Below are 56,522 nucleotides of genomic sequence, written 5' to 3'. Positions count from 1 at the left end.
CCGCGGCACCGGGTTGGCGACCACGTTGGCGGCGGCGCCGATGACAGTACCGGTCGAGAGCAGGCTGCCAATCGCGGTCTTGGCGTGGTCGCCAATCAGGCTGCCGAGGTTAGTGCGGCCAGTATCGTAGCGACCGCCCGGCAAGTCGAGACGGATGGGCCCGTAAGTGTTCTTGAGGTTCGAGGTGATGGTCCCGGCGCCCAGATTGACCCAGTGTCCGATGACGCTGTGACCGACGAATCCGTCGTGGCCCTTGTTGGCGTAACCGAGAAAGACAGAGTGCGCCACTTCACCGTGGATCCGACAGTGCGGACCGATCACGGTGTGCCGGATTGCGCCGCCCAGCAACCACGACTGTTCGGCCACATAGAGCGGGCCTTCGAGCCGGGTTCCGGCACGCACCTGGACGCCGGGTTCCAGGACGATCGGCCCCTTGCGGACGTCGAAGACGACGTGGGGCTCGACCGCCGCATCCCGGACGATAATCCCACTCGGGTCGCCCAGGACGATGGCACCGGCCGGGACGCCGTCGTGCGGCTGGTCCACCAGCCCGGCGCAATCCGCAACGAGGAGCTGCTCCAGCGCACCAAGCAGATCGGGTGTGCCGGCCAGGCGGAGCCCGGGAACTTCGAGTCGCCGACCGGGCCGCGCATTGGTCGACCACCGCTCGCCGGGGTCCAGGATCCATCCGACCGTCATGCCATCGATCCCGAGCGTCTGGGGCGCCCCGCTGAGGTCGATCGCATCCCCGATCGGGATAAAGTCGGAACGTACCACGATGGCCGGTCCGGCAATGGTGGCCGGATCGGCCACGGGCAGGGCATCGGCGTCGGTAAACCCGGTACAGGTTGGCGCGACCGACCAGACCTGATCCGCGGCAAGCGCCCGCTGCCACCGTTCCCAGATTCGCCAGGCGCCAGCACGCAGCTCGCCGATGGGGCGAACACCGAGGAAGGGTGCCCACCGGTCGTTCGGGTGCGGCGGGTCGACGACGAATAGCCTGCGCATGATTTAGATGTCCCGGATCCGAGGCTCGAGCCGATCGAGCACAGTCTTGAGGTCCGCGGCCTTGCCGCGCCCGAGAATCAGGAGCCGGCCGTTGGCTTCGACGATCACGAGGTCGCTGACGCCGCTCACCACGATCGGCGTCCGCTCGCTCCAGGCAATGATGCGGGCGGCGTCGACCGCCGAGACATCGCCGACCAGCACGTTGTCATGATCGTCGTGCGGACGCACCCGGCTCAAGGCCTCCCAGGTACCAATATCGTCCCAGGAAAACCGGCCTTCAATGGTAGCGACCGCCTGGCTGCGCTCCAGGACCGCCGTGTCGATGGCGACGGATGGCACGGTCTCGAAGAAGGCGGTCACGTCACCACGATCGAGTGCCGCATAGCCCGCGGCCAGCTCGGGCGCGATCTCCTCGACTTCGTTGCGCAGCACGGTGCTTCGCCAGGCGAACAACCCTGAGTTCCAGAACGCACCTTGCGCGATCAACTCGGTGGCGCGCTGGGCCGAGGGTTTTTCGGTGAAGGCGGCAACCCGGCGACCGCCGCCTGCCAGGGGCGCTCCGGGAATGATGTAACCGTATCCCGTTTCCGGCCTGGTCGGAGTCACGCCGACGGTTACCAGAACCGGCTCGCCTTCGGCGAGCGCAAACGCGGCGTTCCCCGCATCGCGAAAGGGAATCGGATCGGGGACGTACCAGTCGGCATGCAGGGAGAGCAGCACCGCGTCGGGATCCCGACGCGCCGCTTCGTGGGCTGCCCAGAGGAGGGCGGGGGCCGTCGACCGGGCGCGGGGTTCGATCAGCACGTTGGCGGCCGGAAGTTCCAAGGCTGCCTGGAGCGGCGCCGCCAGGTGCGCACCAGTGACCAGCAGGACGCGTTCGGGCGCAACCAGGCCCTCGAGTCGCGCCAGGGTGGCCTCTGCGGTGGACTGCGCATTGATCAGGGGCAGCAGCTGCTTGGGGCGGGCCGCCGTCGACAGTGGCCAGAACCGGCTGCCGGAGCCGCCCGCCAGAATGACGGCCCAGCGCATGCTCAGACGGCCTCGCTCAGCTGAGTGCGGTGCCGGCGGATATCGAAGAGGAGAGCGCCAATGTCCCGCCCAGGCTCGGCCAGCACGACCAGGGAGTGCTGCCGATCGAGTCGGGTCACCACGACCGGTCCGGCGTCGAGTTCCACCACGACATGGCCGGTTGCGTCGCCACCGGCGGCGTGACCGATTTGCTCGGCTTGGGAGAGCAGGGCCAGCGCCAGGGCGGCAACGGCTTCGCCATCAGCATCCGCCGGGAACATGTCGTGAATCAGCAGCCCATCTTCGCTGATCACGGCAGCTCCACGAACGTCGATATAGGACGGCCAACGGCCGATAGAATCGCGAAATGTCATGGCAGGCCGGTGAGGATGGGCGGAGACTACTTGCGGCCTGGGAGCGAAGTCAAGGAACGACTGTGGGTTGACCGAGGTTTGACCCGTCTTTAACCTTCGGATCTATGCGCCTCGTAGTCGGAATGACCGCGGTAGTGGCAGCCCTGACCGCGTGCGGGAATCCGTACGCGATTCTGCCGGCCACTATTCCCAATATGGTCGACACGGTCGAAATCTTTGCCGTTAACGGGACGGGGCTCAACCGACCCAGCGGCTACGTGATGTCCAGCCGGATTCCCGTCCGACTTGGTATCGACGTCACTGCCTACAACTTCGACTTCCTCTATCGGATCGATGCAACGACGGGTCCCGAGTTGGTACCCTACCGGGTGGTAGCGCCGCCGCCACCGGGCTCGTCGACCTTGGGCTTTCCGGGGCTTCAGCCCTCGACCACGGGGTTCGATGCCATACAGGAGGCCCAGCAGGTCGGCTACGTGGTCGACCGGCCGACGCGAATCGAGGTTGGCCAGGTTCTGTACGCCCGCTCGGGTCTTCCGAATGGCTGTTTCCTGAACATCCCGTACTACGCCAAGCTCGAGGTGCTGAGTTTCGACGAGGCCGCCAGGTCGGTGCGTTTCCGCGTCCTCGTCAACATCAACTGCGGCTACCGCCAACTCCAGCCTGGTATTCCCAGGCAGTGATTGATCTCAAGGCATTTCGGCAGGATCCGGAGGGGTTTCGCATCGCGATCCTCCGGCGCCTCGATCCCGCGTTGCCGGAAGCGCTCGACCGCCTCGGCGAGCTCGAACGCGAGTGGCGGGGGCTCGTGGCGCAGGTGGAAGGGCTCAAAGCTGAACGAAATGCGGCCACCGAAGAGGTCGCTCGTCGCAAGCGTGCCAAGCAACCGGCGGATGACCTGATGGTCCAGCTCAAAGAGTCGGGCGAACGGGTCAAGCAGCTCGATGGCGCAGTGCGCCAGGTCGAGGAGGCGTTGCTGCAGGCCGCGCTGGGCATTCCGAACCTTCCGTTGCCGATCGTGCCGGACGGTGACGCCACCGCTAATCAGGTGCTCCGGGCCTGGGGCGAACCGCGGCAGTTCGACTTTACCCCCAGACCACACTGGGAACTGGGCGAGGCACTGGGACTCTTCGACCTGCCCCGTGGCGCCAAGCTGACCGGGTCGGGCTTTCCCCTGTTCACTGGGATGGGCGCCCGATTGGTGCGGGCCCTCGCCAACTTCATGCTCGATCTTCACACCCGCGAGCATGGGTACCGGGAGGTCCAGCCGCCCTACCTGGTCAACCGTAGCACGGCCACCGGTACTGGACAGCTGCCCAAGTTCGAAGAGGATATGTATCGGACCGAGGACGACTTGTTTCTCATTCCGACCTCCGAAGTGCCGCTCACCAACATCCATCGTGATGAGATCCTCGATGCTGCTGTGCTGCCGATTGCCTACACGGCCTACACGCCGTGCTTTCGGCAGGAGGCCTTCTCGCACGGCAAGGATACCCGCGGCCTGATTCGTCTCCACCAGTTCGACAAGGTCGAGCTGGTCCGACTGGTTCGAGCGGAAACGAGCGCGGCTGAGCATGAGCTGCTCACCCAGCATTCGGAAACGGTGCTCCGGCGGCTGGGCTTACCCTACCGGGTTCTCTCGCTCGCCGCGGGCGATATCGGGTTTGCCTCGGCACGTACCCTCGATCTCGAGATCTGGGCGCCCGGCACTGAAGCCTGGCTCGAAGTCTCGAGCGCGAGTGTCTTCACCGATTTCCAGGCTCGCCGCGCGAATCTGCGGTATCGTCCCGCGCCTGGCGCCAAACCCGAGTTCGTCCATACCCTCAACTCATCGGGCGTGGCGTTTCCTCGCACGATTATCGGGATCCTCGAACACTATCAGCAGGCGGATGGCTCGGTCGTTGTTCCCGAGTCCCTGGTTCCGTACCTCGGTGTGGAACGCCTGACGGCCTAGACAGGTTTCGGGGTGGCTTGCCGCCCGATTAGCTTGTCACCGTCCGTCGCGCCGAACCCACGAGCGCTTGCCCTCGACCTTCGCAGAACGCTGCCTCGTGTCCTCTGCCTCCGATCTTCTCGTTGCCCTGAATCCCGAACAGCGAGCCGCCGCCGAGCATCTGACCGGCCCCGTGCTCGTGCTGGCGGGGGCCGGGTCGGGCAAGACGCGAGTGCTGACGACCCGGATTGCCCTGCTGATCCAGGAACATCAGGTCCCGCCTCAACAGATCTTTTCCGTCACCTTCACCAACCGCGCGGCGGGAGAGATGAAGGAGCGGATCGGAACCATGCTGGCCCGTGATCCTACCGGGCTCTGGATCGGCACCTTCCACTCGCTGTCGGCTCGCTTGCTGCGCCGGGAGGCGGAGCGACTCGGCTTCTCCCGCGAGTTCACGATCTACGACGAAGACGACCGCCTCTCGCTGATCAAGCGGATCCTCGAGCAGCGACGACATTCACCCAAGCTGTATCCGCCCAAGCTGGTGCAGAGCCTGATTTCGGGCGCCAAGAACCGGATGCAATCGCCCGAGGATCTGGCGGCGTCCGGCAGCGATCCGCTGACCAGCGTGGCGGCTGACGTCTTTCGCGATCTGACCTCGGCCCTCAAGGCCCAGAATGCGATGGACTTCGACGACCTGATGCTGCATCCGCTCACCTTGTTCCGGGAACATCCGGATCGGCTCGAGTGGTACCGCCGGCGCTTTGCCTTCGTGCTGGTGGATGAATTTCAGGACACCAACAAGGCGCAGTATCAGCTGGTACGGCTGCTGGGTGCGCACCAGAACGTCTTCGTCGTCGGCGATGACGACCAGTCGATCTACGCCTGGCGCGGCGCCGAAGTACGCAACATGCGCGACTTCCAGCACGACTTTCCCGGCAGCCGCCTGATCCGTCTGGAAGAGAACTACCGCAGCACCCAGACCGTGCTCGATGCGGCCAATGCCGCCATTGCCCTCAACACCGGGCGGATCGGCAAGACTTTGCGGACCAGGCGGAAGGGCGGAGACCCGGTCACCGTGCTCGGCGCCGCCGACGAGCGCGACGAAGCCGAGTGGATTGCCCGCGAGTTCGCGGCCCGTCGCTCGGCCGGAGACTACGGCACCAGCCAGATGGCGGTGCTCTACCGCACCAACTTCCAGTCCCGCGCCATGGAGGAGGCCTTTCGTCGGGCGGGGGTGCCGTTTCGACTGGTCGGATCGGTCAGCTTCTATGACCGGCGCGAAGTCAAGGATCTGCTCGCCTACCTGCGCCTGATCGTCAATCCTGCCGACGACGAGGCCTTCCTCCGCGCCATCGGCGTTCCCAAACGCGGCATCGGTGACACCAGCCTGCAGACCCTGCTCGGCGCGGCCGCGGGGTGGCAGAAGCCGCTGCTCGAGTCGGCCGCCATCGGCGACCGGGTTCCCGGCCTCCGTCCCAACGTGCGCGAAGCGCTGCGGCGGTTTGCCGAGCTGATCAACGGGCTGCGTGACCGGGTGGGCGATCGTCAGCCTGCCGAGGTGCTGGAGGCGCTGATCGAGTCGCTCGGGTACGAGCGGATGCTGCTCGACGAGGGCCCCGAGGGCAAGGATCGCTGGGACAACGTCAAGGAACTGGTCGCTGCTGCCGCGAGTTGGTCCGAGGTCGTCACCGACGGCGAGGACACGACAACACCGCTGATGCGCTTCCTGGCGGAGGCTGCGCTGCTGTCGAACCACGATACCCAGGAAGGCGATGAGGTTGGTGTCACGCTGATGACGATGCACACGGCCAAAGGGCTCGAGTGGCCCGTGGTTGCCGTGGCCGGCCTCGAGGACGGTCTGTTTCCGCTGGCCCGATCGACCGAGTCCCAGGAAGGGCTGGAGGAAGAACGGCGTCTGTTCTACGTCGCGCTGACGCGAGCCAAGGACAAACTCTACTTGAGTCACGCCCGGTCTCGGAGGCGCGGCGGGGAGATTCTGCCCAGCATGCCGTCGCGTTTTCTCGAGAGTATTCCGCCGGGCATCGTCGACGAGAAGCGGACCTCGTCACTATTCGCGCCAAGCTGGAAGCAGGCCTCCGCAAGCCGCTACGGGCGCTCCGGCAGCTACGGATCGTCGGGCGGATCCGGACGGACTCCCCAGCGCGGCTGGCAGCCTGAACGGCCCGCGTCCAGGCCGGCTGTGCCGATGCCACGGGTCGAAGCGGAAGAGCAGTCGCAGGACGCCCCGCGCCTGATCAAGGGCGAGCGGGTCCGACATCGCCGCTTTGGCAGCGGCATCATCCAGGGCTTGTCCGGGGCCGGGAAGGACCTCAAGGTGACGGTACGGTTCGACGCCGAGGAGTTCGGCATCAAGCAGCTGCTGGTGGCCTACGCCGGCCTCGAGCGCGACTGGGAGAGCGCATGAGCATCTCACGCCAGGATGTCCTGCGGGTCGCTCGGCTGGCGGAGCTCGACGTTCCGGACGCGGCCGTCGAGCATCTGGCCGCGCAGCTGGCAGAAATCGTCGACTATGTCGGACAGCTCGCCCCGGTCAGTGACGAGGGGACCTCGCTGCCCGTCGGTCCCGAGCAGACCGCGCTCCGACGGGACGTCGTTGCATCGGTTCCGTTGGTTCACGGCATCGAGTCCATCGCCCCTGCGATGGTCGACGGCTTCTTCGTGGTGCCCCGTTTGGCCGCGATGGACGACTGATGAGCTTCCTGGCGCTGGCGCAGGCAGCTGCGGAGCGACTCGAGCGGGCCAGGGGGCTCAACGCCGCGCTGGCGGGAACCCGTGCCGATCTCGAGGCGGAAGCGGTCCGCGTGGCCGCACGCGCCCCTGAAGGCGTCCTTGCCGGCATGCCAGTGGCCGTCAAAGACAACATCGTGACGGCCGAGTTGCCGACGACCTGCGCGTCGGCAATGCTGGCCGGGTATCGATCGCCCTATACGGCGACAGTGGTCGAGCGGCTTCGTGATGCTGGCGGCGTCGTGGCCTGCAAGACCAACATGGACGAGTTCGCCATGGGGTCGTCGAGCGAGTACTCGGCGTTCGGGCGGGTGCATCATCCGCTCGACCCGGCGCTGGTGCCGGGTGGCAGTTCCGGCGGATCGGCCGCACTGGTCGCCGCCGGCGTGGTACCTGCGGCGCTGGGGTCGGAAACGGGCGGATCGGTTCGGCAGCCTGCTGCGTTCTGCGGTATCGTCGGTGTCAAACCCACCTATGGGCGGGTCAGTCGGTTCGGGCTGGTGGCGTTCGGGTCCTCCCTCGACTGCGTCTCGGTGTTTGGACGAGACGTCGACGCGGCTGCCCGGGTGCTGGCGGCGATTGCCGGGCCCGATGCTCAGGACGCGACGACGGTCGCAGCGCCGCCGCTGACGCTGGAACGCCCGCGCGATGATCTGCGTGGCCTGCGATTCGGTTTGCCGCGCGAGTACCTGCCCGCGGATCTCGATCCCGGTATCCGTGCCGGGGTCGACGGCGCGGTCGCGCTCGTGCGCAGCTTGGGGGCAACCGTCGTTGATGTCTCGCTGCCGAGCACTTCCTACGCAGTACCCACCTACTACGTGGTCGCGCCTGCCGAAGCGGCGGCGAACCTGGCGCGGTACGACGGGGTGCGGTACGGCAACCGGAAGATCGGTGCCGCGGGCGACCTGCGGGCCCTGTACCGAGCGACCCGCGGCCAGGGATTCGGTGCCGAGGTTCGGCGGCGGATCCTGATCGGAACCTACGTCCTGAGCGCCGGGTACTACGATGCCTACTACGGCCGTGCCCAGGCAGCTCGGCGCCGGATCGCGCGGGATTTTCAGAATGTCTTCGAGTCTGGCGTCGACGCCCTGCTGACGCCGACGACGCCGACGCCCGCCTTTGCGGCCGGATCCAAGGTCGATGATCCGGTGCAGATGTATCTCGCCGACGTCTTCGTCTGCGGAGCGAGCCTTGCCGGGCTCCCGGCCATGAGTCTGCCGATCGGTACCAGCAACGGCCTTCCCATTGGCCTGCAGTTGATCAGCCCCGCGTTCGACGAGGCGCGGATGCTGGCGATGGCGCAGGTCATCGAGCGGCACCTCGATGCCGCGGCGGAGGTGCGCTGAGATGCCCTGGGAAACCGTCATCGGTCTCGAAGTCCACGTGCAGCTCGCCACCCGCTCGAAGCTCTTCTGCGGTTGCTCGACCGCGTTCGGCGAGCGGCCCAATTCCAATGTGTGTCCGGTCTGCCTTGGCCTGCCGGGTGCGCTACCGGTGCCGAACGAACAGGCTGTGCGGCTCGGCACCCGGGCAGCGCTGGCGCTCGGGTGTACGGTTCACGAGCAGAGTGTGTTTGCCCGGAAGAACTACTTCTATCCGGACCTGCCCAAGGGCTACCAGATTTCGCAATTCGATCGGCCGCTGGCCACGGCCGGGTTGGTTCGTTGCGAGAGCCCCGAACGCGGCCTCGTCAGGATCGGGGTGACCCGGCTCCACCTGGAGGAGGACGCAGGAAAGCTGCTGCACGATCGCGTGCCCGGAGCGACAGCCGTCGATCTCAATCGGACCGGGATTCCGCTCGCCGAGATCGTCAGCGAGCCTGACCTCCGGAGCCCGGCTGAGGCCCGTGCATATCTGACGGTGCTGCGGCAGATCCTGGTCTATGCCGGCGTCAGCGAATGCAGCATGGAAAAGGGCAGCCTCCGGGTCGACGCCAACATTTCGCTACGGCGGCCGGGCGAGTCCCGGCTGGGCACCAAGACCGAACTCAAGAACATGAACAGCTTCGCCAATGTGGAGCGGGCGCTCGAGATCGAGCGGGCGCGCCAGCAGGCGGTGCTCGAGTCCGGCCAGGCGATCGAGCAGGTGACGTTGCTGTTCAACGCGACGACCGGAACCGTCAAGCCGATGCGCAGTAAGGAAGAGAGCCACGACTACCGGTACTTCCCCGATCCGGATCTGCCGCCGCTGGTGCTCGGGGCTGCCTGGATTGCCGCGGAACGCGCCGCGCTTCCGGAGCTGCCCGAGGCCAAGCGAATTCGGTTCGCGGAGCGGTACGGCCTGTCGGGGTACGATACCGGAGTGCTGACGGCAGAACAGGCGGTTGCAGACTACTACGAGGCCGTGGTAGGGGCCGGAGCGGATCCGAAGGCGGCCGCCAATTGGGTCTCGACCGAGGCGCTGCCCGGGTTCAACGAGCAGGGGCGCTTTCCGGTCGCCGCAGATCAGCTGGCGGCGTTGATCAGCTTGGTGCGCACTGGCGCGGTCAGCCATCAGGCCGCCAAGAAGGTGTTTGTTGCCATGGCTGAGACGGGCGAGGCGCCCGATCTCGTGATCGATCGGCTGGGCCTGGGCCAGGTGCGTGACGACGGTGCCCTGGGGGCGTGGGTCAGCGACGTGATTGCCTCACACCCAGCCGAAGTGGAACGGTACCGGCAGGGCGAAGTCAAACTGATAGGGTTTCTGGTCGGCCAGGTCATGAAGAAGAGTCGTGGCAAGGCCGACCCCAAAGCGGTCTCAGACCTCGTTGCAAAGGCACTGGCATGAGTCTCAGCGTTCGGTCGGTTGAGTCGATTCGGTCCGATTTCCCGGCGCTTGCCCGGCATCACCGTGGTGCACCGATAGCCTTCTTCGACGGGCCTGGAGGAACCCAGGTTCCGCAGTCCGTCATCGATGCCATGGTCGATTACCTCGCTCGGCACAACGCCAATACGCATTGGGATTATCCGACCAGCCACGAAACGGACGCGATGATTCAGGCTGCCCGTGAGGCGTTTGCCGACTACTTCCACTGCGCGAGCGACGAGGTCGTCTTCGGGCAGAATATGACCACGCTGACGTTTCACCTGAGCCGAGGCCTGGCCAATGGTTTTGCGCCGGGAGACGAACTGGTGGTCACCGAGCTCGACCACCACGGCAACGTGGCACCGTGGGCGGCGATTGCGCGGGAGCGTGGACTCGTGCTTCGGCGGATTCCCTTCGATCCGGAGACCGGCACGCTCGATACCGACCGCCTGATGGACGCCATGACCGATCGGACCCGGGTCGTGGCGATGGGCTTGGCCTCCAACGCCATTGGGACGGTCAACGACGTCGCGACCGTTTGCCGCGCCGCGCGCGAGCGAGGGGTGCTGAGTTACATCGATGCAGTCCACGGCGCTGCGCATCAGCTTCCCGATGTCCAGGCGTTCGCCTGCGACTTTCTGGTCTGTTCACCCTACAAGTTCTATGGTCCGCACTTGGGGGCGCTCTACGGTCGACGGGAATTGCTCGAATCGGTGGCGGTTCCCAAGCTGGAGCCTGCGCCTGACACCGCCCCGGAACGCCTGGAGACGGGCACCTTGAGCCACGAGGCGATCGTCGGTGCGCATGCAGCCGTCGAGTACCTGGCGAATCTGGCGCCGAGTGCGAACCGACGAGCCTCGCTGCTTGCTGCGTTTGACGCGCTGCACCGCCGCGGCATGGAATTGTTCGAGCGGCTCTGGTCCGGCGTCGGGGAGGTGCCCGGTGTTCGCCGGTTCGGCCTGCCACCGGAGGGCTCCCGCACGCCGACACTCGGGTTTGTGCTCGAGGGCGTGCCGGCGCAAACCGTGGCCCGGCATCTGGCAGATCGCGCGGTGTTCGCCTCGCACGGCGATTTCTACGCCGCAGGCGTCATCGAAGGGCTGGGACAGGCGGAACACGGGATCGTTCGGGCCGGGATCGCCTGTTACACCGATGCTGCTGAAATCGATCGGTTGGTGGCGGGAGTTGCCGAGCTGGCGAAGTCGACGGTGCGTTGAGGGCCTTCAACAGGTAGGCGCGCTGGTACTTCAGCTGGTGGGGCAAGACGGTACGAGGGGCGATCCTATCGCCCCTCGTACCGTTTCGGGTCAACTCTTCTTCGCGGTCGCGACCTTCTTGGTGCCCCGAGGACGCTTTTTGCCCGTGGTTCCCCGAAAGATCTTGCCCTTGCGACTGCGTCGGTCACCCTTGCCCATCGTTCAGTACTCCTGGTGTGTGTGTGTCGTACAAGGCCGGTTTGCCGATCAGCGGCATCCACGGCCGTTCGATCTTTGATGCCTGCCAGAATCCCAGATCGAGGTCCGGGAGCCCAAATCGTTCTTCTGCCGCTTCGATCATATGCTCCGGGACCCAGAGCCCGCCCTTCCAGAGTGCTTCGCGGCGCCACCGTTTGGCCCGACGCAACGGGCCCTCGCCAGACGGGTCCCACTCCCGCGCCACGCCCTCTCGATCCGAGATACCGGCGAGGGTCTGCATCACCACCTCGTACGAAAGGGCGAGGTGGCGCTCGACGTCCTCGTCCGTCAGCAGAAAGCGGCTGACGCCTCGCGCGGCCTGCATCGCGCGTTGCCAGCTCTTGGTGTCGGAGAGGTGGACGATGCTCCGAAAGATACGTCGATTGGTTCTGACGCTGAACAGGGTCGGCGAGATGATGCGCTCGAGGTGCAGATCCGATCCCGAGTGATCCCGCCGAATCAGCTCACGCGCCAGTCGGGCGTAGCGGTCGGTCAGATGCGTTTCGACCCGCAGTTCCCAGTACTGGTGCCCCATGGCCCGGGTGCTGCTGGTCAGCAGCAGCTGCCGGGGAATGAAGTAGTTGTGAGCCACCGTATCCGCGGCCAGATGCGCCAGGTACCCGAGACCGAACGAGCGGAGTGCTTCCGTCTCGGCGTGGTCGAAGGTCTCCTGCCCGACGTTCCAGTAGTGCGAATGGCGACCGGCGGGAACGTAGCGCTTCGCGATCGACGTGTCCGGCGCGATCGAGCCGTAGAGGAAGTCGTGCGGAAACGAGCCGATCAGGGTTGCGACATGGGACGGCAGCAGATGCAGGTTGGCAAGGACTGTCTCGCCCAGAAATACATGCGTGCCATGGGTCCAGGCATAGGCCGTGTCCGGCAGCAACACCGCAGCGATGCAGCCGAGCAGAACACCAGTGACCACCAGCCGCCGAGCGCTCACCGACGGCGTCCCAGAAAACGCTTGATCCGGCTGAGCGCCGACGTCCCGGTCCGGACCGAGCGGAGCGTCGACGCCACGGAAAGTGCCGTTTCCTCGACTTCAGCGGAGACGACCTCGTAGAGCGCGTCGAGATCCTCGAGGCGGTCACGGACTCGGCCCGCGCCCCGCATGGCGCTCTTGCGCAGACGCCGTGAGCTTTTCAGAATGGCACGGACTTCGTCCTTGACCTCGCCGGTTACTTCGATACTCGATCCGACCCAGGCGTTGAGTGCAGTAATGGTCGGCCGCAACTCCTTCCGCAGCTCGGCGACCTCCTTGCCGAGGCTCTCCATCTGATCGGCTGCCTTCTTGCCGGCCATGAGCAGCGCCGCAACGAACGAGACAAAGCCGATCGCAATGATCACGAGCGACAGGGCGATGGTCGGTCCGACCCATCCGGGTACCGTCGTCATATCCACCTCATGGTCCGCATCCTCACAAGATAATGTCCTCGCCTTGACGCGCCGCTAGCCCGGTGGCGAGGTTGTTGGCCATGCCTCCTCGATTCGTCGTACAAGGCGGCCGTCCGCTCAATGGAACGGTGCGCCCCGCTGGAAACAAGAACGCCGCCCTGCCGATCCTGGCCGCAACCTTGCTTGCCGACGAACCGGTCGAGCTCAGCAACGTGCCCCGGATCCGCGACGTCGAGCTGATGATCGCGTTGCTCGAGCATCTCGGCGCCCGAGCAGAATGGATCGGACCCAACCTGGTTCGGGTCGATGCCAGCAGCGTCAGTTCGAAGCCGCTGGATCCGGCGCTTTGCGCCCGAATCCGCGCCTCGATCCTCCTGGCGGCGCCGCTCCTGGCGCGATTCGGTCAGGTGACGCTGCCCCCTCCCGGGGGGGACGTGATTGGCCGCCGCCGAGTCGACACGCACTTCCTGATTCTCGAAGCGCTTGGCGCGACCGTGCGGGTCGGCGACCGGTATGAGATCGAGGCCAAGCGCCTGGTTGGGGCCGACATCTTTCTCGACGAGCCCAGCGTAACGGCGACCGAAAATGCGCTGATGGCCGCGGTGATGGCCGAGGGCACCACCACGCTCCGTAACGCTGCTGCCGAGCCGCACGTCCAGGACCTGGCCCGGATCCTGGTGGCCATGGGGGCGGAAATCGACGGGATCGGAAGCAATACCTACGTGATTCGGGGTGGCCGACCCCTCAAGGGCACCAGCTACGAGATCGGCCCGGATCACATCGAAATCGGCAGTTTCATCGGGCTGGCGGCCGTCACCAACGGTCAGATCGTCATCGACGGGGTTCGCGGGGACGACCTGCGGGCAACTCTGATCGGATTTGACCGACTGGGGATTCGCCCGCGTCTCGAGGGCGGCCGGCTCACGGTCGATCGCAACCAGGAGCGCCGGATCCGATCGGATCTCGGCGGGCACGTGCCGAAGCTCGAGGACGGTCCCTGGCCGGCCTTTCCGGCGGACACCATGTCCATCGCCATCGTCGCGGCGACGCAGTGCGCCGGCATGCTGCTGGTGTTCGAGAAGATGTTCGAGTCGCGGCTCTATTTCGTGGACAAGCTGATCGGGATGGGCGCCCGGATCGTGCTCTGTGACCCGCATCGGGCTGTCATCTCGGGGCCGTCCCCGCTGCGGGGCGGGGTCGTGGAGTCACCCGACATCCGGGCCGGCATGGCCATGCTGCTGGCCGCGCTCGCTGCGGAAGGCCAGAGCGTCATTCACAACGTGGGCCAGATCGAGCGCGGCTACGAGCGAATCGACGAGCGCCTGCGGGCCCTGGGAGCCGAGATCCAGCGTTTCGATGACTGAGGTGGCGGTCCTCGCTGAGCAGACCGTGGCGGGCGCGCCGGTACCGTGGGCGCTGGTGCCTGGCTGGCGGGAGCGCTTCGGCGTCGTGGCAGGCATCACGGAGCGCGGCGATCCGGCAGACCCGTTTGATCTCGGTCTTGCCGGGACGGCCCCGATCGGAGCGGTGCTCGAACGCTGGCGGCGGGTCCAGGAGGCTGTCCCGGGGTTCAGCGGGATTGTCGTGGCCCGTCAGGTCCACGGCGTCACCGTACTCTGGCACGATCAGGCTCGAGCGGGCTGGACTCTCCTCCATGGAGCCGACGGCCATGCCACCGCCGCGCCGGGCCTGTTGCTCACGGTGTCGCTGGCCGACTGCATTCCGATCTACCTGATCGATCCGGTGCGGCGGGCCGTCGCGCTGCTTCATTCGGGCTGGCGGGGCACGGCTGGCGAGATTCTCCGGGCGGGCGTCGAGCTGCTGGCGCAGCGGTCGCGGTCACGCGCCGAGGATCTCGCGGTCCACGTCGGAGTCGGGATCTGCGAGTCCTGTTACGAAGTCGGAGCCGAGGTTGCCTCGGCCTGCGGGCGGCCGCTCGCCGATGGGGCTGCCGGCGGGCTCGACCTCCGCGGGGTGATCGCGGATCAGGCCGGAGCGCTTGGCATCACCGACCTCTCGGTCTCGCCGCTCTGCTCGGCGCACGACGCGGGTCGCTTCATGAGCCATCGGCGGTCATCGGGGCGGGACGGGCGGATGATTGCGTTGCTTGGGCTATTGCCAGAGTGACCGATTACGCGTCACTGGACAGGCAGCAGAGGTCTTTGGCCGGAGCCGGGCGAACCCGGCGGCGCCAGTACCGCGGGGAGCTCACGTAACGGCCTGTCAGACAAGGCCATAGGGCAACCGGGGTCGATTGACGCTCAGGCCCCGCTCGGCTAACTTCAATGTCTGGCGCGGGGAGTTGGGTGATGTGGGGTGTTCCCCCACATTTTTGTTTTCGGAACCAGTTCTGGTCCGTCCCCTCGCCAGAGGGGATGCGCGTTGCAGGTGCCCATCCGCGGTCGTCCTCGAAACGATTCTGGTACCGTAGCGTCGCGAGTCTCGTCGGAGACTCGTGCTCAACCGTGGGCCTCCGAAGTGGGGGAATGTCGATGGCGGGTTCCACCGAGATGCTGGCAGCGTTTCGTGAGCTGACCAATGCGAAGCAACTGGATCGAGCGGATTTGCTCGATCTGCTTCGCGACGGCATTCACGCAGCGCTGGTTCGCAAATACGGCCCGAACGTCAAGTTCGAGATGAACGTCGACGAGTTGCAGGGTGTGATCCGGGTGGCGCGGCTGCGCACCGTGGTCGAGGAAGTCGACGATCCGAGTTCGCAAGTCTCCATCGACGAGGCGCGCTACGAGGACGAGGATTTCCAGGTCGGCGACGTGCTCGAAGAGGATGTGCCGTTCAGCGACTTCGGCCGCTTGGCCGTGCAGGCTGCGAAGCAGCGCATCATCCAGCGGGTCAGGGAAGGCGAGCGCAGCAAGATTCGCGAGGAGTTCGGCGACAAGGTCGGCGAGCTTCTGTCAGGTGAGGTGCAGCAGGTCGAGCGTGGCAAGATCGTGTTGATGCTGGCCAAGTTCAAAGAGGCTGAGGCCATCATCCCGTATCGGGAGCAGAATCACCGGGAACATTTCCACCAGGGCGACACCATTCGGGCCGTGCTCAAGCGGCTCGAAGAAACGCCCAAGGGCCCCCGGTTGGTATTGTCGCGCGCCGATCCGTCGTTTGTCGCGGCGCTGTTCCGGCTCGAAGTGCCGGAAATTGCTCAGCAGATCGTCGAGATCAGGGCGATTGCGCGTGAGGTCGGCAGCCGTACCAAGGTGGCAGTGATCTCCCGCGATGACGCCATCGATCCGGTCGGGGCCTGTGTCGGTCTCAAGGGCTCCCGGGTCCAGGCGGTCGTCAACGAGCTCTCGGGTGAGCGGATCGACATCGTCCCGTGGTCGCCGGATCCGGAGCGGTTTGCGCGGCTTTCGCTTGCGCCTGCGCGGGTGGCGAAGGTCTTTTCCGATCCGGAAACCAAGACCATTCAGGCCGTGGTCGACGAGGATCAACTCTCGCTCGCCATCGGCAAGAACGGGCAGAACGTGCGGCTGGCGTCCGAGTTGACCGGCTGGAAGATCGATCTGTATTCGAGTCGCGAGTGGGTGGAGCGCGGTGGTGAAGGCCCGCTGTTCGCGCTGGCGCCCTTGCCAGAAGATCGGGCGTCGCAAGTTCAGCTGGCCGAGCTCAAGGGGCTCTCGCCGGAAGTACTTGGCGCGCTCGATCGGGGTGGATATCGGACCCTCAACGACATTCTGGATCTCGAGCGTGATGACATCGCCTCGATCGAGGGTATGACGCCTGCGGCGGCGGAAGAGCTGCTTGCCTTCCTGGCGGACCTGACGGCCGACGACGCGGGCGAGGACGCAGTCAAGAGCGAATGACCGGACTGATCGGTCTGCTGGGGCTGGGACTCCGGGCGGGCCATGTGGTGATCGGAGTCGAAGCGGTGCGGCGCGCGCTTCAGGAGGGCGAGTGCCGCTGTATCGTCGTGGCAAGTGATGCGAGTCAGCGGGCGCTGGAAAAGGCGTCGCGGCTGGCGACCGCGCGCGGGGTGCCGCAGATCCCCGGCCCGACGGCGCAGGAGTTGGGGGCCCGGCTGGGCAAGCCCCCGGTGATGGTGGTGGGTGTACGTGATCCTGCGCTGGCAGACGGACTGATCCGTCTTGCCGGAGCGCAGGATGCGATGGAGGCCTGAGTGGTCAAGACGAAAGTCCAAGATCTCGCGACGGAATTCGGAGTCCCGACAGAGCAGCTGATGTCGGTGCTCAAAGACATGCATGTCGTCGTCCGGGGGCCGTTGCACCCGCTCGACGATGCGCAGGTAGCTGCTATCCGGCTCCGCTGGGAGCGCGAAAAGCGCAAGCAGGCTACCGCCGAGGAGCCCAAAAAGACGCGGCGCCGAACCACCAAAGCGAGTGCAGCCCCGGCGGCGCCTGCTCCCGCGGCCCCGACCGCCAAGCGTCGCCGGACCGCGGCCGAAGTGGCCGAGTCCGAAGCCGCTGCGCAGGCTGAGGCCGAGAAGGTCGCGGCCGAATCAGCGACGTTCGAGCGCGAGAAGCCCGTCGTGTTCGAGCGCCCCGAGCCGCAGCCCTCCGCGCCGATGCCGACGCTGGATGAACGGGCCCGCGCTTTGTTCAAAGACCTGCCGCCCGCACCGGAGCCAGAGGCTGAACCGGAGCCGGTCGACGAGCCTCCACCGCCCCCGCCCAAGGCTGTGGCCCCGCCGCCCCCGCCGTTGCCCCCGATTCCGCCGCGGACGGTGTTGCCGCCTTCGGTTACCTCAGGTGGTGAAGGCGGCCCGCCGGCGCGTCGAACTTTCGTACCTCCGCGGGTTCAGCGCGGTCCGGCCGGTCCTCGCCCGGTTTTCAGCAGCACCTCGGGTGCCCCGAACCGTGGTGGCGCCCCGTCGGGCGAGCGCGGCGGTTTTGGCGGGGGGCAGCGCCCCGGTGGTCCCGGGCGTCCGGGAGGTACCTTCAACCGGCCAGGCGGACCGCAGCGTCCCGGTGGGCCGCCCAGGGGTGGCCAGCGTCCCGGCGGCCCGCCCGGACGTCCGGCAGGTCCGGGTGGTGCGCCGGGGGCCCCGGCGCGGAACTTCGGTCCCGATGCGCCGTCCCGTTCGGCGCAGGGTGGTCGGAAGAAGGCCAAGCGGGGGCGGAAGAGCTATGTCGATCAGGATCAGGTGCAAGCCAACATCCTGAAGACGCTCCAGGGCATGAAGGGCGGTCCGCGCAAGCGCCGCTCCGACGAGCCCAGCTACCGCGACATGCTCGCCAGCCGAAGCGCCGAGGAGCGGGAGCGGGAAAAGACCCGGATTCGGGTCAACGAGTTCATCTCGGTGGCCGAACTGGCCGAGCTGATGAAGGTGCCGGCGACGCAGATCGTCCAGTTTGCCTTCAAAGAGATGGGCATGATGGTCACCGTGAACCAGCGGCTCGACTTCGATCAGATCGAACTGATCGCGTCGGAGTTCGGGTTCGAGGCCATGCGGGAAGAGGAGTACGCGGCCGAACTGGGCAGCGAGGCGCCGGAAGAGGCGCCGGAGCTGCTCCAGCCGCGCTCGCCGGTGGTCACGATCATGGGTCACGTCGACCATGGTAAGACCTCGTTGCTCGACTACCTGCGCAAAGCGAACGTGGTCGCGGGTGAAGCGGGCGGGATCACCCAGCACATCGGCGCCTACCATGTCTCGCTGCCGTCGGGCAAGGAAATCACCTTCCTCGACACACCGGGTCACCAGGCCTTTACCGCCATGCGCGCCCGCGGTGCGCAGGTCACCGACATCGTGGTGCTCGTCATCGCAGCCGACGACCAGGTGATGCCGCAGACGATCGAGGCGATCAGTCACGCCAAGAATGCCGGTGTGCCCATCATCGTCGCGATCAACAAGGTCGACCTGCCGGCGGCCAATATCCCCAAGGTCAAGCAGGACTTGCTGCAGCATCAGGTCGTGCTGGAAGAGTTTGGCGGCAACGTGCTTTCAGCCGAGATCTCGGCCAAGAAAGGCACCGGGATCGACCATCTGCTGGAGCAGATTCTGCTGCAGACCGAGATTCTCGACCTTAAGGCCAATCCGGACTCGGAGGCGTCGGGTACGGTGCTCGAGGCGACGCTCGATCCGGGCAAGGGCCCGTTGGCGACCGTGCTGGTTCAGCGGGGCACGCTTCGGGTGGGCGACAACTTCATCTGCGGCAAGTTCTCCGGGCGCGTCCGCGCCATGACGGACGAACGCGGCAAAGCGGTCAAGCAAGCTGGTCCGTCGATTCCGGTGCGCGTGCTCGGATTCGAGGGTGTGCCGGCGGCCGGCGACAGCTTCATCAGTATCGTCGATGCGGTCGAAGCGCGTGACATCGCGCAGAAGCGACAGCGGCTCGAGCGGGAAGCGCAGAATCGGCGCAGCCAGCGGGGTGGATCGCTCGAGGACATCAGCCGGCAGCTTCAGGCCGGCCGGGTCACCCAACTGCCCATCATCATCAAGGCCGACCAGGGCGGTCCGGCCGAAGCGCTGGCCGACGCGATCTCGCATCTGTCCAACAGTGAAGTGCGAGTCGAGGTCGTGCATCGCGGTGTCGGTGCCATTACCGAGAGCGATGTGCTGCTGGCCAGCAGTTCCGGCGCGATCATCATCGGCTTCCACGTTCGTCCCGACGCCAACGCGAGGGCCGCGGCGGAGCGGGAGCACGTCGATATTCGCACCTACCGGATCATCTACGAGGCTGTCGAGGACGTTCGCAAAGCCCTCGAAGGCCTGCTCAAGCCGGAAGAGAAGGAAATCGTCCTGGGCGAGGCCGAGGTGCTCGAGACGTTCAAAGTCTCCCGGGTCGGCACCATTGCCGGTTGTGCGGTGCGGTCGGGCGTCATTGCCCGGACTGCCAAGGCTCGCGTGGTGCGCGATGGCTCGGTGGTCTACACCGGCACGTTCGGCAGCCTGAAGCGGTTCAAAGAAGACGTCCGCGAGGTCAAGGAAGGGTTCGAGTGCGGTATCGCCATCGAAAACTTCAACGATCTCAAGGTGGGCGATCGGATCGAGGCGTTCCGGGTCGAGGAAGTGAAGCGGACCCTCGCCGCGAGCGCCGGGGCGGAGACCTGATCCCATGGCCGGCCGCTCGGGCAATCGCCGCCGCCCGGATCAGGTGGCTGAGGTGGTGCGTCAGATCGTGGCGGAGGCCCTGATCCACGAGGTCCGGGATCCGCGGGTCCGTTCGGCGACGGTCACACGGGTCGAAGTCACGCCCGATCTGTCGGTCGCCCGGATCTTCGTGACGCTGAGTGGCGAGGGAGAGGAGCAGAAGGCCGAGCTCGAAGGGCTGGAGCGGGCCGCCGGCTTTCTGCGCACCAAGGTGGCGCACGCGCTCGATACCCGGATTACCCCGGACCTGCAGTTTCAGGTTGACCGGGGCCGGGAGCATGCGGCGCGGATCGATCAGATCCTGGCCGATCTCCGGCGCGAGGAGACCGAGTCCTGAACGGAGGGCTTCTGGTGGACAAGCCGGCCGGGATCACATCCCACGATGTGGTCGCGACGGTCAGGAAGCGACTGGGTACCCGTGCGGTGGGGCACACCGGCACCCTGGATCCGTTTGCGACCGGGCTTCTCGTCCTGGTGCTGGGATCGGCGACCCGGCTGGCTCGGCACCTCGAGGGTGCGACCAAGACCTACTGGGCCGAGGCCCGGCTGGGGTTCGCGACAGACAGCGACGATTGGACGGGGGAACCGCTCGGCGTTGCCGTCACCGGTCCCTGGCCGAGTCAAGGACAGGTCGGAGAGGTGTTGGCGCGATTGACCGGCCCGGGCGAACAGCGGCCGCCCGCGTACTCGGCCAAGCAGGTTGGCGGCGTTCGCAGTCACGCCGTGGCGCGGCGGGGTGGTCGACTGGAACTGGCGGCGGTGCCGGTTACGGTGCACGAGTTGACGCTGCTGAGTTATCGGCCGCCACTGCTCAGCTTTCGGGTGACGGTCAGCGCAGGCACCTACATTCGGGCCCTGGCGCGGGATCTCGGGATGCAACTCGGCACCGGTGCTCACCTGACGGCCCTGCGGAGGGAATCGGTGGGCAGGTTCGCGCTGGCCCGGGCGACTCCGCTCCGCGATCTGACGGCCGAGGCGGTGATACCCCCGCTGGCGCTGATCGAGCATTTGCCGAGGGTCGAACTCGCCCCGGATGCTGTGACCCGGGTCCGCCACGGGCAGCGGGTGCCGGGCGGGTTCGGAGCCGGTCCAACCGCGCTGGTGGCCGGCGAACAGCTGGTTGCAATTGCGGAAGCCCGTGATGGGGTTTGGCAGCCGATTACGGTGTTCCCGGCATGAACGATTTGCCCGGATTTCCGCGCGGTGCTGCGGTAACCGTGGGGACCTTCGATGGGGTTCATCTCGGTCACCAGGCGGTGATCGAGGAGCTGGTTCGCCGGGCACGTCAGGCGGACCGACCTGCGGTGCTGGTGACGTTCGAGCCGCATCCGCTGGCCGTGCTGCGGCCCGGTGCCGCGCCGGGGCGGCTCACGACGGCTGATGAGCGCAGCGCCGCGCTCGCCGAGACGAGCATCGACTACCAGGTCGTGCTCCGCTTCGATCAGGCCCTGGCCGCGCTCGATCCGGAGCAGTTCGTCCGCGACGTGCTGCAGGCGCGGTGCCAGATGGTCGAACTGGTGGTGGGCCACGACCACGGGTTCGGGCGGCGGCGGGCCGGCGATCGGGTCATGCTCGAATCGCTTGCTACGGATGGCGGATTCGCGCTGCGAGTCGTTGCCCCCGTGGCGGGAAGTCGAGGCCACCTGGTGTCGAGCAGCGTGATTCGTGATGCCGTGGTCGCCGGCGACTTCGCGGCCGCGGCCGCAGGGCTGGGTCGGCCGTACCGGGTGTCCGGGCGGGTGGTGCCAGGGCAGCGGCGGGGTCGCACGCTTGGGATCCCGACGGCCAATCTGTCGACGCCGGTCGGAAAGCTGCTGCCGCCGGACGGCGTCTACGCGGTGCGGGTGGAGTGGGGTGGTGGTACGGCAGGTGGAATGATGAACCAGGGTACCCGTCCGACGGTCGGAGACGCCACTCGGTGGCTGGAAGTGCATCTCTTCGATTTCGACGGTGATTTATACGGGCGGGAGATCCGGATCGAATGGGTCGCTCCGCTCCGAGCGATCCGGCGCTTTGATTCGCTGGCCGCGCTACGGGATCAGCTCGAGCAGGATCGTGCCAACGCGCGGGCCACGCTCGAGGGGCGCGCGAACCTCTAACGAAGTGTCACCCGTTGACACGCGGTGTGGGAACGATGTTCACGAACTTACGTAACCGATTCATCGTCATCGCGATTCTGATCCTCGCGTCCGGCTTCTTCCTCTGGAACAACAAGCGGAAGACGACTACGCCGACGCATCAGGGGACGATCGTCAATCTTGGACTCGATCTTCAGGGCGGGATGCACCTGGGCCTCGAGCTCGATCAGTCGAACCGGGTATCCAGTGATCCGGCCGGGGACATTCAGCTTGCGCTGACGGTGCTTCGCAAGCGGATCGACGAGTTCGGAGTCTTGGAGCCGATCATCCAGACTGTCGGCGCCGAGCGGATCGTGGTCGAGCTGCCGGGTGTGACGGATCCCGATCGCGCCAAGGCGGTGGTGCAGCGGAGCGCGTTCCTCGAGTTCAAGATCACCGACAAGACCCAGGCGCTCGAGCGCTCGATCGGCATCATGGATCGGACCTTGCGCGACCTCGGGGTGACGGCGTCGGTCGGCGCCACGCCGGCCCGCCCATCCGCGGTGCAGGACCTGCTCGGTGCGGATTCGGCCAAGGAGGCCGAATCCGACAGCGTGATCACCAACGGCATCTTCGCCTCGCTGATTCAGCCGTCGTCGGCCGTCGGCCTTCCCCAGGTGCCCGGCGAATATGTGGTTCGCGAAGGCGCCTACCGTCAGGTGGACAGCCTGTTGCGCCGGCCTGAGGTCCGCCGCCTCTGGCCGCGCGGCATCGACTTCAAGTGGTCCAACGCGCCGATTTCCGCCGGGGTTGAGCAGTTCCGACTGCTGTACGCGCTCGATGAGCGCCCGATCATTACCGGAACCCACCTCGTCAATGCGATTGCGCAGCTGGATCCGCTGACCAATGGCGCGGAGGTCAATTTCGAGCTCGACCGCCAGGGCGGGCGACGGTTTGGCCAGGAAACCGCCCGGCATGTCGGGGATTACATGGCGATCATTCTGGACAACGAGGTCCAGGGTCGTCCCCCGGTGATTCAGAGTCGGATCGAGCGGCAAGGGCGGATTCAGCTGGGCGGCCGCTCGCTGCAGGAGGCGCAGGACCTGGCGCTGACGCTCCGGGCCGGTGCGCTGCCGACCCCGCTCAAGATCGTCGAGGAGCGCCAGGTCGGTCCGAGTCTCGGCGCGGACGCGATTCGGGGCGGCATCATTGCCGGTATCATCGGCGTGATCTTCGTGATCCTGATGATGATTCTGTACTATGCCTGGAGCGGTGTCATCGCCATCGGTGCGTTGATCATCTACACGCTGATGACATTCGCAGCGCTGGCGGCATTCGAGGCGACGCTGACGTTGCCGGGTCTGGCGGGCTTCGTCCTCGCCATCGCGATGGCGGTCGATGCCAACGTGCTGATCTTCGAGCGGATTCGCGAAGAGTTGGCGGACGGGAAGACGGTTCGTCTCTCGGTCGACGAGGGCTTCAAGAACGCCTTGCCGGCCATCATCGACTCCAACCTCACGACCGTGCTGACTGCGCTCTTCCTGTTCCAGTTCGGAACCGGACCGGTGCAGGGTTTTGCCGTGACGCTGATTATTGGTGTCTTTGCCTCGATGATCACGGCGATCTTCGTGACCCGGACGTTCTTCCTGGCCTGGCTCAAGCGGCGTCCGGACATGACGACACTGTCGGTTGGCACCTACCGTGCCTTCAAGAACGCGGCGTACAAGTTCATCGAGAACCGCCGCTATGCCTATATCGTCACGGCTGCGATTCTGACGCTCGGTGCGGTGGCGATTGTCGCTCGCGGCATCAACTACAGCGTCGAGTTTACCGGTGGCACACTGATGCACGTCAAGGCCAGCGAGGCCATCACGGTCGATGCGCTTCGCGGGGGCCTCGAGGCCGAAGGATTTTCGGGAGCGGAGATCCAGACCTTCGGTGCCTCCAACGAGTTCGTGGTTCGGGTCCGGGTCGGTGACAATACGACCGACGCCGATGATACGCAGCAGGCAGGCGCCGCGATTGCGCAGGCGCTGACCAAGATCGTAGGTGCCGGCAACTTCTCGGTCGAGCGAACCGAGGCTGTCGGACCGAAGGTCGGTGGAGAGCTCCAGCAGAAGGCCTTCATGGCCATCTTCTTTTCGTTCTTTGCCGTGCTTGCCTATCTGGCGTATCGCTTCGACTGGCGCTTTGGCCTCGCGGCGGTCGTGGCCACCGTCCACGATATCGGCGTTACCATTGCCTTTATCGCGCTGCTCAAGCTCGAGGTCAGTCTCGTCGTGGTCGCCGCGCTGCTGACCGTGCTGGGTCTCTCGCTCAACGACACGATCGTCATCTTCGACCGAATCCGCGAGAATCTGCGCGATCGTCGCCAGATGAATTTCATCGATCTGCTCAATCGCTCCGTCAACGAGACGCTGCCTCGCACGGTGCTGACCGGTGTCACGACCCTGGGCACCTTGATTGCGCTGTCGATCTTCGGCACCGACGTGATCCGGCCGTTCTCGCTGGTACTGTTCTTCGGCATCCTGCTGGCGACCTTCTCGTCGATCTTCATTGCCGCGCCGATTCTGCTCTGGATCCAGACCAAGTGGCCGCCGGCCGCCGGGGTGGCCGCCTCCGCGGTCAAGCGCGTGGCGGCATCGGCGAAGGCGCAGCCGACCGGGTGACCCCGGGTTGGTAGCCGCGTCGCTGGTCGACACTCATTGCCACCTCGCCGACCCCGGATTCGCGTCCGAGGTTGGCGAGGTGGTGGTGCGAATGAGGGATGCGGGGGTTGGCCATGCGATCGTCATCGGCGAGACGCCGGAGGCTGCGGCCCGCGCCCGTGCCCTTGCCGAGGCCGACTCGGCGCTGTCTGCAACGGCTGGCTTGCATCCGCACCAGGCCACCCGATGGTCTGCCGAGCTGGCACGGTGGCTGGCAGATGCCCTGACTGACCCGCTCGTCGTGGCAGCCGGAGAAATGGGCCTCGACTACCACTACGATCATTCGCCCAGGACTGATCAGCTCGCGGCGCTCGATGCGCAGCTTGAGCTTGCGACTCAGGCAGGCAAGCCGGTGGTCATCCACGCCCGCGAGGCCGACGAGGACATGATTGCCATTCTGCGCAACCATCCTGGTGTTGTGGCGGTGATGCACTCGTTCTCCAGTGGCATCGGCCTCTTGCGCAGCGCCGTTCGGCTTGGGCACTATATCTCGTGGAGCGGCATGATCACGTTCAAGTCGTGGCAGCAGGACGACGCCGTTCGTGAGGTACCCGAGGATCGTCTGCTGGTCGAGACGGATGCGCCCTACCTGGCGCCGGTGCCTTTCCGCGGCAAGCGCAACGAGCCCGCCTACGTCGCCGCCACGGCCCGGAAGCTGGCCCAGATCGTCGGTCTGTCGTTCGAGGAGATTGCCGTCCGGACTTCCGCCAATGCCGCTGCCGTCTTCGGTTCCCGGGTTGGCCCTGTCTCAAACCGTATCGCGTAAGGTGTGTCCCGTGTCCATTGTTCCGTCAGACATCGCCATCGCTCAAGCCGCCACCCTGCGTCCGATCGCTGACGTCGCCGCAGAGGTCGGACTTGCAGCGGATGAGATCATTCCGTACGGGAAATACAAGGCCAAGATCAGCGCCGAGGCGATTCGCGCCCGGTCACCCCGGGGCAAGCTGGTGCTGGTAACCGGGATCAACCCGACACCGGCGGGCGAGGGCAAGTCGACGGTGACCGTCGGCGTCAGCCAGGCGCTCCGGCGGCTCGGAAAGAAGGTCATGGTCTGCATTCGGGAGCCGTCACTCGGCCCCATCTTCGGGGTCAAAGGCGGCGCCGCCGGCGGCGGGTATGCGCAGGTCGTTCCGATGGACGAGATCAACCTGCACTTCACGGGCGACTTCCACGCCATCACCTCGGCGCACAACCTGCTCTCGGCGATGCTGGATAACCATATCCACCATGGCAACGCCCTGGGCATCGATTCGCGGCGGATCAGCTGGCCGCGCACCATCGACATGAACGATCGTGCGCTTCGGCAGATCGTGGTCGGGATGGGCGGCTTGAACGGCGGTCCGACCCGGGAAGATCGGTTCGTGATCGTGCCAGGCAGTGAAGTGATGGCCGTGCTCTGCCTGGCAACCGACCTGCAGGACCTCGAGGCGCGGCTCGGCCGGATTGTCGTGGGTCTGACCCGCGACAAGAGGCCGGTTACTGCAGCCGATCTCAAGGCCTCGGGCGCCATGACGTTGCTGCTCAAGGACGCAATCCTGCCCAATCTGGTACAGACCCTGGAGGGGGGCCCTGCGCTGGTGCATGGCGGCCCGTTCGGCAATATCGCCCACGGCTGCAATTCGCTGGCGGCGACTCGGCTGGGTTTGTCTCTGGCCGACATCGTGCTGACCGAGGCGGGCTTTGGGGCCGACCTGGGCGCCGAGAAGTTCCTCGATATCAAGTGCCGGCTGGGCGGCCTCACGCCGGAGGCGGCCGTCGTCGTGGCCACGATTCGGGCGCTCAAGATGCACGGCGGCGTCAAGAAGGACAGCCTGGGAACGCCAGACGTTGCGGCTCTCGAGCGGGGGCTCGTCAATCTCGAAGCGCATGCCGCGAACCTGGCCAAGTTCGGCCTTCCCGTCGTCGTGGCGCTCAACCGGTTTACCAGTGACTCGCAGGAAGAGATCCAGTGCGTTCTCGACGCGGCCGCCCGCTGGGGCGTCCGGGCGGCGCTCTCGGATGTTTGGGCGGCCGGCGGTGCCGGCGGCGAGGCCGTGGCGCAGGCGGTGCTGGAAACGCTGGTCGAAGGCCAGGCGGCCTTCCAGCCGATTTACGATGCGGCGCAGCCGATCAAGGCCAAGATCGAGGCCATTGCGCGGGAAATCTACGGCGCCGATGGGGTCGACTACCTGGCCGCCGCGGAGCGGAATATTGCGCAGTGCGAAAGCATGGGACTCGGCAATACGCCGATCTGTATTGCCAAGACGCAGTACTCGTTTTCCGACGACCCGACCCGGCTCGGCCGCCCTTCGGGATTTCGGATTACGATCCGGGACGTCTATCCTTCGGCGGGCGCCGGTTTTGTGGTGGCCCTTGCCGGGGAGATCATGACGATGCCCGGTTTGTCGAAGACGCCATCGGCTGAGGCCATTCGGGTTCACGCCGATGGTCGGATCGAAGGTCTGTTCTAGGCGGGATGGAACTCCATTTTTCGAGGATGAGCATGTCGAACATCGATATCATCGCGACCGACGCGGCCCCCAAGGCGATTGGTCCGTACTCGCAGGCAACCGCGGTCGGCAACCTGGTATTCACGGCCGGGCAGATTGCACTCGACCCGGTCACGATGGAAGTCGTCTCCGGCGAGGTCGGTCCGCAAGCGCGCCAGGTCTTTGCCAACCTTGCCGCGGTCCTCAAAGCGGCCGGTACGGATTTCAGCCGGGTCGTCAAGACGACCGTCTTCCTGGCCGACATGGCTGAGTTCGGCGTTGTCAACGAGATCTACGCGGAGCACTTCGGCAGCCACCGTCCGGCCCGCTCGACGGTGCAGGCGGCCGGTCTTCCGAAGGGCGTTCGCGTTGAAATCGAGTGCATCGCCCTTCGCTGAACGGATTGTCGTCTTGCGCAGTATCTGGCTGAGCCTGGCGCTCGTTCTGGGCGCGGCGGCGGGCGGAGCGGGGCAGGCCCCGCTTGCCGGGCCGCCGCCCTCGGGCGAGTCGTTGCTGGTTCAGGGGGCGTCAGCGCAGCTGCCGGCATCCGCCGATACGTTGTCCTACCTGGCCCGCCCGATCAAGCCGCTCAAAGCGTTCTTCATGTCGCTGGCCGTGCCTGGCTGGTCCCAGGCGCGGCTCGACCGGAAGCTGACCGGAGCACTCTTCATTACCGTCGAAGGCCTGGCCGTCGGGATGACGGTCAAGACGATTCGCGAGCTCAAGTACCTCGAACGGGTCGGGGCCGACAGCGCCCGAATCGTCAGCAAGCGTAGCCAGCGGCAGGACTGGCTCATTCTGCTCGGCTTCAATCACCTCTTTTCGGGGATCGAGGCGTTCGTGGGCAGTCAGTTGCACGACTTCCCTGAAGATCTTCGCCTGCGCGCCGTGCCGATGCCGGCAGGCGGGATTGGGTTTCAGGCCTCCGTGCCGTTCCGCTGGCCCTGAGGCAGGTGGGGCCGTCCGGCAGCAGGGAGGGAGCGGTCATACTGATGGAGCGTCACACCGGATCCGTCGACGACCGCGAAGTGCTGCCCGTCCACCCACGCGCCAGGATTCAGGTACCAGCGTCCCGGGAACATCTCGATTGCTGCGGTGCGATGAGTATGTGACATCACCAGCACGCCGACGTCGGGGTGGCGCTGGAGGTGGTCACGCGCCCAGGCCACCTGCTGTTCCTGCGCATGATCCAACACAGCTGGATCGCGGGTCGAGTCCGCCAGATGACGACTCATCCGGTCGACCAGCCAGATGCCGAGGTCAGGGTGGATGATCCGATAGAGCCAGCTGGTGAGTCGGTGGCGGGTAATCCGGTGCATGATCGCAGAGGTCCGATGAACCTCGGTGAGGCCGTCGCCGTGCACGGCGGTCACTGAACGTCCGGCCGCGGCAAAGCTGACTCGATCGGCTGCGTACCGGATCCCCGCGTCACGTTCCCAGAACGAGTCGCCCCAACGGTCGTGGTTGCCGCCGGTCATCAGGATCGGCATCCGGCGGGCCAGCACGGCCAGGGCGGCGGTGATCGCAAAGTTGCGCCGGGGAATGACCCGACGGTAGGAAAACCAGAAGTCGAAAAGGTCGCCGTTGATCAGGAGGCAGTCGCCGAGAGACGGGACCTGATCCAGGAAGTCAAGGAAGGCCAGGTCGGTGGCTGCGGGCGACGCCCCGAGGTGCACGTCCGACACCACGACGAGCTGGGTACCGAGCATCGGCCGAAGATACGGCCATCGAGGAACGCATGGAAGCGACGGGGGCGATTTCAGCCATCGATCTGCGCGTCAACTATAGCGAGACGGACCAAATGGGGGTGGTGTACCACGCCTGTTATCTGATTTGGTTCGATCGGGCGCGGACCGAGCACCTGCGACAGACCGGGACCACCTACGCGGACCTGGAAGCGCGCGGCTTCCGGCTCGCCGTTGGCGAGGCGCGGATCCGGTACCGGCAACCGGCCCGCTACGACGACGTGGTGCGAATTCGTTGCTGGGTCAGGGATCTTGCCTCACGGCGGATCGTCTTCGGATACGCCGTCGAACGAGCCGAGACCGGCGAACTGCTTGCGACGGGTGAAACCAGCATGCTGGTGCTCGATGCCCGCTTCAAGTGGAGCCGGCTGCCTGCCGAGGTCGCCGAGCGGCTGCCCGTCTCGGCCGACCCGGTGCGCCTCTAGCTTGGCGTCGTTGCTGCAATGACAAACCCGGCACGTTCCGCTATCATGATGCCCATGCGGCCGGTCCTCATCCTTGGCCTGATCGGGCTAGCCACCGGATGTGGCGGCGCCGGGCAGATCCGTCTCCCCAAACCGAGTGGCTTCGTGCCTGGCGAAGCCGGGGCGGCGGCCGAGTGGGCGCGCTCGACCTTGCCGGATGGTGCCCGCGACATTCGGTTCCGCTGGCAGTTCCGGGACGACAAGGGCGCCGCAGGCGGGCGCGGGCGGATTCGGCTGGCCGTACCCGACTCGGCGCGGCTCGATGTTCAGGGGCCGCTTGGCACCGGACGCGCTGCAGCTCTGGTGGCCGGTGATACTGCCGTGTGGGCGCAGCCGGAAGACGACGTCAAGCGCCTGGTGCCGAACTATCCGCTCTTCTGGGCCCTGCTTGGGGTGGTGCGGGCGCCGGCCAACGGGGCGGCCGTACTCCGGTCGGCCGATCCTGAGCTGATTGCCTGGCGGTACCATCGGGGGCCCGATACCCTCGACTATGTTTGGATGGCGGGAACCCCCGACAGGCTGATTGCCCAGGTTCGAGAGGGCGGGCGACAAGTGGGTACCGTCGAGACGGTTTTCGGGCCTGACGGGCAGCCGGTTTCCGCCCGCCTGATTGTACCCGATGCACCGGCACGGTTGGATATCACGTTTTCGTCGATTCAGAAGGCGACGTCCTTTGATCCGGATACCTGGACTCCTCCTCAGCCTTAGTCTGGCCGTTGGCCTGGGCGGATGCCTCTACGGGTTCGGCGGGGGCACTGGCTTTCCGCCCGGCATCAAGACGGTCGCGGTGCTTCCGTTCGACAATCTGACGCCGGAACCGACCCTCACCAACGAGATCAATCGCGCCGTTCGCGAAGCGGTTCAGGGTCGGCTCGGTCTGCGGCCCGCCGGCGAAGCGCAGGCCGATGCCATCGTGCGCGGAACGATCCAACGCTACGACCCCGACATCCCGATCGCCTTCTCGGGCGACCAGAATCAGCGGGTCGAGGTCAGCCGCCGCAAAGTGCAGATCGTGATCAACGTCCAGATCCTCGACCAGCAGAACAACAAGGTGCTCTGGGAACGAAACGGTCTGTCCGTCGAAGGCGACTACACCAACAATGAAATCGACGGACGCCGCCGTGCCATCGAACGGCTCATCACCGATATCGTCGACGGGGCGCAGTCCCAATGGTAGCGACCGGTCGCCGCGGGGTCAGCACGACGGGGTGTTTGTTCTCGCTGCTCGTCGTCGCCGTGGTCGTCTACTATGGCCTCAATCTGGGCCAGGTCTGGTGGCGCTATTACGAACTGCGTGACCGAATGAAAACGGCGGCGCGCTTCGCCAACATGACCACTGATGCGCAGATCGTCTCGCAGCTGCAGGGCGATGCGTTGGAGTTGTCGATCCCCGGCACGCCGCTGCGCTTTCGGGTGGTGCGGACCGAGCACCCGAACGCGATCTCGATCTCGACCAGTTATGAAGAGCGGGTCGAGCTGCCGTTCATACACCGAACCATCTCATTCAAACCATCGGTCGACCAGCGACTGTGACGACGGCACGCGCCACGGCGGACAAGGTCCTGTCTCTCGACGATGCGATCCGCTGGCGGCATCAGGCGCCGACGCCGGTCGTCTTTACCAACGGCGTCTTCGATCTGCTGCATGCAGGACATGTCGACTACCTCGAAGCTGCCCGCGCACTCGGCGGGTCCCTCATCGTGGGCGTCAACAGCGATGGGTCGGCCGCCGCCCTGGGCAAGGGTCCCGGTCGTCCGTTCGTCGGCGCCGTGGAGCGAGCCCGTCTGCTTGCCGCCCTCACTGCGGTGGATCGGGTCGTGGTTTTCGAGGAGTTGACACCCTCGGCCCTGATCGACGCGCTGGCGCCCGATATCCTGGTCAAGGGCGGCGACTACACCCGTGAGATGGTCGTCGGTGCGGAGGCCGTCGAGGCCCGGGGCGGACGTGTCGAGTTGATTCCCTTGACTCCTGATCGATCAACGACCTCACTGGTGGAGAGAATTCGTCATGCGTCCTGACGGCCGATCCGTAAGCCAGCTTCGGCCCGTCGTGCTGGAGCGAAATGCCAACCCGTATGCCGAAGGGTCCTGCCTCGTTCGTTTCGGCGGTACGCTGATCCACTGCACGGCATCGGTGGAAGTCGGGGTTCCGCCGTTCAAGAAGGGCTCAGGGCAGGGCTGGGTCACTGCCGAGTACGCCATGCTGCCGCGTGCCACGAGCGAGCGCACCAATCGTGAACGCAACGGGCCGGGCGGCCGGAGCCAGGAGATCCAGCGATTGATCGGCCGTTCGCTGCGTGCCGGGATGGGACGCTGGGATTTCGGCGAGTACACCATCAAGATCGACTGCGATGTTTTGCAGGCCGACGGCGGGACTCGCACCGCGAGCATTACCGGAGCATCGGTGGCGCTGGCGGATGCCTGCAGCTGGCTGGCGGAACGCACCGGTAAGCCATCGCCATTCGGACAGCTGGTGGCCGCGGTGTCGGTAGGCGTCGTCGGTGGGGAAGTCTGTCTCGACCTTGCCTACACCGAAGACAAGGATGCCGAGGTCGATGCCAACGTCGTGATGCGCGCACCTTCCGACCTCGTCGAGGTTCAGGGTACCGGAGAGCAGGGAGTCTTCTCGCGGGCGCAGCTCGATCGAATGCTCGACTTGGCCGACGCGGGCTTGGCGGAGCTCTTCGCGGCCCAGCGAAAGGCATTGGGATGGTAAAGCTGCTGGTCGCTACCCGGAGTGCCGGCAAGCAGCGCGAGGTGCGACGATTGCTCGCGGACGCGCCGTTCGAAGTCGTCTTCCCTGATCAGGTCAACGCTTGGGAAACCGAGGCAGAAGAGCTGCTCGAGCTGCACGACTCCTTCCAGGGCAACGCGCGAGCCAAGGCCGAGTTCTTCGTCAAGCGGACTCGGCTGCCGACCGTGGCAGACGACAGCGGCCTCGAAGTGCTGAGCCTGGGCGGCGAGCCCGGCGTCCGGTCAAAGCGTTGGGCCCAGACTGCTGGATCCGCAGCCGAGATCGACGCTGCCAACAATACCATGCTGCTGCGCAGGCTTGCCGGCGCGACGGAGACCCGGCGGCGGGCCCGCTATCGTTGCGTCCTCGTCCTGTATCGCAGTCCGTCGTCGATTCCGGAAGTATTCGAGGGAAACTGCTACGGGTCGATCACCGAGGAGGCGCGCGGTGATAACGGCTTCGGGTACGATCCCTACTTTCTGAGTGACGATCTCGGTCTCACCTTCGGCGAAGCAAGCGATGGTGACAAGGACCGCGTCAGTCATCGCGGCAATGCGTTTCGCGCGCTGCTGCAAGCGCTGACATCCCGCCCACTTTAACCAATCGACGACCTGTGTCCATCATTCCAGAGAATCGCCTTCGGCGCCGCTTGGCCTCGGCGCCTGTGGCGGTCGGCACCATGCTGGCTGAGATCCGTCAACCATCGGTGATGCAGGCCCTGGCCAATGCCGGTTTCGATTGGGTCCTGATCGACAACGAGCACGGGACCTTTACCACCGAGTCGATCGCGGAGCTGTCGCGGATTGCGCGGCTGGTGGAGGTCACCCCGATCGTCCGGGTGCCTGTATTGACCTACGAGCAGATTGCGCAGGCCCTCGATGCCGGTGCGCAGGGCATCATGCTTCCGCGCATTACCTCGGCGGAGGAGGTCCGAGCTGCGGTGGCGATTGCCAAGTATCCGCCGGAGGGCCGGCGCGGCAGCGCCATGGGGCGCGCCCACACCAACTTTCGGGCCGCCGACGTGGTGGAGACGATGGTGGCCGCCAACCGCGAGACCTTCGTGATCGTGCAGATCGAAACACGCGAGGCCGTGGAGGGGCTCGATGAGATCCTGAGCGTGCCTGGCGTCGACGCCGCGCTGATCGGGCCGAACGACCTGGCCATCGCGCTCGGGGTGCCCGGGCGGATGCGCGATCCTGTGCTGGAGCAGGCGATCGAGCGCACCATCGAAGCCTGCCGGGCGCATGGCGCGCTTCCCGCGATCCACACCAACGACGTGGCGCTCAGCGCCGACTGGGCTCGCCGTGGCATGCGCCTGGTGAGCATCTCGACCGAGATGGGGTTCCTGCAGGCGGCTGGCAAGGCGGCCGCCGATGCGGTGCGGGGAGCCTGACGCAGCACGGCCCAATTCGACGGGATCACGGGAGCATCCCGGCGCTCAACGCCAGCCGAGCGCCGGAGCGACTTGTCCCAGGATCGCCTCGATGAAGTGGACGTTGTAGTCGACGCCCAACTGGTTCGGCACGGTCAGGAGCAGCGTGTCGGCTTCGGCAATGGCTTCGTCTTTGGCCAATTGCTCAATCAGCGCCTCGGGCACCCCCGCGTACTGGCGCCCGAAGATCGCTCGGGTGGTCGCGTCGATGACGCCGATCTGGTCCTCGGTCTGGCTTCCGGTTCCGAAGTAGGCGCGATCACGGTCGTCCACGAGCGGAAAGATGCTGCGACTCACCGACACCCGAGGTGTGCGGGTGTGGCCTGCCGCCCGCCACGCCTCGCGATAGGCACGGATCTGGGTCGCCTGCTGGACGTGGAACGGCTGCCCGCCTTCATCGTCTTTGAGGGTGGAACTCTGCAGATTCATGCCGAGCGTCGCGGCCCAGACCGCCGTGGCGTTTGAGGCGGCGCCCCACCAGATCCGGTCCCGCAGCCCCTCCGAATGAGGCTCGATGCGCAGCAACCCCGGAGGGTTCGGGAACATCGGGCGCGGGTTGGGACGGGCAAATCCCTCGCCGCGAAGCAGGTCGAGCAGTTCCTCCGCATGCCGCCGTGCCATCTCGGCGTCCGTCTCCCCGTGGGCCGGCTCGTAGCCAAAGTAGCGCCATCCGTCGATGACCTGCTCCGGCGATCCGCGGCTGATGCCCAGCTGGAGTCGACCCCCGGCAATGAGATCGGCAGCGCCCGCGCTCTCGGCCATGTACATCGGGTTCTCGTAGCGCATGTCGATCACCGCTGTCCCGATCTCGATCCGGCGCGTCTTGGCACCGATGGCCGCAAGCAGCGGAAACGGCGAGGCCAGCTGCCGGGCAAAGTGATGCACCCGAAAGTAGGCCCCGTCCGCGCCCAACTCCTCGGCCGCGACGGCGAGGTCGATCGATTGTACCAGCGCGTCAGAGGCAGTCCGGGTCTCGGAGTGGGGCGTGGAGGACCAATGGCCGAAGGAAAGGAAGCCGATCGATTTCACGGGCCGACCGCGCCGAAGCATCGCACGCCGACCCTGCGATTGATGGAAGCCATAGCGCAATATACGAGCAGACCGCACTCGCCACGATTGCCTGCTCCGTCAGCCGCCTCGAACAGGCAATCGACCGGAAAACCGGAACCCGGACTCAGGGTGCCATGCGGACGCCCAGGGAGTCCTTATCGATCGAGACGACGGTCGCCGCTCCGCGGCGTCTGAAGGTGAAGACCCGGCCCGCGTGTTTGACGATATCCGAGTCGATCACGAAGGTCGAGTCGCTCGTGGCAACCAATCGCGAATCCACACCTTCGAAATCCGTGACCAGTGAATCGCCCTGACGGGTGAAGCTGGTGTACCCGAATCGGGTGTCGTACCGACCTGCCCAGCGATCGAGCGCGGCTCCGCTGATCCCGACCGGGGCCGGGATCGCGGGCGGAGTACCGGACCAGGGCGCAACCGGCATTGCCTCGCCACCGGCCACGATCGAGAGAACGCTGCCCACCAGGGGAATCGAGCCGTAGTCCTCACGGTTGAAGGCAAAGCCAACTGCGGTTCGTCGTTCCGGCAGGATGACCCAGAACGTCACCATGGTACTGACTGACCCCGCCTTCTTGACCGTCAGCGCACCAAACGATGAATCCACCTCCCAACCGAGACCATAGTGCGTTGGGCCACCCAGCTCGCTCTCGGCGGGAGCCTGGCCACGCAGCGCCTCGCGAATCAGCTCGGGTGTCAGGAACTGACGCCCATCCTCGGTCCGCCCATCGTTCAGCATCGCCACCAGCAGGCGCGCCATGTCCCGTGCCGTCGAGACCACCATGCCTGAGGGACCGTAGTCGCGTGCCACTGAGGGCAGGCCCGGATGGTTGCGGGTCCGATACCCGTCGCGGTAACCGGTCGTGAGGTTGGGAACGGTCCAGAACTCAAGAGTCGTGCTCGTCATGCCAAGCGGCGCAAAGACTTCGCGGCTGAGGAACGTTTCGATCGAGAGGCCACTGACCCGCTGCACGACGTAGCCTGCCAGCGCCCAGCCGCGATTCGAATAGGCATACCCCTCGCCCGGCGCAAACAGCAGCGGTTCGGCCGCCATCGTTCCGACCAACCGCTCCAGCGCTCCGTCGTCGACGATCGACGGTCGCTGGTACGCCGGGCCCGAGAATCCAACCGGCAGCCCGGATCGGTTCGTCAGCAGGTGGCGGAGGGTCATGGTCTCAGCGCGCGGATCGGCGAATCGCACCTCCGGGATGTACCTGGCGATCGGGGTGTCGAGCGCCACGGCGTTCTGCTGAACCAGCCGCAGCACCGCGAGCCCGGTGATCGGCTTCGACGTCGAGCCGATCACGATTGGGGTCGAGTCGGTCATCGGTCGGCCAGTCTCCAAGTCGGCCTTGCCGTGTCCTCGGCTGTAGCTGACCCGGTCACCCTCGACAACCACGACAGCGGCCCCGGGAATTTCCCGGCGGGCCAGGGCGTCCTCGATGGCCTGGTCAAGCGCAACGGTATAGGGAGCAGGCGGGGGAGCCGCCTCCCCGGCACAGGAGGCAAGCATCAGCACAACTGGTCCGATCAGCGAGAGTCGGCGGAGCATCAGGTTTCCCTCAGCAGGCATGAACAGGCGGATGACGCCACGTAGCCGATCCGCTAGACTTCGGCGTCCGTCTCCGGCTCAGCCCGGAGACGATACAGGAAAATAACGAGTGTTGTTTAATTGTCGAGGTCGGTATGGCTCGGGTGGCCGGGCGCACCTTTACACGCGAAGAAGTCACCGAAGCGGCTTGGCGAGTCATCCTTCGCGATGGGCTGCACAAAGCCAGCGTGCGCGCCATTGCGGCCGAACTGGGCGCCACCACTGGCGTCGTGACCTACCACTTTCGTGACAAGGCCGATCTGCTGTTGATGGCGCTGGATCGGCTGGGGGCGGCGGTCATTCGGAACATCGATGCTGCGCTCGACGGCGCGCTCGGGCTCGACCGGGTCCGTCGGATTCTGAGTGTGACGCTCCCGCTCACCCCGCGGGAAGTCAGCGGTCTCCGGCTCTGGATCTCGTTTGTCGGGCTCGCCATGAGCAACAAGCGGCTGCGGGAAGAGCACCAGCGCCGCCTGGAGATGATGCACGAGCGATTGGCCACCGAACTCCACGCGCTTCGCAACGCCGACGCTATCCCGGCGAGCATCGACCCGGCACTCGAGGCTGATGCGCTGCTGGCATTGTCCGACGGGATCGGTCTGGGCTTCCTGCTGCGTCCCAAGGACTACCCGCCGGATCGGCAGTGGGCCATCGTCGAGGGGTATCTCGGTGGGCGATACGCGGTTCCGGAACGTTCCCCAGTGCCGCTTCACCGGCGGCCGCGGTAAATTATCAGGCTGGACGAAATCGGGGCGTAGCGCAGCCCGGTAGCGCGCCTGCCTTGGGCGCAGGAGGTCCCGGGTTCGAATCCCGGCGCCCCGATTGTAGAGCGAGCGGCCGTGAGGCCGCTCGCTTTGCTTTCGGGACGCGGAGCTCTTGGCCTCCGGCGTCGCAACGCCGAACCGGTCGCGGCCTGATGGCAGGCTGGGCTTAACTGCCCGGGGCCCGCGGTTCCCTCAGACCCCGAAGAAATGCTACGAGCGCCTGGAGGTCATCGGCCGACAGCTGGTCGTAAGCTCGCTTGCGCACCTTGGGGTTGACCTCGCGAGGCGCCACAATCCACAGTCGGATCGTATCGGCGGACAGGCGCGACCCAACCCCGTCGAGGGGGTACCGCCGGTTCCCCTCTCCCGCGATCGCGTGGCAGACCCGACATCGCTGCTCGTGGTACACGCGTTTGCCCCGGGCAACTTGCGCAGCGGAGTCTTGGGCCACCTGCTGTGCCGAAAGCGAAGCAGCGGCGAGGAACGACGCCACGGCTCCGGCGAAGATGCGGATCAGCGCTACTCTTGATCGCGGTACCATAGTTACCCCCTCTGCAGAGCGGCAAAGAGTATCGCCAGCAAGACGACCACAAGTCCGGTTCCGACCGCCAGCAGTTTCGCCAGTGTGCAACGCATGGCCACCTCCCTCGGCATCCCGGCCTAGCCGTCTCGGCTTGGAGCTCAGACCAAGTTAAAGAGCTCCGAATGTATCCGTCGGAGTGGAACGCCCACCGATTTCAGCAGTCGTTCCATCGCCTGGGTCATCGCCTCCGGCCCGCAGATGAAGTAGTGCGGCTGACCGCGGTCGCGGGGCAGATGCCGTTCCAGAATCTCCCGGGTGATCCAGCCGTGCTCGCCCGACCATCCTTCGGGTGGCTCGTCGAGCACTGGTACGACGGTGAGCGACAGACGAGTCGTCAGCTCGTCGAGTGACTCCCGAAACGTCATCCGGTCCCACCTGCTGTAGGCGTACAGCAATAGCACGGGGTGCGGGTAGGCGCGATCTGCCAGCCCCCGCAGCATGCTCATGATCGGTGCGATCCCGATACCTCCCGCGATGAACACGTAGTACGTTGCCGGGTGACGATCGATCGTGAAGGCGCCATAGGGCCCATCGACATACCCGATCTCTCCGGGAAGAACGCTCTTGATCGTGCGACTGAAGTCCCCCAGCTCCTTGATCGTAAACTCGATTCGTCGGCCGTCGCGATCGGGGCTCGACGAAAACGAGAACGGATGCTCTTTCATTGCAAACGGACTGTGTCTCAGCGTGAGCCAGGCAAACTGGCCCGGCTGGAAACGCACCCCGTTGTGATTGACCGGCTCCAGGGCCAGCGTCCAGGCGTCACCGCGTTCCGGAACGACCGAGATGACCCGGTATGGCTTTCTCCGCAGCAACCACGGCCTGACCAAGCGGATCCACGCCACTACGGCAATCAGCGATGCCCCGATGACCAGCCATAGCGCCCTCGCCCAGGGGCTTGCCACGTAGTAACCCACGCCGTGCACATGCCATAGGGCCAGACCGACCGCGACAATGGCGAGGATCGTGTGTCCCACCCGCCAGAGGTCATACTCGAGACCGAGCTGCCGGCGCAGCAGGGAAGACACTGCCAGGCCAGCCACCGCAGCGAGCGAAAGCGTACCGGCGGTGATGTGCCACGGCGCCGTCATTGGGTTGAAGAGCGCCGCGACAGCTGGGTTCGATATCCAGAGCAGCGCCGGATGCGCTACCAGAACGATCAGGGCAACGATGCCGAGGTACCGGTGGAAGTAGTAGATGAGATCGATGCCATATGGGGCGGTGGCGCGCCGGAACCGGGCAGTCAGAAAGAACTGCACGCCGAGCATTGCCAGGCCCCCGAAGCCCAGTGCAATCCCCACGTCCCAGACGACGCCACCCCCAGGCGAGGTCGGGTCGATGAAGAGTACGAGCAGCGGTGTCACCACCAGGGCAACGTAAAGAGCGATCCAGAGAACACCCGTGGCAGCGGGCGTTTCACGCACACGCCGCCAACGGGACTGCATCGCTTCAGCTCTCCGACGGGCGGTAGGGAACCACCGCGACGCTCATCGGCGCCCCATGCACCACGCCACTCGACACCGAACCGTGCCACCAGCGTTGAAACCCCTTGCGCTGGTGGCTGCCGACCACCACCAGGTCGGCGTGCATGCCCTCGGCTTCCTGCACCAGGTGTATGTCGGTGCGGCCGATCGCCGGCTTGACGGTCAGAGTGGCCGAGATGTCGCCGATTGCCGGCGCCGTAGCCAGACGGAGCTCTTCCAGCAGCTGACTGCGGGTACTGGGGTGGAGTTCGATGCCGGTTCCGGGGCCCGACGCCTCGGCTCGGCGATTCTCCAATCCCGGGGTCACCAGCTGCGCAACAGTCAGGTTGACGGTGCCGAGACGCCTGAGACTCGCCGCCCAGCGAAGGGCATGATTGGTACTCTCCCCTCGTTCGAAGCCGGTGAGAACTCGAAGGGGAGCGCTCTTCTCGAGCCACGCGACGAACGGCGCAGCGTCTCGAACGACCAGAACGGGTACCGGCGATTCCCGTGCTGTCCTGGAGGCGACGCTGCCGAGCAGCGTCAAGTCCGCCAGCCGTTGCCCGGTTGCGCCGAGCACGATGAGCTCGGCACCCCATCGGGTGGCTTCCTCGATCATGACAACGTTTGGGTCGCCCCACACCGCATTGATGCCGGTAACAGCGACACCCTGCTCCTGAAGTCGGCGGCCCTCTTTCTCGAGCTCGGTCCGTTCGGCAGTAAAGTCCCAGCGTCGGCGGGGCCCGAGACCATGAATCAGATGGAGCTCGCCTCCCGTCTGACGGGCGAGGAGGCCGGCCACCGTTGCAGCTTGCTGCCCCGGGGCTGAGAAGTCCGTTCCGCACACGATGCGCATAGTCACTCCCAAGTTCGAGGGGCGCCGGATTGTCAATGGCTTCCGCCCGGGATCGGCAGCCGACCATTACAAGTCGGATGCTTACCCGCGACTGGCACACTCCAAGATGGGCGGCACCGGATGAAGGAATGCTGAACCCGGTCTGAAGACCAAGGCGACCGCCCGCTGACGGAAGTCGTCAATTCGCGCCGTGATACTTGCGCGCCACGGCGGGCGGTGGTGGCGGCGGCTGCCAGCGCCCGGATTCAACGTCCATCCAGCGCTGAAACAGCCGGTCCGAGAACTCGAGCGAGAGCGCTCTGGCCTCGGCCTCGGGACGAGCAGCGTGCATTTCGCGGTACAGGCCGGAGAACGATTGCGTTGCCACGCCAATCAGGGCCACCAGGCCGCGATAGGCGCTCTTGAAATCCTGCGCCACGAACTCGACCGTGTTGTCCCGGTAGTTGATTCCCGGAACGCCCTCGAGCACGCGCAAGCTGGCTGGGGGTACGGCATGCAGGGCCGCGGTGATCGGGCCTTCCAGCTTCATGACCTTGGCCTGGCCGCGATTCTCGACCGCCTGCTTGGCAGCACTCCGCATCTCCGCATGAACTTCATCGACGGGGCGGAGGATCGCCGAGTCCGCGGCCGTGGCGGTTTTGGTGACGACGTACTGGAGCCAGGGCATGGTCGAGAGATCCTGTTTCAGCTTGTCGTCACCGGTGACCATGATCATGGGTACATCGACGCGGCCCCAGCTGTACGCCACCAGCTCGGACTCGGTGATCGATTGCCCGTTGAGGCGCAGCTCGATCCCGATGGTGTAGGTATGCGACGCGAACCCGCCGCTGCCCGTCTTGGCATGCATCCCGACGGCCACCACGGCGTCGTACTGATTGGGGGCCACGACATCATCGTAGGAATGGAAGGGAGCGTCTCGAAAGACCTGCTTGGCCCGGGGGTCGAGCTCCGCCGTCAGCACATCGGGATCGGGATTGCCGCTGCCGTGGGCGTCGACGACGTGAACCACCGTTGCGCCGCCGTCGAAGAGGCCGGCGATGACGGCATTGAGGTCGGCGACCAGCATCTTCTGACCTCGGGCGTAGTAGTCCCGATGAACGAACCGGTAGGTGCGTGGATCGTCCTGGCCGGCCAAGCCCTCCATATCATGATAGACCAGCACCCGAACGGCCTGGGGCTGGGCGGCGCGTGTCGTGACAGCCCAGAGGGCACCCACGGCCAGAACCGCAATGCCACCGATCCAGAGTGCGGTTCGCGCAGTGCGACTGTTCATCGAACAACTCCTTTGCCGGACCAGCCGGCGTCGAGGAATGACAGCTTTCGATCAGCGTGAAACTTCGGGCCGAATCCACCCTGCGGCGCGGTACTTCCACCAACCAAGCAGTTCATACAGCCAGAGCCCGAACGCAGCCGACCGGTCGGCAGGGGCGCCCAAATGGCCCCACGCGATGGTGCGGTCTGGACTGGGTCGACAGACGACGGCAAACCCGACCGCCTCGAAGGACGCGCAGGCGCGTCGGGTATGGGTCGGTGAGGTCACCAGGACGATGGACGTCCAGCCGTGGGACTTGGCGAGTTCCGCAATGCGCAGCGCCTCGGTACGTGTCGAGCCGACATCAGGCACGATATGAAGCTCCGGCGTGGTTCCTGAGCCAGCCACGATGGCGCGCTGGTCTGAATCGGACCGCACATCGGGCCGGTCGTCCCATTGGATGCTCGAGAGGATGAGGCGATTGGAGACGCCCAGCTGATGAAGTCGAATGCCTTCTCGCAATCGGTCGAGGCCAGGCGGATTGATCAGGCCGTCGGTATTGACCGACGCCGAAAGCACGACGATACCGTCGACCGGGGCGGCTGGCAGGGGATCCTCCCGAATAAACTGGCGGGCCCACCTGGACGGCGCGGGGATCTGCTCGACCACGAGGAGCAGGAGGAGCGCAAGACCGGCGGTCCCGGCCAGCCACCGCACCAAACCCATCCCCCCGAGCAACATACCCGCCGCAAATAATGCCGCATGCCAGGCCGGGAACGTCATCCCGATCAGGCTGTCGATCCCCATGGCGTGCAGCGGATAGAGTAAGCCTGCGGTGGCAACCGCGCCCAATCCTGCCTGTGCTGCAGACTGTCTGACCCTGGGGTTCATCGTCGGACCGCCTGGCGATTCTGTGGGTCCCGCAACATTATTCGCCAGCCTTCATCGGAAGTCCCATGCGCATCGCGCTCTTTGCCACCTGTGTGGTCGATCAGGTACTGCCCGACATTGGCCTGGCAGCGCTCACCGTGCTCGACCGGATCGGGTGCTCGGCCGAGTTTCCCGCGGCCCAGACCTGCTGCGGGCAGCCGTTCTATAATGCGGGGCATCGTGGTGAAGCGGCCAAGCTCGCCCGCGCGACCGTAAAGATACTCGATGATTTCGACGCCGTCGTCGTGCCGTCTGGATCATGCGCAGCCATGATCCGGGTTCACTACGCCGACCTGCTCCCCGCCGGAGACCCGAGTCACGATGCCGCCCGATCCGTGGCGGCCAAGACGTTCGAATTCAGCGAGTTCGTCAGTCAGCAGCCGCGAGCGGCAGAGCTCACGTCCGCCTGCGCCGCCCGCGTCACGATGCACGACGGGTGTCACTCGCTCCGGGAACTCGGTGTGCGAGATCAGCCTCGGCGCTTGCTCCGCAAGGTGGAGGGATGTGAGCTCGTCGAGCTGGACGATCGGCAGGCGTGCTGCGGTTTCGGCGGCAGCTTCTCGGTGTCCTTCGACAGGATCTCGGCCAGCATGGGCAACGCGAAAGTCGACGCCATCGCGGCCACCGGGGCGGAGGCTGTGGTGTCCTGCGATCCATCCTGCCTGCTCCAGATCAAGGGCATTCTCGATCGGCGCGGCCTGGACGTCGAAGTGCTTCATCTCGCCCAGGTGCTCGCCGCTGATCCGGGCGCGCCATGAAGCCTGCCGCCGAGCGGTTCCATGAGCAGGCTGATCGCGCGCTCGACCTGGTCCAGCTTCAGGGTGCATTGCATCGCACCACCTCCCGGTTCGTCGACCTCCGGCTTGCGGCGGTGGCCGAGCGGCCCGATTGGGAATCGCTCCGTGCTCGCGCCCGCGCGGCACGCCTCGAAGCCATCAGCAACCTCGATCGTTACCTGACCCAGTTCGAAGCGAGCGTCCAGGCCAACGGCGGCACGGTCTGGTGGGCCCGCACGGCGGAGGAGGCGTGCCAGCACGTCACGGCCATCGCCCGGCGTCGCGGCGTCACGATTGCGGTCAAGAGCAAGTCGATGGCGACCGAAGAGATCGGTCTCAATCAGGCACTCGAAGCAGCGGGTGTCACCCCGGTCGAAACCGATCTGGGTGAGTACATCATCCAACTGGCCCACGACACGCCGTCGCACTTTCTGGCGCCGGCAATCCATTGGACCAAGGAGCGAGTCGGCGATCTCTTTGCCCGAACGCTGGACGTGCCGCTGACGACCGAGCCTGGCGAACTGACCGCCATCGCCCGCCGAACCTTGCGCAAGCGATTCCTGACCGCCTCGATGGGCATCACCGGCGCCAACTTTGCTGTGGCCGAGACGGGGTCGATCGTGGTGGTGGAGAACGAGGGCAATGCTAGGCTGTCGACCTCACTGCCGTCGGTGCACGTGGCCGTGATCGGCATCGACAAGATCGTGCCGCGCTTCGCGGATCTGGACCCGCTGCTCAGCGTGCTGCCGAGGAGTGCGACCGGTCAGCGCCTGTCGAGTTACGTCAGTATTCTGAATGGGATGCGCCGACCCGGCGAGACCGACGGTCCGGAAGAGTTCCACGTCGTGCTGCTGGACAATGGCCGCTCACGCTTGCTGGCAGATCCGGAGGCGCGGGAGTCGCTGCTGTGCATTCGCTGCGCAGCCTGTCTTGGCGTCTGTCCGGTCTATCGCCGCGCGGGCGGGCACGCCTACGGGTGGGTCTACCAGGGACCGATCGGTGCTGTCGTCACGCCCGGATTGCTCGGCGTGGAGGCGGCCAAGGAACTGCCCTTTGCGTCGTCGCTCTGCGGCGCCTGTCGGGACGCCTGCCCGATCAAGATCGACATCCCGAGGATGCTACTTCACTTCCGGAAGGAAGCGGCTGCGCTGCCGCCCGAACCCGGGACCGTCGGGCGCTGGCCGCTTCGGCTGGCGGCCTGGATCATGGCCTCGCCGGTCCGGTTTCGCCTGGCCGGCCGGATGGCGTATTGGCTGCAGCGTGCTGCCGGAGGAGGCCAGTGGCTGGCGCCGGGACCTGCTGCCGGCTGGGCGCGATGGCGCTCGGTTCCACAGCTGGCGGCCCGTCCGCTTCGCGATCTGGTGAGGGATCGATGAGCCGCGATCGGATTCTGGCCGACGTTCGTGCGGCACTCCTTCGAGTCATGCCGCCACCGCACCATCACCCGCACCCGGCCTGGCCGGTGGCAGCACCCGGGTCATGGTCATCGCTGCTGGCGCAGTTTCGCGAGCGGTTCGAGGGGCTGGGCGGCCAGTGGCACCCGGCGGGCGACCGTGCCGCTGTCGATGCGCAGCTGGTCGCAATTGCTCGGCAGTATGCGGGAGCCGTCTGGGTGGCGCGCGATCCCGACGGACTGCTCGATCGGCTCGGCGTTGCGGATACGCTGGTGGCGGCTGGGGTGGAGGTGGTGCGCGGCTTCGAGGGGCCTGAACACGCCGATCGCTTGGGGCTTTCGATTACCGCAACCACCGCGGCGATTGCCGAGTCGGGTACTTTTGCGCTGATTCCGAGTCCGGGGCAGGGGCGGCTGTCGAGTGTGATTGCCCCGGCGCACCTGACCGTCCTCGATCCGGCGCGGGTTGTGGCCACCTTGGGCGACTTCATCCGGCAGGCCGCAAGTGCGCTCGGCAGTCGACAGGCCAGCGCAGCCGTACTGGTGACCGGCCCCAGCCGCACCGCCGACATCGAGGGACAGCTGCTGGTGGGGGTCCATGGCCCGGGGCGGGTGCACTGTCTGCCCGTGGGCGGGGCCTGACCCGTCTACCGGACCCGTCTATCTTTCGACCCCAGGGCGCCCGTAGCTCAGTTGGATAGAGCAACAGCCTTCTAAGCTGTGGGTCGCAGGTTCGACTCCTGCCGGGCGCGCTGCACCATTTGCAATCGCTACGAACCCCGCACGTCGAGCACTCGACCCCCGCACGCCAGAGAGCCCAGGGCAACGATGGGAGCGGAAGACCCTCCGGACGCAGGCCGCGATTCGTTCAGCTCCCCGCCAGAATCTGATGCGATTCGGGTCGAGGACGTCAGCTTTCGCTATCGTGGCGCACCCCGCGACGCTGTCGATTCGGTCGGGCTCTCGGTGGCCCGTGGAGAGATCGTCGGACTGCTGGGCCCCTCGGGCGCCGGCAAGAGCACGCTGCAAAGGGTGCTGACCCGGCAGCTGCGCGATTATCGCGGGCAGGTGTCGGTCCTCGGCCGGTCGCTGCCGTCCTGGGGGCAGGAGTACTTCGAAGCGATCGGCGTTGGTTTCGAGCTGCCCAATCACTACCTCAAGTTCACCGCGTACGAGAATCTCCGCTTCTTCGCCTCGATGTACCGCAAGGCGTGCCAGGACCCCATGGAACTCATGGCGAGGGTGGGACTGGAACGGGCCGCGCATGCCAGAGTCGAGACATTCAGCAAAGGGATGCGGATGCGGCTCAACTTCGTGCGCGCCATTCAGCACGACCCGGAAATTCTCTATCTCGACGAACCGACCGCGGGGCTCGATCCCGTCAACGCGGGGATCGTGAAGGGGCTGATTGCCGAGTTGCGGTCGCGCGGCAAGACGGTCGTGCTGACCACGCACAACATGCACGACGTCGACGAGCTCTGCGATCGCGTTTCGTTTCTGATCGGCGGACGCCTCGTCGCGATGGATGCACCCGCCGTGCTCAAAGCGCGCTACGGTCGTCGTGTGGTGCGAGTCAGGCACGGGGCTGACCACCGCGAGGAGCAGACAGAGTTTCCACTGGACGGCTTGGCGGACAATCCAGGCTTTCTGGCCCTCCTCCGCGCCGGCAACATTCGCAGCATCCACAGCCAGGAGGCCACCCTCGATCAGGTCTTTGTCGACGTGACGGGTACTTCGCTCGATGGAGTCGCCGAGCCGTGAACGCCGATCGGCTTCAGCGACTCGTGCTGTGGGACATCCGAGTCCAGGCCCGCGAGCGGATCTATCTCTTCACTGCCGTGACGACGGCCGCGTTCGCCCTGATCGCCATTCTGCTCCCTGACGAGGCGCCGGTCACGATCATCACTGGCATCCTGTTGCTGGATCCGTCCGTGGTCGGTACCGGGTTTGTCGCCGCACTGGTGCTGCTCGAACGATCGCAGTCGACGCTCCCGGCCCTGGCCGTAACGCCGGCTGCGCCAGCTGAGTATGTCACGGCCAAGCTGTTCACGTTCACGACCCTGACGGTTGTCGGAGGGCTGGTCATCATGGCTGCGTGGGCCTGGCCCGCCCCGATTCCGTTGCTCATCAGAATGGTCGTCGCGCTGACCTGTACTGGCGCAGTGGCGGTCCTTGCTGGGCTGGTGATCGTTGCGACCGCTCAGTCGCTCAACCATGTGATCGCCCGGTTGATTCCAGTCTCGATCGTGACCTACCTCCCGCTCCTGGCTCACTTCGGTCTCGTCGATGGCTGGTTTGCCTGGGTTCTGTTCGGTCTCAACCCGGGGCATGCCATGCTGCGCGCCACGCTGTGGGCTGCGGACCCTGCGGCGGTCTCACCGATCGAGGCCGTCTACGCGTTCGGCTACCTGGCATTGCTCGGCTCGGTCCTGTTCCGACACGCCGTGAGGCTGCATACTGACACCCTCGGCAGAACGGGTGGGTAACGTGTCCGGAGGGTCGCCCAGCCTCAGCCTGCTTCGACATGACCTGGCGAGTATCCGCCGAGATCAGGTTCTGCGGAACATTGTCGGCCTCATGCTGGCCATCCTGCTCATTGCAGCGCTGATTCGGCACCTGGGGTTGTTCGCTGCCTGGTGGACCAATCTGCAGATCCTGGTGTTGCTCGGCTACGGCCCGGGCATCGGCTACCTGACGGCCATGCTCCTCGTCGACGAGCGAGACAGCGGCGTCGACCGAGCTCTCCAGGTGGTGCCCCTTCCGATCACCGCGATTCTGGGGCTTCGGCTGAGCCTCGCGTACGGGTTCGTAGTCAGCTACGCAGTCCTCCTGGTGCTTGCCACGCGGATGATCGAGCTACCCGTTTTGCTTTGGATGGCGCCGATCCTGTCACTGTCGCTCGGCAGCATCTGGACCACGGTGACGGTACCTGCGCTGGCCCGCGACAAGGTCCAGGCGCTCGGACTCTTCAAGGGCCTCAACCTCTACGTTCAGATTGCGGCGCTCTACCTGTTCCTGCCGCGTGACGCCTGGTACTCGGACCTGCTGCTCGTCACGCCGGCCACCTGGGCGGTCAGGTCCATCCTGGCACTCGCCGATGGTGATGTGCTGGCCGGGTATCTCTGGGCCGCGAGCGGCGCGCTTCTCTGGCTGGTCCTAATCAGAGTGTCCCTGGGAGGCTTCCTTCGCCGCCAGGCCCGGGATCCGTAGCTGGGGAGTCCGCTGTGCCGCTGGTATGCAGCAGGCCTTCCGGCCGTGTATCTTGCCGGGTCCCGTTCCGCCCTGTCCACAGCCCTCCGACCCCCGCTGATGACCTGTCACCATTCCGTCGTTTCGTTGCCATCGGTCGACCTGCCGGTGGGCAGCCCGATGCGGCGCTGACGAGGGCAGGCCATGCTGCGTCCGACCAGGGCCGACATCCGGTCCTTGCTCGCCCTCGCGACACCAATTGCCACGGTGCAGGTCGGCCTCATGTTCATGGGCGTCGTCGACACCGCCATGGTGGGCCGCTTCTCGGCTGAGGCGCTGGCAGCCACGGGGGCGGCCAACATCTGGTTTTTCATGGTGACCACGATCGGGATGGGGTGTATTGCCGCCCTGGCCCCCGTGATCGCCCAGGCCTACGGCGCCCACGATGACCTCGGCGTGACCCGGGGCGTCCAGCGCGGCTTCGTGATCGCGGTGCTCGTCACCGTGGTGGCGGCGCTCGCCTACCTGACCCTCGAGCCGATCTTGCGCTTGACGGGCCAGGCGGAGGAGATCATCCCGCTTGCCGGCGGGTACATGCGCTGGACGCTTCCGGGGGTGTTCCCGTACTTCGGCTTCATGGTCCTGCGCGAGATGCTGCAGGCGCAGGGCATTCTTCGGCCGCTGCTGGTTGCCATTGTCGCCGCCAACCTGCTCAACGCCCTGGTCAACTGGGTTCTCATCTTCGGGCATTTCGGGTTTCCGGCACTGGGCGTCACCGGCGCGGCCGTGGCGACAACCGTCAGCCGGTGGGCCATGTTTTTGGGGTTGGCCTTGCTGGTTCGGGTCCACCTGGTTCCGCGGATCCGTCCCTGGCGGGCCGAGTCCTGGCACTGGCAGCCGCTCCGCCGGATGCTCATGATCGGACTGCCGGTTGGCTTCCAGATCCTCTTCGAGTATGGGGTCTTCGGCGGCGTGGGCCTGCTGATGGGGCGGATCAGTGCCCAGGCACTGGCGGGCCACCAGATCGCCCTCAACATGGCCGCCGTCGCCTTCATGGTGCCGCTCGGCATTGGGTCGGCGGCCGCCGTCATGGTCGGTCGGGCCATCGGCGCTGGTCGACCGGACGACGCCCGGCGCGGAGCCGTGGCGGCCCTGATCATCGGGGTGTCGTTCATGGCGCTGACGGCGCTGGTTTTCGTCACCTTTCCGGTGTCACTCTCGGGACTCTACACCAACGATGCCGCCGTCCTGACCATCGCGGCGACGCTGCTGCCCCTGGCTGGGCTGTTCCAGGTCTTCGATGGCACCCAGGCGGTCGCTCTGGGAGCCCTTCGGGGAGCAGGAGACACCCGGGTTCCTGTACTGATCAACTTGTTTGGTTACTATCTAATAGGGCTGCCGGTGAGTCTCTGGCTGGGGTTCCGGCAGGGGCTGGGTCCCCCGGGTCTCTGGTGGGGCTTGGTCGTGGGGTTGATGGTCGTGGCGGTGGTCCTGGTCGTTCGGGTCAAGATCCGGCTCGGCCGGGTCCTGACCCGGGTCGTGATCGACGCCCCCGGGCACTGATCGATCATCGCACGCGCAGCTAGGTTGAGATTCGTTCATTCGTTCCTGTCGGAGGCTTTACCATGGCAACGCAGGTCCTTCCCGAGACCCAGGTCGACACCTTCCCGATCAACGGGACTGACTACATCGAGTTCTACGTCGGCAACGCCAAGCAGTCGGCGATCTACTACCAGACGGCCTTTGGCTTCACCCTTAAGGCATACCGCGGCCCGGAAACCGGCGTCCGAGACCGCGCCAGCTACCTGCTCGAGCAGAACAAGCTGCGCTTCGTCCTGACTACGCCGCTCGGTCCGGACGGCCCGATTGCTGAGCATGTCCGGGCGCACGGCGATGGCGTTCGAGACCTGGCGTTCTGGGTCGACGATGCGCGTGATGCCTTTGCCAAAGCGGTGGAGCGAGGGGCCGAGGCGGTCCAGGAGCCGACGGTTCTGTCGGATGCCGATGGCGAGGTCGTCATTGCTGCCATCAAGACCTACGGCGACACCATCCATTCCATCGTCGAGCGGAGGAACTACCGAGGCGTTTTCCTGCCCGGGTTCAAGCCGGCCAGTTCGCCGCTTGTCACCGCCAGCACCGGGCTCCTCTACGTCGATCACTGCGTCGGCAACGTCGAACTCGGACGAATGAACCACTGGGTTGCGTTCTATGAGCGCGTCCTCGGTTTCCACAACCTGCTCTCCTTCGATGACAAGGATATCAGCACCGAGTATTCCGCCCTGATGTCGAAGGTGATGTCGAATGGCAACGGCCGAATCAAGTTTCCGATCAACGAGCCGGCGGCAGGCAAGAAGAAGTCGCAAATCGATGAGTATCTCGATTTCTACGGCGGCCCTGGTGTCCAGCACTGCGCGCTGGCAACCAATGACATCGTCGCGACCGTTCGCGACCTTACCTCGCGCGGCGTGCCATTCCTGACGGTGCCGACGAGTTACTACGACACGCTGCTCGACCGAGTGGGGCCGATCGATGAAGATCTCGAGCCGCTCAAGGAGCTCGGCATCCTGGTCGATCGGGACGACGAGGGCTACTTGCTCCAGATCTTTACCAAGCCGGTGCAGGATCGCCCGACCTTGTTCTACGAGATCATTCAGCGCAAAGGTGCCAAGAGCTTCGGCAAGGGCAACTTCAAAGCGCTCTTCGAAGCCATCGAACGGGAGCAGGCGCTCCGAGGCAACCTGTAATGCCAGTCTATCATACCCTCGGCCGGGTGCCGAAGAAGCGGCATATCGCCTTTCGGAAGCCCGACGGCGGGATTTACCAGGAGCAGCTTGTCGGCAACGAGGGCTTCACCGGCGTGGCGTCGCTGCTGTACCACATTGCTCCGCCCACGACGATCAAGGCGATTCGCAAGCTGAAGGATGTCCGGTACGAGGAGGAAGCCGATCCGGTCTTCAAACATCGCCACTTTCGCACAGCGCAGCTGGCAGAGGGGGGCAGCCCAACGCTCGATCGGACGCCGCTGCTTTTCAACAACGATTGCGCCCTGCTGTTTGCCAGACCGACCGTGGCCGACACGCATTTCTATCGCAACGCGCAAGCCGATGAGGTCGTCTACATCAGCCAGGGGTCCGGGGTACTGGAGTCGCAGTTCGGTGACCTGCCGTACGGGGAAGGTGACTACCTGGTCATCCATCGTGGCATCATGCACCGCTTCAAAATGGATCCGGTGCCGCACCGACTGCTGATCATCGAAAGTCGCGGCTATGTCCGGACCCCGAAGCGGTACCGCAACGAGTACGGCCAGATCGTCGAGGGCGCACCGTACTCCGAGCGCGATTTTCGGGTGCCGCGTGAGCTCAAGACCTACGACGAGCGGGGCGATTTCCCGATCATCGTCAAGCAGCACGACACCTTGAACGAGTTCATTCTCGACCACCACCCGTTCGATGTGGTGGGCTGGGACGGCATGTTCTATCCCTGGGCGTTCAACATCCACGACTTCGAGCCGATCGTCGGGCGGATTCATCAGCCGCCTCCGGTTCACCAGACCTTTCAGGGCGACGGGTTCGTGGTGTGTTCGTTCTGCCCGAGGCAGTACGACTTCCATCCGGAAGCGGTGCCCGCTCCGTACAATCACAGCAACGTCGACTCGGACGAAGTGCTCTACTACGCCTCGAGCGAGTTCATGAGCCGCAAGGGGATCGAGTACGGCAGCATCACCTTGCACCCGGACGGCATTCCGCATGGTCCGCATCCGGGCCGAATGGAAGCCAGTATCGGCGCCAAGGAAACCAACGAGCTGGCAGTCATGGTCGACACCTTCCGGCCGCTCAAGACTGCTCGGCAAGCAGCGCCCATTGAAGATCCGAAGTATCAGTTCTCGTGGATCGAGGCCGGCGAAGGCTTCAATCCGCCGACCAGCTGATCCTCCAACGCCCCTTGCCAAGGACGACTCCGATTCGATGCTAGCCCTACTTGCGCTCCTGGCCGTGCAGCAGCCGGCCACTCCGCAGCTGCCCGCGAGCCCGATTGCCAAGCTGGTGATCACGCCGGGCACCAACGTTACCATGACTGCGCAGGATACCTTGCGGCTCACCGCTACGCCTCTTGGTGCGGACGGAAAGCCCGTTGCCGGCGTCAGGATCTCGTTTGTCGGGCAGGGGGCCTACTTCGAAGCCCGGGTCGATCCGACCGGCCTGATCGAATCGGGGTCGACCGGGTCGTTCCAGGTCCTCGCCACGGCGCACGTGCCTGGCTCCCGTCCGGTGCGCGAGATGATCAAGGTCAACATGGTCGCCGGGCCGGCCGCGAGTATCGCGATCGCTCCTGCCGTCCGATCGGTGATTGCCGGGCAGCGGCTCCGGCTCGAGGCGGCTGTCTACTCCGCCGCCGGCGACCGTCGCAACGAAGCGGCACGCTGGTCGAGCTCGGCGCCGAATGTGGCGTCCGTGCGGGCTGACGGGCTTCTCGAAGCGAAAGCTGCGGGAACGACTCGGATCACCGCTCGGGCGGGAAGCGCCGAACAGTCGTTCACGCTGCAAGTCGTGGCGAACACGGTCGCCGCCCTGCAGATCACGCCCGAGATGAGCGAAGTGCGCAGCGGTGATGTGGTGCGCTTCAAGCTCGTTGCGACCGATCGTGCCGGGAAGGAGATCACCGGGTTCACGCCCCAGTGGAGCTTTGCGCCAGGCCACGGGGTGATCGATTCAGACGGTTCATTCGTCGGCTATGAGGCGGGGACCTATCTCGTTACGGCGAGCATCGGCAGCCGCTCCGCCGAGGCGACGGTTACGGTGACGCCGCGCGACGTGCGGCGCCCGGCGACGGTGGTCGGTCGGTTGCCGCGCACCAGGTTCAACACGGAGGAAGTCTGGATCCACCCGAGCGGGGATTATGCCTACCTCGGCTCGGGCGGCGGCGGCGACGTTCTCTACACCGTCGATATTCGCGATCCTGCCAATCCGGTCGTCACCGATTCGCTCGTGGTCAACACCCGACGCGTCAACGACGTGATGTCGACGCCGGATGGCAAAGCCATCGTGTTCACTCGCGAAGGTGCCAGCGACCGGAAGAACGGCATCGTGATTGCGTCGACCGAAGATCCCGCGCACCCCAGGATCATCGCGGAGTATACGCACAACCTGACGGCCGGCGTGCACTCGACCTTCATCTACCGGCAGGAGAAGTACGGCACGCACGTCTACCTTACCAACGATGGTACCGGGGCGCTCCACATCATCGACATTTCTGATCCCGCCAATCCGCGCGAAGCCGCCGTCTGGAAGACGCCGCGTCCGGACGCGGGACGCTCGCTGCATGATGTCGACGTCCAGGACGGCCTGCTCTACGCGAGTTACTGGAACGATGGCCTCGTCATTCTCGATGTTGGCAACGGCATCAAGGGCGGCAGCCCGACCAATCCGCAGTTCGTCAGCCAGTTCAAGTACGACCTCAACGCCATGTATCGCGACGTGGAGGCCACGGGCGGTCCCGGTTTCATTCGAGGCACCCATACCGCCTGGCGCTACAAGGACTATGTCATCATCGCGGACGAGGTCTTCCCGGCCACCCCCGTCAAAGGCGCCAAGGACGCGGCCGCCGGTCGCGCCTACGGCCGGCTGCAGGTGGTCGATGTCTCGGATCTGATGAATCCGAAGGCGGTCGCCTGGTACGAACCGGAGTATGGCGGCGTTCACAACGTCTGGGTCGCTGGCGATACCCTCTATCTGGGTGCCTACAATGCTGGTTTCCGGGTCTTCGACATCTCGGGTGAACTCAAGGGCGATCTGCGTGCCCAGGGACGCGAGATGGCGCACGTCAACACGGCGGACATGAACGGCCGGGTTCAGAACAGTGCAATGACCTGGGGTGTCGTGGTCAATCCGAAGGATGGCCTTGCCTATGTCAACGACATGCACAACGGTCTCTGGATCATTCGGATCGAGCCGAGACCCCGAGAACTGACGCCCTAGACGCCGATGGCTCCGTTCTACTATCGCATGACGGACGGAATCCGGATTTCCGTCCGTCCCGCTTACCTGCGCGGACAGTCTCGTCCGACGCTCGGGCACTTCGTCTTTGCCTATACGGTCAGGATCGAGAACGTCGGTACGGTCCCCGCGCAGCTGCTGAGCCGGTTCTGGCGGATTCACGATTCGGTGGGGGGCGGTGAAGACCACGAGGTGCGCGGCGATGGTGTGATCGGGGAGCAGCCTTGGATTGCGCCAGGTGCGGTTCACACGTATCAAAGCTACTGCATTCTCAAAAGCCCCTCCGGCTATATGGAGGGGCACTATGAGTTCCAGCGGGAGGACGAGTCCACCTTTCAGGCGCCAATCCCTCGGTTCGATCTTGCCGCCGGTGCGCAGGCCGATCGACGCTGAGGTTCAGTTGATCGTCTGCAGTTGGAGTCCTCGCCCAGTCGGACCGAATCAACGGTGCAGACCGTCGTCTGCCGACCGCTTTCGCAGGTCAGACGCATCCCGGCGGTTAGCAGGCCAGCCGGGCGATCCGAAACTGCCGCGATTCCGAGCACCAGCAGAACCCCGGTGGAGCGTAGCATCAGGTCGGCTCGACTTCCCTGAGCTCGACCCATCCGAATTTGAGATGTGGACAACTCCGAGCAATCTCGACGGCTTCGTCATAATCCCTGGCCTGGACAAAGAACAGCCCTCCGACGATTTCGCTGACCTCGGCATACGGGCCATCGGTGACGATACCGCCCTTGAGGTGCTTGCCCCCCTCGTCCCGCAGCTTCTTTCCGCCGGTGATCTTGCCTGCGGCGCCCATCGCCTCGCGCCACGCGATGTACTCCTGAATGATTCCCTCGATATCGGCAGGTGAGGCCGCCGCAAACGCGGTCGGATTCTCCCAGAGCATCATCACATACTCCGCCATCGGGACCTTCTCCTCGCAGTAGGTTGTCGGGCCGGGTGAACCCTGCCGTCTGTATTCCTTACGACGGATCGACGGGCTCAGAACCGACATCGGTCCCGATCACCCGAACCAGCGCGGCTTCCATGAGCCGCCGCACCCCCGGCGCGACCGCCATTTCGAGCGCCCGGCGGTACCAGGCCGCGGCGTGAGCGTGATTGCCTGCCTGCTCCCAGCAATGAGCCATCGCTGCCAGATAGGCCGGATCGTTCTCGCTCCCGGCCAGGTTCTCGAGGGCTTCGAGACCGATGCGGGGGCCATCCCGCTCGCCGACCGCAATGGCCCGGGCGAGTCGGGCCGTACGGGTCGGCCACTGCTCGAGCAGCGCGTCGTACAGGCCGATGATTCGAGTCCAGTCCGTCTCGCGATAGTGCGTGGCTACGGCATGACATGAGGCAATCTCGGCCTCCAGGTGATACCGGGTCAGCGTTGGTCCGGTCGAGCGGCGCAAGTGGTCGAGCCCGAGAGCGATCGCCCTGCGGTTCCAGCGCTGCCGGTCTTGATCGCGGAGTGACTGGAACGCTCCCGCGTCGTCGAACCGCGCATCGAACCGGGACAGGTGGAATGCGAAGAGCGAAGCCAGCGCATGCGCCGGCGGCGAGGCGGTGGCCGGGTCGGCCAGCATACGGTGAGTCAGTCGGAGCGCCTCGATGCATAGCTCACGACGAAGGCCGGTTGGTGCCGTCAAGGACGAGTACCCCTCGCTGAACATTCCGTAGAGCACCTCGAGTGCGACCGCGCTCCGACGGGTCAGCTCGGCCGGTGCGAGGTCGAGGCTGACCCCCGAGGTTCGCAGGCTCCGTTTGGCCCGCACCAGGCGCTGGTCGACGGCGTCGGGAGCCGCGCCCAGCAGCCGCGCGATCTCCGCAACCGAAAAGCCCGCTGCGATCTTGAGCGTCAACGCCACCTGCGAGTCGGCACTCAGCGTCGGGTGACAGCAAAGCATCACCAGGCGGAGCTCGTCGTCGCCGTCGTCATCGGTGCGGGCTTCTTGACCAGGGTCGTGCACGGGGTCCACGCCGACTGCATCCAGGGAGTCTGGCTCGACTCGCCGAAACTGGTCGACCATCCGATTCCAGGCGGCGCGATAGAGCCAGGCGACGGGATCGACTGGCCGGCTACCCCGGATCCCCCAGGTGCGCAGCGCAGCGACGAAGGCGTCTTGTACGGCATCCTCGACGAGTCCCAGGTGTTCCGGGCCGACACGCTTGGTAAGCACAGCAACCAGGTGCCGGGAGGCTGCCCGGGCGTCGATGCCCTGGGTGAGTGGGTTCGCTACTTCTGGGCCATCCATAGCTAGCGCGGCGTCACCACGACCGCGCCGGTGGCAGAGCGCCCGAGGGAGTCTGCCGGGGCAAACGACCAGTTCGCGCTGGTGATGATCAGGCGGATCCGCAGGGTTGCACCGCGCACGTCGACCATGATCGGTTCGGCCCGTGCCCGTTCATCGACCGCGTGGCTGCTCAGCGGCACCAGGGCAGGCTCGAGCGCGGCAAAGACGGGCAGGATCGCTTCGACCGAATCGCCCCGATAGACCACCACCTCGCCTGCCGCAGTTCGTGGCACAAACGACAGCACCTGGTCGAGATAGCGAATACGGAAGGGGCGGAGCAGGGCGCGGTCGAGATACCAGCGCCCCTCGCCGGCCACCGCGACGCCCCCGCTCACCAGCGTATCGACGGAGGAGATCTCGAACATGGCGTAGCGTTCGCCGCTGCCGGGGGCTCCCGAGCCGTAACGGTCGACGCCGAGGCGGGCGAGCGCCGAGTCGACGGCCCCTGACCGGTGCCAGCCAGCCGCGAGGGTCGGATCCAGGCCAGCCGCACCAGCGACCGCACCAGCGCCGTGGGCCTGCTCCAGGTACATCAAAATGGCGACCACTTCTCGGCGGTCCTCTTCAGGGAGGGTCTGTCCGGCAGGGAGCGGTAGCGGCGTCCGGTCGAGGATGGCCGTCAGCCGCTGGGTCTGGCTGCGCCGTGACATTGCCGTCATGCCCCAGGGGCCGATCAGCGTCAGCAGAGTCACGACCGCCAGCGACACCGGAATCAAGGCAATCTGCCGGGAACGAGTTGCTCCGAAGTAGAGGGCAATGGCGGTCATCCAGCCGGCGAGGACCAGCAGGGTGTAGCGGGGCTCGGTGAGGCCATACTGACCGATCCGCTTCCCGACGGCGAGCAGCAGCATGATCAGCGCCGGCAGCAGCGCCAGGAAATACCAGCGGGCATACCCGCTGATCCATCGCTCCTCGGCGCGATCGCGGAGCGGGTGCACCAGCAGCAGCGCCAGGGTGCCGATCACCGACACGCTCGACACCAGGTAACCGATCCAGCCGCTGGGCCAGCTCTGGGTGGCCAGG

The 56,522-nt window shown here is 65.8% G+C and carries 57 protein-coding genes and 2 tRNA genes (2 of these 59 only partly in view); 42 read left to right on the top strand and 17 right to left on the bottom strand.

The genetic code is table 11. The features are described from left to right. The 3 genes in view from KF785_03595 to KF785_03585 are tightly spaced (at most 3 nt apart) and all read right to left on the bottom strand, a layout consistent with a single transcriptional unit that may run on beyond the window. A protein-coding gene (locus KF785_03595) for a hypothetical protein (GenBank protein ID MBX3145826.1) crosses the window boundary here: on the bottom strand, window positions 1-1,008 show its 5' portion. The gene continues 153 nt to the left of window position 1, outside the view; the window shows 1,008 of its 1,161 coding nt (coding positions 1-1,008); its start codon is at window positions 1,006-1,008; its stop codon lies beyond the left edge, outside the window. Between the two features lie 3 nt (window positions 1,009-1,011). Then, window positions 1,012-2,037: a mannose-1-phosphate guanylyltransferase gene (locus KF785_03590; protein MBX3145825.1), complete on the bottom strand. Its 1,026-nt coding sequence runs from the start codon at window positions 2,035-2,037 to the stop codon at window positions 1,012-1,014. Window positions 2,038-2,039: 2 nt separating this feature from the next. After that, entirely contained in the window at window positions 2,040-2,330 is a 291-nt protein-coding gene (locus tag KF785_03585; GenBank protein MBX3145824.1) for a roadblock/LC7 domain-containing protein, read from the bottom strand. Between the two features lie 182 nt (window positions 2,331-2,512). Between KF785_03585 and KF785_03580 the strand changes: the two genes are divergently transcribed. The 7 genes from KF785_03580 (at window position 2,513) to KF785_03550 (ending at window position 11,072) form a co-directional block, all read left to right on the top strand. Beyond that, window positions 2,513-3,070: a hypothetical protein gene (locus tag KF785_03580; protein MBX3145823.1), complete on the top strand. Its 558-nt coding sequence runs from the start codon at window positions 2,513-2,515 to the stop codon at window positions 3,068-3,070. After that, the gene (gene serS, locus KF785_03575) at window positions 3,067-4,341 is read left to right on the top strand and encodes a serine--tRNA ligase (GenBank protein MBX3145822.1); all 1,275 of its coding nucleotides are present in this window, start codon (window positions 3,067-3,069) and stop codon (window positions 4,339-4,341) included. Before KF785_03580 ends, serS begins: the two co-directional genes overlap by 4 nt. Window positions 4,342-4,438: 97 nt before the next feature. After that, window positions 4,439-6,748, top strand: coding sequence for an exodeoxyribonuclease V subunit gamma (locus KF785_03570; GenBank protein ID MBX3145821.1), 2,310 nt, complete (start codon window positions 4,439-4,441; stop codon window positions 6,746-6,748). After that, the gene (locus tag KF785_03565) at window positions 6,745-7,035 is read left to right on the top strand and encodes an aspartyl/glutamyl-tRNA amidotransferase subunit C (GenBank protein ID MBX3145820.1); all 291 of its coding nucleotides are present in this window, start codon (window positions 6,745-6,747) and stop codon (window positions 7,033-7,035) included. The genes KF785_03570 and KF785_03565 overlap by 4 nt, the downstream gene beginning before the upstream one ends. Further along, window positions 7,035-8,417: an Asp-tRNA(Asn)/Glu-tRNA(Gln) amidotransferase subunit GatA gene (gatA, locus tag KF785_03560; protein MBX3145819.1), complete on the top strand. Its 1,383-nt coding sequence runs from the start codon at window positions 7,035-7,037 to the stop codon at window positions 8,415-8,417. The genes KF785_03565 and gatA overlap by 1 nt, the downstream gene beginning before the upstream one ends. Window position 8,418: 1 nt before the next feature. Further along, a complete protein-coding gene (gene gatB / locus KF785_03555) occupies window positions 8,419-9,837 on the top strand; it encodes an Asp-tRNA(Asn)/Glu-tRNA(Gln) amidotransferase subunit GatB (GenBank protein MBX3145818.1) in 1,419 nt (472 codons plus the stop codon). Continuing rightward, complete coding sequence (locus KF785_03550) at window positions 9,834-11,072, top strand: cysteine desulfurase-like protein (GenBank protein ID MBX3145817.1); 1,239 nt, start codon at window positions 9,834-9,836, stop codon at window positions 11,070-11,072. Before gatB ends, KF785_03550 begins: the two co-directional genes overlap by 4 nt. 90 nt (window positions 11,073-11,162) lie before the next feature. On the opposite strand, the gene KF785_03545 is transcribed toward KF785_03550, so the two are convergent. From KF785_03545 to KF785_03535, 3 genes are read right to left on the bottom strand one after another with little or no spacing between them, the layout of a single operon-like run. Further along, a complete protein-coding gene (locus KF785_03545) occupies window positions 11,163-11,270 on the bottom strand; it encodes a 30S ribosomal protein THX (protein MBX3145816.1) in 108 nt (35 codons plus the stop codon). Further along, window positions 11,257-12,252 carry a zinc dependent phospholipase C family protein gene (locus tag KF785_03540; protein ID MBX3145815.1) on the bottom strand — a complete coding sequence of 332 codons (996 nt, stop codon included), beginning with the start codon at window positions 12,250-12,252 and terminating at the stop codon, window positions 11,257-11,259. Before KF785_03540 ends, KF785_03545 begins: the two co-directional genes overlap by 14 nt. Then, window positions 12,249-12,704 (bottom strand): hypothetical protein, encoded by a 456-nt coding sequence (locus KF785_03535; GenBank protein ID MBX3145814.1) that lies wholly within the window; start codon window positions 12,702-12,704, stop codon window positions 12,249-12,251. The genes KF785_03540 and KF785_03535 overlap by 4 nt, the downstream gene beginning before the upstream one ends. Before the next feature lie 80 nt (window positions 12,705-12,784). Here KF785_03535 and murA point away from each other — a divergent pair, with 80 nt between their 5' ends. The 13 genes from murA (at window position 12,785) to KF785_03470 (ending at window position 27,945) form a co-directional block, all read left to right on the top strand. Beyond that, entirely contained in the window at window positions 12,785-14,068 is a 1,284-nt protein-coding gene (murA, locus tag KF785_03530) for a UDP-N-acetylglucosamine 1-carboxyvinyltransferase (GenBank protein ID MBX3145813.1), read from the top strand. After that, window positions 14,061-14,831, top strand: coding sequence for a polyphenol oxidase family protein (locus tag KF785_03525; protein ID MBX3145812.1), 771 nt, complete (start codon window positions 14,061-14,063; stop codon window positions 14,829-14,831). Before murA ends, KF785_03525 begins: the two co-directional genes overlap by 8 nt. Window positions 14,832-15,196: 365 nt before the next feature. Next, a complete protein-coding gene (nusA, locus tag KF785_03520) occupies window positions 15,197-16,519 on the top strand; it encodes a transcription termination factor NusA (GenBank protein MBX3145811.1) in 1,323 nt (440 codons plus the stop codon). After that, on the top strand, window positions 16,516-16,833 hold the full coding sequence (locus tag KF785_03515; protein ID MBX3145810.1) for a ribosomal L7Ae/L30e/S12e/Gadd45 family protein: 318 nt from the start codon (window positions 16,516-16,518) through the stop codon (window positions 16,831-16,833). Before nusA ends, KF785_03515 begins: the two co-directional genes overlap by 4 nt. Next, window positions 16,834-19,725 (top strand): translation initiation factor IF-2, encoded by a 2,892-nt coding sequence (gene infB, locus KF785_03510; GenBank protein MBX3145809.1) that lies wholly within the window; start codon window positions 16,834-16,836, stop codon window positions 19,723-19,725. It abuts the gene before it with no gap. 4 nt (window positions 19,726-19,729) lie between these two features. Continuing rightward, window positions 19,730-20,101: a 30S ribosome-binding factor RbfA gene (gene rbfA, locus KF785_03505; protein MBX3145808.1), complete on the top strand. Its 372-nt coding sequence runs from the start codon at window positions 19,730-19,732 to the stop codon at window positions 20,099-20,101. Between the two features lie 14 nt (window positions 20,102-20,115). Continuing rightward, on the top strand, window positions 20,116-20,943 hold the full coding sequence (truB, locus tag KF785_03500; protein MBX3145807.1) for a tRNA pseudouridine(55) synthase TruB: 828 nt from the start codon (window positions 20,116-20,118) through the stop codon (window positions 20,941-20,943). Further along, window positions 20,940-21,863 (top strand): bifunctional riboflavin kinase/FAD synthetase, encoded by a 924-nt coding sequence (locus KF785_03495; GenBank protein MBX3145806.1) that lies wholly within the window; start codon window positions 20,940-20,942, stop codon window positions 21,861-21,863. The genes truB and KF785_03495 overlap by 4 nt, the downstream gene beginning before the upstream one ends. Before the next feature lie 35 nt (window positions 21,864-21,898). Beyond that, window positions 21,899-24,490 carry a protein translocase subunit SecD gene (gene secD, locus KF785_03490; GenBank protein MBX3145805.1) on the top strand — a complete coding sequence of 864 codons (2,592 nt, stop codon included), beginning with the start codon at window positions 21,899-21,901 and terminating at the stop codon, window positions 24,488-24,490. A gap of 7 nt (window positions 24,491-24,497) precedes the next feature. Continuing rightward, entirely contained in the window at window positions 24,498-25,295 is a 798-nt protein-coding gene (locus tag KF785_03485) for a TatD family hydrolase (GenBank protein MBX3145804.1), read from the top strand. Further along, on the top strand, window positions 25,240-26,979 hold the full coding sequence (locus tag KF785_03480) for a formate--tetrahydrofolate ligase (protein ID MBX3145803.1): 1,740 nt from the start codon (window positions 25,240-25,242) through the stop codon (window positions 26,977-26,979). Before KF785_03485 ends, KF785_03480 begins: the two co-directional genes overlap by 56 nt. 32 nt (window positions 26,980-27,011) lie before the next feature. Continuing rightward, a complete protein-coding gene (locus KF785_03475) occupies window positions 27,012-27,395 on the top strand; it encodes a RidA family protein (protein MBX3145802.1) in 384 nt (127 codons plus the stop codon). Window positions 27,396-27,408: 13 nt separating this feature from the next. Next, on the top strand, window positions 27,409-27,945 hold the full coding sequence (locus KF785_03470) for a hypothetical protein (GenBank protein ID MBX3145801.1): 537 nt from the start codon (window positions 27,409-27,411) through the stop codon (window positions 27,943-27,945). On the opposite strand, the gene KF785_03465 is transcribed toward KF785_03470, so the two are convergent. Continuing rightward, window positions 27,915-28,706: a UDP-2,3-diacylglucosamine diphosphatase gene (locus KF785_03465; protein ID MBX3145800.1), complete on the bottom strand. Its 792-nt coding sequence runs from the start codon at window positions 28,704-28,706 to the stop codon at window positions 27,915-27,917. The genes KF785_03470 and KF785_03465 overlap by 31 nt on opposite strands. 29 nt (window positions 28,707-28,735) lie before the next feature. On the opposite strand from KF785_03465, the gene KF785_03460 reads away from it, so the two are divergent. The 8 genes from KF785_03460 to KF785_03425 are packed head-to-tail and all read left to right on the top strand — an operon-like array spanning window position 28,736 to window position 33,332. Further along, window positions 28,736-29,167 carry an acyl-CoA thioesterase gene (locus tag KF785_03460; protein ID MBX3145799.1) on the top strand — a complete coding sequence of 144 codons (432 nt, stop codon included), beginning with the start codon at window positions 28,736-28,738 and terminating at the stop codon, window positions 29,165-29,167. A gap of 54 nt (window positions 29,168-29,221) precedes the next feature. Further along, window positions 29,222-29,914, top strand: coding sequence for a hypothetical protein (locus KF785_03455; protein ID MBX3145798.1), 693 nt, complete (start codon window positions 29,222-29,224; stop codon window positions 29,912-29,914). Beyond that, complete coding sequence (locus tag KF785_03450) at window positions 29,880-30,383, top strand: hypothetical protein (GenBank protein MBX3145797.1); 504 nt, start codon at window positions 29,880-29,882, stop codon at window positions 30,381-30,383. Before KF785_03455 ends, KF785_03450 begins: the two co-directional genes overlap by 35 nt. Further along, window positions 30,377-30,739, top strand: coding sequence for a hypothetical protein (locus KF785_03445; protein MBX3145796.1), 363 nt, complete (start codon window positions 30,377-30,379; stop codon window positions 30,737-30,739). The genes KF785_03450 and KF785_03445 overlap by 7 nt, the downstream gene beginning before the upstream one ends. Next, on the top strand, window positions 30,736-31,224 hold the full coding sequence (locus KF785_03440; protein MBX3145795.1) for an adenylyltransferase/cytidyltransferase family protein: 489 nt from the start codon (window positions 30,736-30,738) through the stop codon (window positions 31,222-31,224). The genes KF785_03445 and KF785_03440 overlap by 4 nt, the downstream gene beginning before the upstream one ends. Then, entirely contained in the window at window positions 31,214-31,921 is a 708-nt protein-coding gene (rph, locus tag KF785_03435) for a ribonuclease PH (protein MBX3145794.1), read from the top strand. Before KF785_03440 ends, rph begins: the two co-directional genes overlap by 11 nt. Next, window positions 31,915-32,538: a hypothetical protein gene (locus KF785_03430; GenBank protein ID MBX3145793.1), complete on the top strand. Its 624-nt coding sequence runs from the start codon at window positions 31,915-31,917 to the stop codon at window positions 32,536-32,538. Before rph ends, KF785_03430 begins: the two co-directional genes overlap by 7 nt. 14 nt (window positions 32,539-32,552) lie before the next feature. After that, a complete protein-coding gene (locus KF785_03425; protein MBX3145792.1) occupies window positions 32,553-33,332 on the top strand; it encodes a hypothetical protein in 780 nt (259 codons plus the stop codon). A gap of 45 nt (window positions 33,333-33,377) precedes the next feature. Here the strand turns inward: KF785_03425 and KF785_03420 are convergent, their stop codons facing one another. Both KF785_03420 and KF785_03415 read right to left on the bottom strand, forming a co-directional pair. Further along, window positions 33,378-34,400, bottom strand: coding sequence for an LLM class flavin-dependent oxidoreductase (locus KF785_03420; GenBank protein MBX3145791.1), 1,023 nt, complete (start codon window positions 34,398-34,400; stop codon window positions 33,378-33,380). 145 nt (window positions 34,401-34,545) lie between these two features. Next, entirely contained in the window at window positions 34,546-35,985 is a 1,440-nt protein-coding gene (locus tag KF785_03415) for a beta-lactamase family protein (GenBank protein MBX3145790.1), read from the bottom strand. Between the two features lie 134 nt (window positions 35,986-36,119). Here KF785_03415 and KF785_03410 point away from each other — a divergent pair, with 134 nt between their 5' ends. Continuing rightward, the gene (locus KF785_03410) at window positions 36,120-36,752 is read left to right on the top strand and encodes a TetR/AcrR family transcriptional regulator (GenBank protein MBX3145789.1); all 633 of its coding nucleotides are present in this window, start codon (window positions 36,120-36,122) and stop codon (window positions 36,750-36,752) included. A 20-nt stretch (window positions 36,753-36,772) separates the two neighbouring features. Beyond that, window positions 36,773-36,846, top strand: a tRNA-Pro gene (locus tag KF785_03405). A 108-nt stretch (window positions 36,847-36,954) separates the two neighbouring features. Here the strand turns inward: KF785_03405 and KF785_03400 are convergent. The 5 genes from KF785_03400 to KF785_03380 form a co-directional block, all read right to left on the bottom strand. Next, window positions 36,955-37,329 (bottom strand): cytochrome c, encoded by a 375-nt coding sequence (locus tag KF785_03400; protein ID MBX3145788.1) that lies wholly within the window; start codon window positions 37,327-37,329, stop codon window positions 36,955-36,957. 140 nt (window positions 37,330-37,469) lie between these two features. After that, entirely contained in the window at window positions 37,470-38,816 is a 1,347-nt protein-coding gene (locus KF785_03395) for a ferric reductase-like transmembrane domain-containing protein (protein ID MBX3145787.1), read from the bottom strand. A gap of 4 nt (window positions 38,817-38,820) precedes the next feature. Beyond that, the gene (locus KF785_03390; GenBank protein MBX3145786.1) at window positions 38,821-39,690 is read right to left on the bottom strand and encodes a universal stress protein; all 870 of its coding nucleotides are present in this window, start codon (window positions 39,688-39,690) and stop codon (window positions 38,821-38,823) included. Window positions 39,691-39,868: 178 nt separating this feature from the next. After that, the gene (locus KF785_03385; protein MBX3145785.1) at window positions 39,869-40,963 is read right to left on the bottom strand and encodes a M55 family metallopeptidase; all 1,095 of its coding nucleotides are present in this window, start codon (window positions 40,961-40,963) and stop codon (window positions 39,869-39,871) included. Between the two features lie 51 nt (window positions 40,964-41,014). Continuing rightward, complete coding sequence (locus KF785_03380) at window positions 41,015-41,833, bottom strand: YdcF family protein (GenBank protein MBX3145784.1); 819 nt, start codon at window positions 41,831-41,833, stop codon at window positions 41,015-41,017. 65 nt (window positions 41,834-41,898) lie between these two features. Here KF785_03380 and KF785_03375 point away from each other — a divergent pair, with 65 nt between their 5' ends. From KF785_03375 to apaG, 12 genes are all read left to right on the top strand, one after another. Continuing rightward, window positions 41,899-42,630 carry a (Fe-S)-binding protein gene (locus KF785_03375; protein ID MBX3145783.1) on the top strand — a complete coding sequence of 244 codons (732 nt, stop codon included), beginning with the start codon at window positions 41,899-41,901 and terminating at the stop codon, window positions 42,628-42,630. Then, window positions 42,627-44,024: an iron-sulfur cluster-binding protein gene (locus KF785_03370; protein MBX3145782.1), complete on the top strand. Its 1,398-nt coding sequence runs from the start codon at window positions 42,627-42,629 to the stop codon at window positions 44,022-44,024. The genes KF785_03375 and KF785_03370 overlap by 4 nt, the downstream gene beginning before the upstream one ends. Continuing rightward, on the top strand, window positions 44,021-44,683 hold the full coding sequence (locus KF785_03365; protein MBX3145781.1) for a lactate utilization protein: 663 nt from the start codon (window positions 44,021-44,023) through the stop codon (window positions 44,681-44,683). The genes KF785_03370 and KF785_03365 overlap by 4 nt, the downstream gene beginning before the upstream one ends. Before the next feature lie 36 nt (window positions 44,684-44,719). Then, window positions 44,720-44,793, top strand: a tRNA-Arg gene (locus tag KF785_03360). Between the two features lie 76 nt (window positions 44,794-44,869). Continuing rightward, a complete protein-coding gene (locus KF785_03355; GenBank protein ID MBX3145780.1) occupies window positions 44,870-45,802 on the top strand; it encodes an ABC transporter ATP-binding protein in 933 nt (310 codons plus the stop codon). Beyond that, on the top strand, window positions 45,799-46,527 hold the full coding sequence (locus KF785_03350) for a hypothetical protein (protein MBX3145779.1): 729 nt from the start codon (window positions 45,799-45,801) through the stop codon (window positions 46,525-46,527). The genes KF785_03355 and KF785_03350 overlap by 4 nt, the downstream gene beginning before the upstream one ends. A 1-nt stretch (window position 46,528) precedes the next feature. Next, window positions 46,529-47,251 (top strand): hypothetical protein, encoded by a 723-nt coding sequence (locus tag KF785_03345; GenBank protein ID MBX3145778.1) that lies wholly within the window; start codon window positions 46,529-46,531, stop codon window positions 47,249-47,251. Between the two features lie 183 nt (window positions 47,252-47,434). Beyond that, window positions 47,435-48,793, top strand: coding sequence for an MATE family efflux transporter (locus tag KF785_03340; GenBank protein ID MBX3145777.1), 1,359 nt, complete (start codon window positions 47,435-47,437; stop codon window positions 48,791-48,793). Window positions 48,794-48,855: 62 nt separating this feature from the next. Then, on the top strand, window positions 48,856-49,974 hold the full coding sequence (hppD, locus tag KF785_03335) for a 4-hydroxyphenylpyruvate dioxygenase (GenBank protein ID MBX3145776.1): 1,119 nt from the start codon (window positions 48,856-48,858) through the stop codon (window positions 49,972-49,974). Next, window positions 49,974-51,158, top strand: coding sequence for a homogentisate 1,2-dioxygenase (locus KF785_03330; GenBank protein ID MBX3145775.1), 1,185 nt, complete (start codon window positions 49,974-49,976; stop codon window positions 51,156-51,158). Before hppD ends, KF785_03330 begins: the two co-directional genes overlap by 1 nt. A 37-nt stretch (window positions 51,159-51,195) precedes the next feature. After that, window positions 51,196-53,205, top strand: a complete 2,010-nt coding sequence (locus KF785_03325; GenBank protein MBX3145774.1) for an Ig-like domain-containing protein — start codon at window positions 51,196-51,198, stop codon at window positions 53,203-53,205. A 6-nt stretch (window positions 53,206-53,211) separates the two neighbouring features. Next, window positions 53,212-53,616, top strand: a complete 405-nt coding sequence (apaG, locus tag KF785_03320; protein MBX3145773.1) for a Co2+/Mg2+ efflux protein ApaG — start codon at window positions 53,212-53,214, stop codon at window positions 53,614-53,616. 178 nt (window positions 53,617-53,794) lie between these two features. On the opposite strand, the gene KF785_03315 is transcribed toward apaG, so the two are convergent. The 3 genes in view from KF785_03315 to KF785_03305 are tightly spaced (at most 58 nt apart) and all read right to left on the bottom strand, a layout consistent with a single transcriptional unit that may run on beyond the window. Next, on the bottom strand, window positions 53,795-54,130 hold the full coding sequence (locus KF785_03315; protein ID MBX3145772.1) for a transcription initiation protein: 336 nt from the start codon (window positions 54,128-54,130) through the stop codon (window positions 53,795-53,797). A 58-nt stretch (window positions 54,131-54,188) separates the two neighbouring features. Further along, window positions 54,189-55,460, bottom strand: coding sequence for a sigma-70 family RNA polymerase sigma factor (locus KF785_03310; protein MBX3145771.1), 1,272 nt, complete (start codon window positions 55,458-55,460; stop codon window positions 54,189-54,191). 2 nt (window positions 55,461-55,462) lie between these two features. Next, a protein-coding gene (locus tag KF785_03305) for a DUF4153 domain-containing protein (protein ID MBX3145770.1) crosses the window boundary here: on the bottom strand, window positions 55,463-56,522 show its 3' portion. Its footprint extends 725 nt past the window's final position; the window shows 1,060 of its 1,785 coding nt (coding positions 726-1,785); its start codon lies beyond the right edge, outside the window; the stop codon is at window positions 55,463-55,465.

The sequence above is a fragment of the Gemmatimonadales bacterium genome, from assembly GCA_019637315.1.
In the GTDB taxonomy this organism is placed as follows: domain Bacteria; phylum Gemmatimonadota; class Gemmatimonadetes; order Gemmatimonadales; family GWC2-71-9; genus SHZU01.
This window is presented reverse-complemented; position numbering and strand designations above follow the sequence as displayed.

Coding starts and splice junctions, on each gene's coding strand:
- KF785_03590 (MBX3145825.1), bottom strand. CDS start 2,037: ATGCGCTGGGCCGTCATTCTGGCGGGCGGCTCCGGCAGCCGGTTCTGG.
- KF785_03580 (MBX3145823.1), top strand. CDS start 2,513: ATGACCGCGGTAGTGGCAGCCCTGACCGCGTGCGGGAATCCGTACGCG.
- KF785_03565 (MBX3145820.1), top strand. CDS start 6,745: ATGAGCATCTCACGCCAGGATGTCCTGCGGGTCGCTCGGCTGGCGGAG.
- gatA (MBX3145819.1), top strand. CDS start 7,035: ATGAGCTTCCTGGCGCTGGCGCAGGCAGCTGCGGAGCGACTCGAGCGG.
- gatB (MBX3145818.1), top strand. CDS start 8,419: ATGCCCTGGGAAACCGTCATCGGTCTCGAAGTCCACGTGCAGCTCGCC.
- KF785_03550 (MBX3145817.1), top strand. CDS start 9,834: ATGAGTCTCAGCGTTCGGTCGGTTGAGTCGATTCGGTCCGATTTCCCG.
- KF785_03545 (MBX3145816.1), bottom strand. CDS start 11,270: ATGGGCAAGGGTGACCGACGCAGTCGCAAGGGCAAGATCTTTCGGGGA.
- KF785_03535 (MBX3145814.1), bottom strand. CDS start 12,704: ATGACGACGGTACCCGGATGGGTCGGACCGACCATCGCCCTGTCGCTC.
- murA (MBX3145813.1), top strand. CDS start 12,785: ATGCCTCCTCGATTCGTCGTACAAGGCGGCCGTCCGCTCAATGGAACG.
- KF785_03525 (MBX3145812.1), top strand. CDS start 14,061: ATGACTGAGGTGGCGGTCCTCGCTGAGCAGACCGTGGCGGGCGCGCCG.
- nusA (MBX3145811.1), top strand. CDS start 15,197: ATGGCGGGTTCCACCGAGATGCTGGCAGCGTTTCGTGAGCTGACCAAT.
- KF785_03515 (MBX3145810.1), top strand. CDS start 16,516: ATGACCGGACTGATCGGTCTGCTGGGGCTGGGACTCCGGGCGGGCCAT.
- rbfA (MBX3145808.1), top strand. CDS start 19,730: ATGGCCGGCCGCTCGGGCAATCGCCGCCGCCCGGATCAGGTGGCTGAG.
- KF785_03495 (MBX3145806.1), top strand. CDS start 20,940: ATGAACGATTTGCCCGGATTTCCGCGCGGTGCTGCGGTAACCGTGGGG.
- secD (MBX3145805.1), top strand. CDS start 21,899: ATGTTCACGAACTTACGTAACCGATTCATCGTCATCGCGATTCTGATC.
- KF785_03480 (MBX3145803.1), top strand. CDS start 25,240: ATGCCGCTGCCGTCTTCGGTTCCCGGGTTGGCCCTGTCTCAAACCGTA.
- KF785_03475 (MBX3145802.1), top strand. CDS start 27,012: ATGTCGAACATCGATATCATCGCGACCGACGCGGCCCCCAAGGCGATT.
- KF785_03465 (MBX3145800.1), bottom strand. CDS start 28,706: ATGCTCGGTACCCAGCTCGTCGTGGTGTCGGACGTGCACCTCGGGGCG.
- KF785_03460 (MBX3145799.1), top strand. CDS start 28,736: ATGGAAGCGACGGGGGCGATTTCAGCCATCGATCTGCGCGTCAACTAT.
- KF785_03455 (MBX3145798.1), top strand. CDS start 29,222: ATGCGGCCGGTCCTCATCCTTGGCCTGATCGGGCTAGCCACCGGATGT.
- KF785_03445 (MBX3145796.1), top strand. CDS start 30,377: ATGGTAGCGACCGGTCGCCGCGGGGTCAGCACGACGGGGTGTTTGTTC.
- rph (MBX3145794.1), top strand. CDS start 31,214: ATGCGTCCTGACGGCCGATCCGTAAGCCAGCTTCGGCCCGTCGTGCTG.
- KF785_03430 (MBX3145793.1), top strand. CDS start 31,915: ATGGTAAAGCTGCTGGTCGCTACCCGGAGTGCCGGCAAGCAGCGCGAG.
- KF785_03415 (MBX3145790.1), bottom strand. CDS start 35,985: ATGCTCCGCCGACTCTCGCTGATCGGACCAGTTGTGCTGATGCTTGCC.
- KF785_03410 (MBX3145789.1), top strand. CDS start 36,120: ATGGCTCGGGTGGCCGGGCGCACCTTTACACGCGAAGAAGTCACCGAA.
- KF785_03400 (MBX3145788.1), bottom strand. CDS start 37,329: ATGGTACCGCGATCAAGAGTAGCGCTGATCCGCATCTTCGCCGGAGCC.
- KF785_03395 (MBX3145787.1), bottom strand. CDS start 38,816: ATGCAGTCCCGTTGGCGGCGTGTGCGTGAAACGCCCGCTGCCACGGGT.
- KF785_03390 (MBX3145786.1), bottom strand. CDS start 39,690: ATGCGCATCGTGTGCGGAACGGACTTCTCAGCCCCGGGGCAGCAAGCT.
- KF785_03385 (MBX3145785.1), bottom strand. CDS start 40,963: ATGAACAGTCGCACTGCGCGAACCGCACTCTGGATCGGTGGCATTGCG.
- KF785_03380 (MBX3145784.1), bottom strand. CDS start 41,833: ATGAACCCCAGGGTCAGACAGTCTGCAGCACAGGCAGGATTGGGCGCG.
- KF785_03375 (MBX3145783.1), top strand. CDS start 41,899: ATGCGCATCGCGCTCTTTGCCACCTGTGTGGTCGATCAGGTACTGCCC.
- KF785_03370 (MBX3145782.1), top strand. CDS start 42,627: ATGAAGCCTGCCGCCGAGCGGTTCCATGAGCAGGCTGATCGCGCGCTC.
- KF785_03365 (MBX3145781.1), top strand. CDS start 44,021: ATGAGCCGCGATCGGATTCTGGCCGACGTTCGTGCGGCACTCCTTCGA.
- KF785_03355 (MBX3145780.1), top strand. CDS start 44,870: ATGGGAGCGGAAGACCCTCCGGACGCAGGCCGCGATTCGTTCAGCTCC.
- KF785_03340 (MBX3145777.1), top strand. CDS start 47,435: ATGCTGCGTCCGACCAGGGCCGACATCCGGTCCTTGCTCGCCCTCGCG.
- hppD (MBX3145776.1), top strand. CDS start 48,856: ATGGCAACGCAGGTCCTTCCCGAGACCCAGGTCGACACCTTCCCGATC.
- KF785_03330 (MBX3145775.1), top strand. CDS start 49,974: ATGCCAGTCTATCATACCCTCGGCCGGGTGCCGAAGAAGCGGCATATC.
- KF785_03325 (MBX3145774.1), top strand. CDS start 51,196: ATGCTAGCCCTACTTGCGCTCCTGGCCGTGCAGCAGCCGGCCACTCCG.
- apaG (MBX3145773.1), top strand. CDS start 53,212: ATGGCTCCGTTCTACTATCGCATGACGGACGGAATCCGGATTTCCGTC.
- KF785_03315 (MBX3145772.1), bottom strand. CDS start 54,130: ATGGCGGAGTATGTGATGATGCTCTGGGAGAATCCGACCGCGTTTGCG.
- KF785_03310 (MBX3145771.1), bottom strand. CDS start 55,460: ATGGATGGCCCAGAAGTAGCGAACCCACTCACCCAGGGCATCGACGCC.